This is a genomic window from Lachnospira sp. CLA-JM-H23 (assembly GCF_040096425.1).
Taxonomy (GTDB): Bacteria; Bacillota; Clostridia; order Lachnospirales; family Lachnospiraceae; genus Lachnospira; species Lachnospira rogosae.
The window spans coordinates 288,358-346,028 of sequence record NZ_JBBMET010000001.1 but is presented as its reverse complement, the minus strand read 5'-3'; the positions used below and the strand labels follow the sequence as shown (position 1 = coordinate 346,028).

Genomic DNA, 57,671 nt, shown 5'->3' with positions numbered 1-57,671 from the left:
ACTCATAATTATAAAAAATATAAATACAAAAATCAAATAGTAGGTTCACACCAGGAAGCTTTTCTTAATTACTTTGGTTGTTGTTGTGTTTATTTTGAAGTAGAGTGGTGGTGTGAGTTTTGGTTAACATATAGACATATGTCGTCATATATTGTATTATATATTATGTAAAAAATCAATAGCACACAGATAAGATTATTTTGTTGTGTTGAAAAGATATAAGAGGTATTTATGTTATGATTTCTGATACATTTAAGAATACTATTTGGATATATTACGAAACTAATTTAAAAGCTCGTACACGAAAAGAATATTGGAATGTTGTAAAGAATTTTGATAAAGTAGTTGGCCACGACCCATTAGAGTTAAGTCATACTGATGCTGTAACTTATTATGAACATATATTAAATAAGATAAGCAAAAATCAATTAAAATACTCTACCGGTGTAATGAGATTATCCGTAATAAGATCTGTATGTAATTTTATTGAATTTAATATGAGTAATCACGGAAAGGAATATACAAATTATTTCAAGGAAATTTCTATTCCAGAAGAAGATAAGTTATTAACAGACAATGATATACCAACACTTAATGAAATAAACAATATTATGGAAACAATACAACAAAATAATGATGAGAAAGCATTTTTAATATTATCCCTTGCCGTCAAATGTGCATTGACTAACACTGAAATATGCAGCCTTAATAAAGAATATATTGCAATTAATTCCAATGACGAAATGTATATTAATTATCCTCCAAAAGGCAATAATCGTATATCAAGAATAATTAAAGTTCCGGATGATGTTGCTGTATTATTAGACAGATATATATGTAATAATAATATAATAGAAGGTGCAATATTTATTAATAAAAGAAAAACACGAATTAAATTAAGGGACACAGAAAGACTTCTTGAAAAATATTGTAAACTTAATATAGAAAAAGGTATGTTAAATAACAAATTCACAATGCAGACCCTTCGTCACGCCGCAATATGTTATATGTTATCGGGTGGAGCTTCAAAAGATCTGGTTGCAAGCTACGCTGGAATAACAACCAAATGGATTACAAGATATGATAAAATAATTAACTCTGATACATACAAACAGGCTGTTGACTATAGTATCATAAGTATCAACGCATAAATATACTAATGAATTGAATTAAACATCAAGCCATTAGTATTATTATATAATATATATTATAATTGATAGTACTAGGAAAAAGATAGTACTTTTCAATTATCTGCTATGTGTTATAATAACAATCGAAAGAGCTTGATATGAGCTCAATACAATTCCCCAATATCCCGCTGGATGATAATTAGTTATTAATTATTGTTTGGTGGGATCCCCTTTTTTATAGGTAATTCTGGCAGATACTTCCTATATTTTAATGGAAGCATATTTATCTGACATTTATAATTGACACGTTCTTTTATTGCTATAGTATTATAAAATCTTATCCATAAATTCTGAATATCATTTTCATTATCTGAAAAATCATCAAGCTGTTTTAATAATTCATTATTATAATCATTATAAAAAAATGCTGTATTATTATTCATATGTATATACGCAATATTTCTCCTGACATCATATATCAAAAAATTCTCGCAATGCAGTCTGTCATTAAAATGATCAATAATCATATATATAATATTATTATCAGGTTCTATTCTGGCTGTAAGAAAACCATTAGCATTTTCATTAAATCGAAGTATCTCTATATAAAAGTGTGCTTCATTAGCTGCCTTTTTATATATTTTATTAAACTGGAATATGTATTCATCATTAATGTTATGCAATACTGAAGTTCCATATTTAAACATTCTCTGCAAACAATGATAAATTACTGAGGCCTTATTATCTGCGATTGACTGTGCAACAGTAAATATCATCTCATATATATCATTAGACAGCTTTAGCTTTATTGTATTGGCAACTTTATCTGATAAGGTTAAATCTGTCCTGATATTTATATAGTTCTCAAATAATGAATAGTTAGAAACAACATCTGCACATCTTACATCAGTATGGCTTGTTCCTGCCTCCCAGGCTTTATATATTGCTGAAAATATCCCCTCTATAGAATTATCACATAAATAAACATCCATAATACTATGCACTTAACTAATCAGCTGGTAGTAATACTGGCTGATCATATCCTTTCTTCTTACTAATCTTTATTCTATCTCTATGTTCCATATAAATATTTCAAATTACAAATTCTTATATAATTATCCTGATAAATATATTATATTATTCTAATATGCATCTTTATATTGTTCTAATATTTATTATTCACAATTATAATAAAAACATTCGTATCATTCTGATATTACATTGCAGTCAAATAAAGAAAGCTGTTTATAGCAGTCTTTATGTTCTATGTCATATATTTTCTTCTTGTCATTATCAATAAGAGCATTAGTAATATAATCCTGATCTATTCTTATGTTATACATCATTCTGCCATTACAGGTTATAAAATAAACAGCCCTTTTTAATACAACTCCGGCTTTCTTTAAAGAAGTAAAATCTAATATAGACATTCGTCTTGCATTAATAATACGTCTTGCTGATTTCACACCTATTCCGGGAACTTTTAATAACAGGGCATAAGGTGCTGTATTAATCTCTACCGGGAATATATCAAGGTGACGTATTGCCCAGTCACATTTAGGGTCTAAAAATGCGTTAAAATTAGGATTGTCTTCACTAAGAAGATCATATGACTTAAATCCATAAAATCTCATAAGCCAGTCCGCCTGATATAACCTATGTTCCCTAAGCAAAGGCACACCCTTGCCATCTTCCTGAAGTGGAAGCGACTCATCCATATTGACATTAACAAACGCTGAATAAAACACTCTCTTTAAATCGTATTTGTCATATAAATTCTGTGCTATCGTAACAAGCTGGTAATCCGTCTCTTTGGTAGCACCAATAATCATCTGTGAACTCTGTCCTGCTGGAACATATCTTTTATATCTATGTCCCGCCGATAGCTCAGTATTACCAGTATTCAATCTATTATTAATGTTTAATCTGTTATTGGCAGCCAATCCATCATTAAACATAGTGTCTAACATCTCATTACTTGTATAATCAGAAAATGTATTATACATATTATAAACATCTGACAAATAATTGTTCGTATGCTTCATACCAACCTCATATCTATTCATATGTATGTTATTCTTAATCATATTCATAGGATGCAAAATACTTTCTCTTGATTTAGATGGAGCAAGTTCTTTAAGTGCTGCATTAGTTGGAAGCTCAAGATTAATGCTCATACGGTCAACAAACCAACCAGCGAACTTAATGATATCATCCGATGCTCCAGGAATTGCCTTCATATGAATATATCCGCCAAAATTATATTTCTTTCTTAGAAGAATAACCGTTTCTAACATTCTCTTCATTGTTTCATCAGGACTGATAATTATACCTGAACTTAAAAACAATCCTTCTATATAATTACGTCTGTAGAACTGCATAGTAAGCTCACATATCTCCTCAGGCGAAAATGTAGCCCTCACAACATCATTAGACGAACGGTTAATGCAGTAGCGGCAGTTATATATACATTCATTCGTAAGAAGTATTTTTAAAAGAGAAATACACCTGCCATCTGCACTAAAGCTGTGGCATATTCCACACGCTTTAGAATTGCCTATGCCTTTACCATTGTTACCACGTTCAACGCCACTTGACGAACACGATACATCATACTTTGCAGCATCAGATAAAATCGTCAGCTTATCCATAATACTTAGGTCTTCTTTAATAACCACAACTCCCACCTTCTTTCGATAATAATAAAAAAGATACATGCAGAACATATTTTCCAAACATTCGTTCTGTATGTATCTTATCATATTATAATATATTTCGCAATTGAAATTTTAATATATTTTATTCAATCTAACTATAAAAGTTCTGCCTTTAAAACTTGTATATTATCTGCTATTTTATCAGCTCCTGCCTTAATTAACACTCCTTTATCCCTAAAGCCCCACGATACAGCTATGCAGTCAACCCCTGCATTTCGTGCTGTTAGCACATCTACATCTGAATCTCCAATATAAGCTATATCTTCTAATGCAATGTCTGCTATTGCAGCACATTCTAACAAGGCATCCGGAGCGGGCTTTTTTGCTATGCCCTCTCTTGCACCAAATGTAATATCAAGAAGATTATCAAAATATATATCACATAATTTAGTCACAGCATTTTGTGCTTTATTAGACAACACTGCAAGCTTAATCCCTGACTGCTTTAATTCTTTAAGCATATCAATAATTCCATCATATGCCTTTGTCTTGTCATTACAATGTTCCTGATAATACTTCTTAAAACATTCAAACACATTATCTATAACCGGCAAATCGGTTCCATTAGGAACACTTCTTTCTATTAAAAGACGAATTCCATTACCAACATAATTCCTTACTTCTTCTATAGTTCTTTGAGGCATACCAAACTGTGCAAGAGAGTAGTTCACCGCATCTGCCAGATCCTCCAATGTATTAAGCAATGTTCCGTCTAAATCAAATACAGCCATTTTATATTTCATATACTTCACACTTTCCTTATATTAATAATAACTGACTGGATAACAGATAATAAAAAATTCTTAAAGCAGATATATTATTTATAAGAATTAATTCAACATTAACATATTGTATACAGATTAATTACAATCAGCTGTTTCCATATCAGATATTTAATAATATAATCAAGACTAAAAAAATGCAATATGAAAATAAAATTTTAAATTTCCACATTTATCTATATTTTCCTTCAAATATTTTCAAAAAATTTAAAAATATTAAAATAAAAGGGTTGACATATTACATATTAACGTGTATTATATCACTTGTGTTCACGAGAAATAAATCGAAACACACAATACAATATGCGCGAGTGGCTCAGTGGTGGAGCACCTCCTTGCCAAGGAGGGGGTCGCGGGTTCGATCCCCGTCTCGCGCTCTGTAAGACAACAAAAAGGACTTCCGAATGGGAAGTCCTTTTTTGTCATCCGGGAAGTGCGGGGCACTTCTCGAAACCCAACTGCTTCACAGTTTGGCTTCGATTTCCCGGGACGCTAAAGTGTCCCTTGGTCGTGTCAGAACAGAGGTCCACCGGACCTCTTGACACCCATCTCACATAACACACGGGGGTGACTATTATTTATTTCTGTATTAGCAACATTTTTGACTGGTTTATGAATTTTGTTCGTGACTATTTTTTATTTATATTATATAATGAATTTTATATGGGTTGTGTATTATTAGTTAATAGCAGATAACCTGATTTCATTGATTTATTATAATAGAAAAGGAACTTATTAATTTATGAAAGAAAGAGAACAATTTGGTTCAAGAATAGGTTTTATTCTTGTATCAGCAGGCTGTGCTATCGGCCTTGGTAATGTATGGAAGTTTCCATACATATGTGGAATGTACGGAGGGGCAGCTTTTATAGTTATGTACCTTATATTTTTAGCACTTCTTGGACTCCCTATTCTTATATGTGAATTCTCAGTTGGACGAGCAAGCCGCAAAGGTATGGGAAAAGCATTTGATGTACTTGAACAGAAAGGCACGAAATGGCATCGTCTTAAATGGATGAGCATAATTGGTTCGTATCTTCTTATGATGTTCTATACTATGGTCGGAGGCTGGATGATTTATTATGCATTTCTTGAATTATCCGGTAAGCTTTCTGGTCTTGATAGTGCAGAAATCACAGCTACATTTAATGGTCTGTTATCACAGCCTGGAATAATGTTTATATTTTCATTTATCGCCATTATTTTATCATTTGGCGTATGTGCACTTGGACTTAAAAATGGTGTTGAACGAATTACAAAGGTTATGATGTCGCTTCTTTTAGGACTTATGGTAATTCTTGCAGTTCATTCATTTGTTCTTCCTAATGCTTCTGTTGGTATTAAGTTCTATCTTGTACCTAATATAAGCTTAGTTAATCAGTCAGGTATTGGCGAAGCCATATTTGCTGCTATGACACACGCATTTTTCACTTTAAGTATAGGTATCGGTGCCATGGAGATTTTCGGTAGTTACCTTGATAAGAAGCGTTCACTTACAGGTGAGGCGGTAAGCATTGTAATTCTAGATACATTTGTTGCTTTAATGGCTGGATTTATAATTATCCCTGCCTGCTTTGCATATGGAGTAAACCCTGACAGTGGTCCTTCATTATTATTTATAACTCTTCCTAATGTATTTAATAATATGACTGGTGGAAGAATATGGGGCTTTATGTTCTTTTTATTTATGTCATTTGCAGCTTTATCTACAATTATTGCTGTATTTGAAGAAATCGTAGCTATGTGGATGGATATAACAGAATGTAAGCGAACCAAAGCCGTAGGTATTAATATTATAGCTATTACTGTATTATCAATTCCTGCAATTCTTGGATATAACCTGCTTTCAGGTATACAACCTATAGGTGCAGGTACAACAATTATGGATCTGGAAGATTTCCTTGTATCCTACAACCTTCTTCCTTTAGGAAGCCTTGTTATAGTTCTTTTCTGTACAAGAAAAAACGGATGGGGATTTGATAGCTTTGTTAAAGAGGCTAATACTGGAGAAGGAATAAAGCTTCCATTATGGGTCAGAAAATATATGGCATATATCTTACCTTTGATAATTACAATTGTTTATATTAAAGGCTACTATGATACTTTTTGCAAACAGCCTTTAGGCATATTCATCGGCTGGATGTGTTTTTCTGTGTTACTTGTTGTTATAATATATCTTATAGCACTACTTACAGGACGCAAATCAAAACAACAGTAGAACATACAACAACTTAATTTCAATTTGATATTGGATATTACTTATAAAAAAAACGGAGGTCTATTATGAAATTATTAGAAGATCGTATAAGAAAAGATGGAATTATAAGAGAAGGAAATGTACTTAAGGTTGACAGCTTCATTAACCACCAGATGGATATTAAACTTTTCGAGGAAATGGCTAAGGAATGGAAAAGACTATTTGCTGATAAGAAGATTAATAAAATCCTTACAATTGAGGCAAGTGGTATCGGTATTGCCGCTATCGTTGCAAGAGAATTTGATGTACCTGTTGTATTTGCCAAGAAGTCTAAAAGTATTAACCTTGATGATAATAACTTCAGCACTAAAATCCAGTCATTTACACATAGTAAAATATACGATGTGATTGTTTCAAAAAAGTTCTTATCTCCAGAGGATCATATTCTTATTATTGATGATTTCCTTGCAAATGGATGTGCATTACTTGGTCTTACTGACCTTGTTGAAAGTGCAGGTGCAACCGTTGAAGGTATCGGTATTGCGATTGAAAAGGGTTTCCAGCAGGGTGGAAAGATTATAAGGGAAAAAGGTTATCAGCTTGAATCACTTGCAATCGTTGAAAGTATGAATGCCGCTGATAACACAATTACATTCAGATAGGAGATACATTAATGAACGAACTTACAGAATACATTCCGGTATTATATGCTACTTTCTGGTCATTAGTACCACCTCTGGTAGCCATTATACTTGCTCTTATTACTAAGGAAGTATATAGTTCACTTTTTATAGGTATTGTAATTGGCGGACTATTCTATGGCGGATTGTTTACTGCACATTTTAGCTTTGAAACCTCTGTTACACATATATTTAATGATGGACTTGTAGGTGTGTTATCTGATCCTGCTAACATTGGAATACTTATATTTCTTGTAATTCTTGGAATAATGGTATGTATGATGAACAGAGCAGGAGGTTCAGGTGCATTTGGCGAATGGGCTTCCAAAAGAATAAAGACAAGAACAGGTGCTCAGTTAGTATCTATTCTTCTTGGTGCACTTATATTTATTGACGACTATTTTAACTGTCTTACAGTTGGAAGTGTTATGCGCCCTGTAACTGACAGCCACCAGATTTCAAGAGCAAAGCTTGCTTATATTATAGATGCAACAGCAGCACCTATATGTATAATAGCACCTATTTCATCATGGGCTGCCGCTGTAACAGGCTTTGTTGAAAGTGAGGACGGATTTTCTGTATTTATGAAATCTATTCCTTATAATTATTATGCATTACTTACAATATTCGCATTACTTATGTTTGTAATATTAAAAGTGGATTTTGGTCCTATGAAGCTTCACGAAGATAATGCTGCTAAGGGTGACTTGTATACAACACCTGACAGGCCATATGCTAATGCTAATCCTGATGTAATAAAAGGCAACGGCAAGGTTATTGACCTTGTATTTCCTATTGTTTCATTAATTATATGCTGTGTTATAGGTATGATATATACAGGCGGTTTCTTTAGCGGAACGCCATTTATAGAAGCATTTTCTGATTGCGATGCTCCTGTAGGACTTATGCTTGGAAGCTTCTTTGCAATGGTAATTACTGTATTCTTCTATGCTGTAAGAAAAGTTCTTCCATTTAAAGAATCATTTGCCTGCATACCAGAAGGCTTTAAAGCTATGGTTCCAGCAATCCTTATCCTTACTTTTGCATGGACACTCAAGAGTATGACAGACAGCTTAGGTGCTAAAGAATATGTAGCAGGTCTTGTAAATGGTGCTTCTGGAAGCCTGCTTAATTTCCTTCCAGCCATTATATTCCTTGTAGCGATATTCCTTGCATTTGCAACCGGAACAAGCTGGGGTACATTCGGTATTCTTATACCTATTGTTGTTAATACATTTTCTGGAACTGATAATACTATGATGATTATATCTATATCTGCTTGTATGGCAGGTGCTGTATGCGGCGACCACTGTTCACCTATATCAGATACAACTATTATGGCATCGGCTGGTGCACAGTGTAACCATATGAACCATGTATCGACACAACTTCCTTATGTAGTTGTTGTTGCCGCAGTATCATTTATAACATATATAATTGCTGGTTTCATACACAATCCTGTAGTTCCTTTAATTATAGGTATTGTGCTTATGACTCTTACAATTATTCTTATCAAATATATTGTAAATCAAAAACAATCTAATTCATAACAATATACGTTAGTGCCGGATTTACTTTTGGCACTAACTTTACTTTATAATTGATCAAATTAAAGCTATTAATACATTAGGAGTGCATATGAGTGAAACTAAAGTAATAATAATAATAGTGCTTTTATTTATAATTGCAGTACTTCCATTTCCAACCGGACTGCTCATTTATAAATTTAAATCAGAAAAACTTAAAAAACAGTATGCAGATGAAGCTAAAAAAGCAGACGAATCAGAAAAATCAGAAGACAGCAATAAATCTGTCAAATAAACGTAATGATAATAATCATTTAACAAATAATTAGCTCCCTTCTAAAAAGGTAAGTTAAATACTTAAAACTTGCTATTTAGGAGAGAGCATCTCAATAATTTTATTCTATGACCTGTTGTTTACTATCGTCAACGTTATGAGCAAATTGTGGTATCTGTGCAATAATGACCGCTGTGAATACTAATATACAGCCGGTAAGTTCCCTTGTGCTTAAATGTTCACCTAATAAAATCCAGCCTGCAAGTGCAGCAAATACCGACTCAAGGCTCAATACAATGGCAGTCACTGATGGCTTGGCATATTTCTGCCCAATAATCTGAAGAGTGTAAGCAATTCCACTTGACATAACACCTGCATATAATATTGGTATTATTGCTTTCATAATGCTGTTAATATCTGCTTTATCAAATATAAGCATTAATATTCCTGACAATATTCCACTTGTTAAGAATTGTATACAGGATAATTTAACACCATCTGCTTTATCACATTTATCTACCGTAAACATATGTATTGTAAATGCAACAGCACACATTAACTCTAATATATCCGCAACATATATTTCGTCAATTCCACCCGCAATACATAAAAGATACATTCCTACAATACATACAAATGCAGCTATTATGGTAAGCTTATGAAGCTTTTGTCCCATAAATACTGAAGCAATCGCAATCATAACAACATAAGTCGCTGTAAGAAATCCAGCTCTCCCTGATACGGCAACTCCATCAGGATATGTATTAATCCCTATCTGCTGCAAATTCATCGCTATGCAAAGTAGAATTCCGCATATAACACCTTCTTTTATAGGCCATTTATTCGCATCAGTTAAATAATCTTTCTTATTAATAATGTAGTTCTTCTTATATATATTGTAATTATTCTCACTTGGATTATCATATCTATCAGAATATTTTCTCATATCTAATATTGCAATAACAATAAATAAGAATAATGCCCCGATAATATTCCTACAGGCATTAAATGTAAACGCTCCAATATTATCACCAGCACTTGTCTGTGCAACAAATGCTGTACCCCATATAAATGCGGCAAGCAATAATATAAAAGTTCCTTTTAAATTCTTCATAAATCAATAACGCTCCCTTTAAACAATAATCAATGTTTCCATAATAATTAATAATTTTCACACCATATAATAGTATATTAATCAAATATATTATGCAAGGTATTGAGAATTTTTCTTTTTAAGCTTAAAATATATACACTTGTTTAAACAAATAAAAGATATTAAATCAGGAGGCATATGATAATGAAAGTATTAATGTTAAACGGTAGTTCACATATCAATGGAACTACATTTACAGCACTTAATGAGATTGGAAAAGCTCTTAATAATGAAGGAATTGACTATGAAATATTCCAGATTGGTGCAGATGCAGTAAGAGATTGTATTGGCTGTAACCAATGTACACCTGATGGTTGTGCATATACTAAGGACAATGTTAATGAATTCATTGCCAAGGCAAAAGAAGCTGATGCGTTTGTATTTGGAACACCTGTATATTATGCCCACCCAAGTGGAAGAATTCTCTCTTTCTTAGACAGAGTATTTTATTCAAGTTCTAAGACCTTTGCTTTTAAACCAGCCGCAAGCGTAGCTGTTGCAAGACGTGGTGGAACAGTTGCTTCATTTGACGTATTAAATAAATATTATGGAATATCACAGATGCCAGTAGTAAGCTCTACATACTGGAATAACGTCTATGGCCGCAATGAGAACGAAGCCGTTATGGATTTAGAAGGCTTACAGACAATGCGCAACGTAGCTCATAATATGGCTTGGATGTTAAAGTGTATTGAAGCTGGTAAAAATGCAGGTGTCGCACTCCCGGCTACTGAAAGAGAGGCTAAGACTAACTTCATAAAGTAATAATTATTGCATTTTACCCTATAATCCTGTAGAATTATAGGGTAATTTATTTATAACATAACATTAGTAATATTTAATTATTCTATAATTTACACTGGAGGTCATTATGAAAGATTATTCTATTAATACTAAGTGTGTTCAGGCTGGTTATACACCATCGAATGGTGAGCCTCGTCAAATTCCTATTATCCAATCTACAACTTTTAAATATGATACAAGCGAAGATATGGGTAAGCTATTTGACCTGGAAGCATCAGGATATTTCTATACAAGACTACAGAATCCTACCAATGATCACGTTGCTGCCAAAATAGCAGCCCTTGAAGGTGGAACAGCCGCAATGCTTACATCATCTGGACAGGCTGCTAACTTCTTTGCTCTTTTTAATATATGTGAATGTGGCAGTCATATCGTTGCATCATCATCAATATATGGTGGAACTTTCAATCTTATTTCAGTTACTTTCAAGAAAATGGGAATAGACGTTACATTTGTTTCACCTGATGCATCAGAAGAAGAACTTAATGCAGCATTTAAACATAATACCAGAGCTATGTTTGGTGAGACAATTGCCAATCCAGCTCTTACAGTTCTTGATATAGAGAAATTTGCAAAGGTTGCACACACACATAATGTCCCTCTTATTGTAGATAATACATTTCCAACCCCTATTAATTGCAGACCAATCGAATGGGGTGCTGATATTGTCACTCACTCAACAACTAAATATATGGATGGTCATGGAGCTGCTGTCGGAGGTGCAATAGTTGATTCTGGTAATTTTGACTGGATGGCACATGCAGATATGTATCCAGGACTATGCACACCAGATGAAAGTTACCATGGAATTACTTACGCAGAAAAATTCGGAAAAGAGGGTGCATTTATCACAAAGTGTACATCACAGCTTATGAGAGATTTAGGATGTATACAATCCCCACAAAATGCCTTTATCCTTAATCTTGGACTTGAATCTCTTCATGTAAGAATGCCACGCCACGTTGAAAATGGACAGGCAGTAGCTGAATTTCTTGAAAATCATCCTAAAGTTGAATATGTCAGCTATCCTGGTCTTAAAAGTAATAAATATTATGAAACAGCCAAAAAATATATGCCTAATGGTGGCTGTGGTGTAGTATCTTTTGAAATCAAAGGTGGAAAAGAAGCAGCCGAAAAGTTCTTAAAGAACCTTAAGCTTGCTGCAATAGAAACACACGTAGCTGATGCAAGAACATGCTGTCTTAATCCTGCAACATCCACACACAGACAGCTTAATGATGAACAATTAAAAGAAGCTGGTGTTCCAGCAGGACTTATAAGAATTTCCTGCGGACTTGAAGATAAAAATGACTTGATTGCTGATATATCTGCAGCACTTGATACAATTTAAATAAATATTCATTATCAGCTTTAGCATATTAAGCTTACAAAGGCTCCGGACATTACTATAACAATAATGTCCAGAGCCTTTATTAATTTTATGAGATTTTTATATGATTTTTAAAATTATGAAGCTTGTATGTCCTAATATCTAGTGATATAATTAACTGTCAAATTATAGTAAATGGAGATTGAATATGAGTACAATTCTGCGTATTTTTATAAAAGATTTGCGTGGCATATGCCGCAATATATTTGCACTTATTATTGCCATAGGATTATGTATTATTCCATCATTATATGCGTGGTTTAATATTTATTCTAACTGGGATCCCTATGCTAATACTGCTTCAATTAAGATTGCTGTATACTCTGAGGATACTGGTTTTGATATGGATGGCGAATATCAGAATATGGGTAATAGTATTATTGATAACCTCAAAGAAAATGACAAACTCGGCTGGACATTTACAAAAGATATGGAAAGCACAATTGACGGAGTTAAAAGCGGCAAGTACTACGCCGCAATAGTAATCGGCGATAATTTCAGCCGTTCAATGATTAATTTCCTTAATGATAATATGGAAACTCCTTCTGTTACATATTATGAGAATGCCAAGAAGAACGCTATTGCCAGCAAGATTACACAATCTGGAAAGTCTACTTTACAGGAAACTATTAATGAAACATTTATTGAAACAGTTGTAGTTACAATTCTTAATTCAACTGATGCTGCTTCTCTTACAAAGACCAATGTATTATCTGACATATCAGATAAATTAACGGATATAAGCAATAACTTATCTGAATACAACGCTTCAATCAGTATGTTTAATGCAAGTAATGACAACCTTTCAGATACTCTTAAAAAGACAGATGCACTTGTATCTGATATGCAGAGTAATATGTCAGAAGAGAATATTGAGGCTTCAAAGAATACAGCTAACAATGCAATTGATGCTTATACTGCCAATATCAGTGCATCTCTTACCAGATTAACTGATATTAACACTAAGCTCACCGGCAAAATTGAAACATTACGCGGAAAGATTGCAGACTATAAGAATAATCACACACTTGTTACCAAGCTTGATATTATCAAACAGCTTGGCGAACTTAACAGTTTAATGAATGAAGTTGTTAATGCTACTAATGAGTTTAATAACAGCCTTAAACCAATACTTGAACATTTCAAAGATATTGATAATGATAACGGCGGTCATAACCAGTTCTTATATGACAGCCTTATAAGTTCACTTGATCTTATGCCTGCACTTCTTAAGACAGCCGCACAGAATATAACAACATTTACACAGTGGTATACAGACTCTAAGGCTGACCCTGCTAACATATTTACATATATGGATGATGCACTTGTACAGTGTGAGAACTCTATTAATTCACTTAATAGCATACTTACATCAAGTATTAACGATTCAGTTGGCAAATCTGGTGAATTATTTAAGACTTCCATCAGCTCTATCTACGACTCACTTGTATCTGCTTCAGACAGCCTTTCTGCCATAAGTACTATTATTAATGGCGTAGACAGTACACTTTCTAGTGTTAATTTCACATTAGATACTATGGGGGAACTTATCGGCAATGTACAGAATACTTTAGATAAAGCCAATACAGAGCTTGCTGCATTAAAAGACGATGGAAAGTATGAGCTTATGCAGAAGCTTCTTGACAAGGATTCATCTGAATACGGCGAATTCTTCTCATCACCTGTTAAGGTTACAACTGAAAATGTATACGAAGCTGTTAATTACGGAACAGCAGTAGCACCTTTCTATACAACTCTTGCTTTATGGGTTGGAGGTCTTCTCCTTACAGCACTTATCAAGACATCTCCTGATGACAGGGAAGAATTTAAAAATGCTACATTAACACAGAAATATTTCGGACGATATTTAATATTCTGGCTTATGGGACAGATTCAGGCAGTTATAACAGTTCTTGGTGATATATATTTACTTAAAATATACTGTGTGCACCCAGGAATATTTATGCTTACCGCATCAATTGTAAGCTTTGCATTTACATTGCTTATATATACACTTACACTTTCGTTTGGTGATGTCGGTAAAGCTTTAGCCGTTGTTCTCGTAGTTATTCAGATTGCTGGTTCAAGTGGTACATACCCTATTGAACTGTTACCATCATTCTTTAGAAATGTATATATATATTTCCCATTCCCTTATGCTATCAATGCCATAAGAGAATGTGTAAGTGGTTTCTACAGATATGATTACTTCATACTTATGGGACAGCTTATGCTATTTGTTATAGGTACTTTATTCCTTGGTCTTTTCCTAAGAAAGCCATTTATGAAGCTCAATCATTATATGCATCACCGTATGCACGATACTAAACTTATGTAGATTAATTGATGAATGAGGAGGAGTTTATGTCTGATATTAAAGATGAAATATCTGTAAATATAGATACTGCTGCGAAATCAGTAGATATGATTAAAGACTATTACTATAGAGAACACAAACGTAACAAAGACAGAATTAAATACGGAATAATAGCAATGTTAGTAATTCCCATTATATTCCTTACCCTTTTATTTGTTGTAAACAGCTCTAAAGTTATATTTCTTGTAATGTGGATTGCTTCTTTATTTATTATAAGCGGCTATCTTATTGCCATTGAATATAAAGATTATAATATGACCGAAAATCTTAAAGATATTGTTGGTAATGAGTATGATGACTCACTTATTGATACAGCGAAAGCCATATCAGATATTACTAAGAATTATATCAAGAATGGAGGTTCAGAAGAATAATATGAAAAATATATTTCGAGTATTTGCTAACGACTGGAAAAGAATTGGGCGAAATGTTGTAGCTTTAGTCGTTGTAATGGGACTCTCTGTTCTTCCATCATTATATGCCTGGTTTAACATTTTATCCAACTGGGACCCTTATGGTTCTGACTCAACATCTAACATAAAGGTCGCTGTAGCATATGATGATACCGGAATTGATATTTCAGGTATGAATGTAAATATAAGCACCAATATTATAGAAGCACTTAAGACCAATGACACTATCGGCTGGGTATTTACTGATACGTCAGAAGAAGCCATTGAGGGTGTATGGGCAGGAGATTACTATGCAGCATTGATAATGCCTGAAGATTTCTCTCGTGATATGGTAAGCTTCTTAGCTGATAATATGACACATCCGGAGATTATCTATTATACTAACCAGAAGAAAAATGCCATTGCCCCTAAGATAACAGACAAAGCCAAGACAGCAGTACAACAACAGGTTAATGCTACATTTATAAGCTCACTTACAGAAGCTATAATGAAATCTGCCGATATTGCTGATAATATAGGTGCAATTAAAGACTCTGATGGTAATAATATTAATAAGGAAAATGTAAGCGGCAACTCAATATTAGATATATTAATAGCCAAATTACAGGTTGTTAATACACAGGTGTCTACATTTGACAGCGTGCTTACTGCCGTTTCCAATATAATAAGCACAACACAGTCAACATCTGATACTGCAGCAGCTATATCGCCAGATTTATCAGTGAAATTTGACAGTGAAAAAGCAATTCTTAATGAATTGAATAATACTATAGGAAAGAGTAATCTTATAGACTCAACAATATTTGCTAATATTGCCAATGATATTAATACAATTCAGGGATATATGAATTCTGTCTCTGAAATATATGATGATATGGGATACAATGTTGCAGATTTTGATAATTCAATAAGCCAGATGGGCAGTTCTATTGCTAATACATTAGAGCTTGTACATAACCTTGAGAGCCAGTTATCAGACTCAATAACCAAGCTTGTTGATTTTAAGAGCAGTGGTACATATTCATTATTACAGACTGCCGTCGCATTTAATACAGAAGAACTTGCATCTTTCATATCTGCTCCTGTTACTATCGGAACAGTTGACTTGTATCCAATTGAGAATTATGGCTCAGCTATGTCACCATTCTACTCAGTATTATCAATATGGGTTGGTGCATTAATATTAGTTGCCATTATCCATGTAAAGGTTCATCCTTTTGGCGGATACAATATTACCTCTGTTCAGGCTTTCTTTGGAAGATATTTAACATTTTTCCTTATAGGACAGGCACAGGCATTACTTATAACACTTGGTGATTTATTCTTTATTGGAATACAATGCCTTCACCCATTTAAGTTCTGGTTAGCGGCATCATTTACTTCATTCGTATTTACAATGATTACATATTCACTTACAGTTGCCTTTGAAAATGTCGGTGAAGCCGTTGCTGTAGTTATTATGGTTATTCAGGTTGCCGGTGCTGGTGGTACATTCCCAATACAATGTCTTCCAACTGTATATCAGGCAATATACAAATACCTCCCATTCACCTATGCTATGGACGCCCTCAGAGAATGTGTCGGTGGAACATATAGCTGGTATTACTGGAAATGTATTATTGCATTATTGATATATGTAGGTATATGCTTATTTATCGGACTTGTCGTTGCCATACCTTGCAGAAAACTTAATGCTACAGTTAACAAGAGCAAGGAGAAATCGGGAGTAATGATATAAAATAATATAATATTAGATACAGAAATAGAAAAACTAATTTCGTATAATAAATATGAATTAGTTTTTCTATTTTTATTGATTTCAGCTTTAATTAATGACTAATTAACTTATTGCTGTCATATAATATGTCTTATAATAAACAAAATGCAACATTTTATATTAAAATGTTGCATTAAAATTTATAATTCTATTCTTATTTACATTCTATATATCGTCACCAATTTAAAATACTTTACCCTGTTTACTAATTTAATTTAATATAAATTATCATTAATATTATAGATTAATATTCAAAAATACAGAGTCTTTATCATCCTGCTTAATTCCTAAATATCTCCTTGTTATTTCATAAGAAGAGTGATTGTATATATCCATTAATATTGCTGGTGGTGTACCACATTTCCAGGCATAATACCCAAAAGTCTTTCTCATAGAATGACAGCTTATCCCGCTTTCCATATGAAGTTCATTAGCTGCTTTCTTAATAATTCTAAAAGCCTGTGAACGGCTCAGTGGCTTACCTTTTTTCTGCCCATTAAATATATAATCACATTTTCTTATATTATATAAGCTCTCCATATACATACCAAGTCCCTGCTTTATATTGTCATTAATTGCAATTCTGGTCTCTTTATTAGTCTTTTTTTCTATTATTATTATATGTTTAAGAAAATGTTCATTTTTAAAATCATACACATCTTCCCATCTTAACTGCAAAACATCACTAATTCTCAACGCAGAATTCAACCCAATACATATCAATGCATAGTTTCTGACATTCGGTCTATTGTTCAAATAAAATTCCTTAAACAAATTTAATTCATCATTACTTCTTATAGGTTGTGCTGTACTCAATAATCAATACCTCCAATATATAAATGCAACATTTTAATATAAAATGTTGCATCAACAAGGAAGTAAATGTGAATAGTCCAATCCTCTGCGACTATTCATAGACAAGGAGGTTAATGTGTTAAAACTAACAATCAAACCCGGCGAGTACATCAACATTGGTGATGACGTAAGGGTTATCTATTCGGGAGGCTCAGAAGGGAACATTCATCTTTTAATAGATGCCCCAAGGGAACTCAACATTGTAAGAAGCAAGGTTCTTGCAAGAAATACTGCCAATTCGGACAAGAAGGAGTCCCGCTATATATCTCCATATTATGCGGAACGCGGACTTTCTCCGGAAACACTTTCCAAAATCCGCAGGCTTATAAGAGAAGATAAGAAGATGAATAAGCAGGTTGTAGATAGGAAAGGGGACATCAGTCAGGATAATATACAGGGTTAGCATGGTAACACTGTTTATTATATATGCGTATTAACTGTTAAGGCTGATGCCAGCAGTTCTAATACATTCCCGGTAAGGGAGATGGGAACGGATTCCCGAACAAATATTATATTTACACGGAGGTACACACTATGGTAGTACAACACAATATGTCAGCTATGAATGCTAACAGAATGTTAAGCGGAGTTTCATCTGCACAGTCAAAATCAACAGAGAAGTTATCATCAGGTTACAGAATTAACCGTGCAGCAGATGATGCAGCAGGACTTTCTATCTCAGAGAAGATGAGAGGACAGATCAGAGGTCTTAATCAGGCTTCAACTAATGCTCAGGATGGTATCTCACTTATCCAGACAGCTGAAGGTGCTTTAAATGAATCACATTCAATTCTTCAGAGAATGAGAGAGCTTTCAGTACAGGCTTCAAATGGTACAGAGACAGATGACGATAGAGAAGCAGTTCAGAACGAAATTGAACAGCTTCAGAGCGAATTGACAAGAATCTCTGAAACAACAGAGTTCAATACTATGAAGTTACTTGATGGTTCACGTTCAGGTAGTGCTGTTAGTGCTTCAGTAAGCAAGAGTGCTGCTAGTGCACTTACTAAAGTGGATGCTACAACACAGGTTAATACAGCAGCTGATGCTTTTGATGCATTAGCAAGCGGAAAGGACTCTACACTTGCAGTTACAGTAATAGATAAGAATGGTAATTCATCTACAGTTAAAGTAACAATTACAGGAGATACTAAGACAGCAGATAATGCGAATGGTGCCGAAAATACAGCACAGGCATTTGCAGATGCTTTAAAGGAATCAAGCCTTGGTGATTCATATGATTTTAGTACAGATGGAAATGGTAAACTGAAATTTACAGCAAAGGAAGCAGGAAAGACAGCTAATTCTATTCTTTTATCACAGGATAATGCAGCAGCAGTTAAGACAGATGAATCAACAATCGGCGTAGATGCTTATTCACAGATTACAAAGGAAATAGGCTCATATACAGGTACTGGTAATATTGAAGATAAGATATTTACAGTTAATGGTGAAAAGTTCGCATATGTAGATGATCCAGCAAGCTTAGGTGACGATTATAAAGATGTTAACTATGTAAAGGTTGCTGCGGCTGGTAAAGTAGAAGAGGCAGATGTAGCTACTATGGCAGCTTTAATTAAAGCTAAGACAGGTATTGATGCTGAGCCAGATAATGGAGCAAAAACTACAATTAATTTAAAGGCTGGTACAGCTAATACTGGTAAGGGAATTGAACTTCAGATTGGTGCTAATGAAGGTCAGACAATGAGCTTTACACTTGATGATATGAGTGCTGATGCACTTGGTGTAGGTGGAAAGAGCGTTGACTTAAGTACTCAGGATTCAGCTAAGACAGCTACAACAGCTATTGATGCAGCTATCAAGAAGGTATCTGCTTCAAGAGGTAAGATGGGTGCTGTTCAGAACAGACTTGAGCATACAATCAATAACCTTGATACAGCTTCTGAGAACCTTCAGACAGCTGAGTCACGTATCCGTGATACAGATATGGCAGAAGAGATGGTTAACTACAGCAAGAACAACATCTTAGCTCAGGCTGGACAGTCTATGCTTGCACAGGCTAATCAGTCTAATCAGGGTGTTCTTACACTTCTTCAGTAATCAGTTAGAATATTACTACTAGATTATTAAGTAACTGATATAACAATAAATAATCAAAACAGCTAAGTCAGATTATTAAAAAATTATATAAAAACAACCCCACACTATATTCCATGCACATATTGTGGGGTTGTTTTTCATTAATAATTCTTTATAGCATTGATAGCTTCATCTCTGGATAGCTGGTAATCTTCAACAAGTTTATTTATCGTATCTTCATCTGATAGGTTCATATCTTTACATAATTTAATAAACACTTTTATTCCGTTAGAACGCTCCTTTTCTTCTCCTTTAATTATGCCTAGTTTTTCACCCTCAGCAATACCTAACTGGCGTCCTTCCTCCTTAACTATTTCAAGATGTCCTTCCTCGTCATATTCATAAATACTCACAGTAATCACTTCCTCCCTGTGATTTTTTAGAAATTCCGACAATACATTTTCAGCTATACACTCATCAACCGCTTCTATAACAGCAGTACGGATATCAATCTTCTCAATATCAGTCTTAACTCGAACTTTATTAACAAATGTCATATAGTCCTTAAGTGTTTCACATTTAGAAAGAAATTCAGAGCTGTATGTCCGTGAATTGATGGTATTACCTGCATTGATATTCTTATTGGATTTATCAAAATCATATGATTGATTAATACCATTAATAATATCATTCTTCTCGTTATCCAATGATTTTTTATTAATAATAGCTCCAGTATTAATGTTAATAACTCTTACAATAAGTTCCAACTCCGGACAATCCATTTTCTTCTCATACATATCCGATAATCGAAGAGTACTTTCCACTTCAAGCGGCTGTTTACCATTATAAAAAGTAACAAAAATGTGGTACTGGAATTTTAAGCATTGTACTTCTGTGCAAATCACTATTGTTATACATCTGCCTATATACATCAGATAAATAGTGCAGAAATCGCAACGGCATATTCGGATTGCGGCTGGATTGCTGTTCAAACATATACAAATCCTGCCCAAACACAAATGAAGCATCATTCTTATATTTCATATACACACCACCCTTAAGAGTAGTAACAGTTAAATCATCTACATTAGTATAATTAGTGTCATTCAACCCATTATAAAGGTCCAGAAGATTATTCTTATCCCTGTACAAAAGACAGAATACATTATCCTTATATTGTCTTATTGTTGTTGGCTGATGTCCAGAAATAGCTGCATTTACGACATTTTTATTATTGAATTCAGAAAATGTCGTCTGTTTAGTATTGTCATTATCTATTGTTCTCATATATTCTCCAATCATATGTATAATATTTGACTGCATAATTAACAAATAAACAATTAAACATATGACTATGTCATATAAAAATTTCATATAAAATTATAATCATACACATTGTGCAAAAAATATAATTAATTATCCTATTAATATACATTCAATTTATACATTACTAAATTGAAGAACTATATGTATATATTATCATCAGGAAATTGTTATGACAAGTGTGTTAAACCGTTAGATATTGTTAATTATGCTATAAGATAAAAGCTATAGCAGAAGAGTATTATAACAAAATATTATGAACCCCAATTCATAAGTTAAATTGCAATTAAATTATTATTGTTATAATAAATTATTACGCGTAAATATATATTATATATATCACATAATAAATATAAATGCAAGCATTATTATACTATAAATATAAATAAAGAATTATAAATTAACATAATCAAATAGAACACAATATAAACAGACATACAAACAGCAATATCAATATAGACAAAACTATTCCCCAGTCCCTTCATCGACCTGATAGAGTGGGATAGTAGCAGCAATTCTTCTGTGTTCTTCTTCCATAGCCGCATAATGCTTCGCAGTTGTGTTAATATCTTTATGCCCAAGTACATCACTTACAAGTCTTATGTCGCCTGTGTCTTTATAAAGTGCTGTACCATATGTGCTTCGCATTTTATGTGGAGAGATTTTTTTATCAGGTGTTGCATTTTTTGCGTATTTTTTAACCATACGTTCAATTGCACTTACACTCATACGGCTTTTTTTCATTGAGATGAATACTGCCTGTTCCTCTGACTCTGGATTGCCAAGAAGCAGAGGACGTTCATTTTCAATATAGTCTTTTAAAGCATTTTCTGTAATCTCATTAAAATAAAGATGTGCATCAGAACCACCTTTTCTTACAATATTGATTGTTCTATAATTAAAGTTAATATCGTCTATATCAAGACCGGCACATTCCGATACTCGAATTCCTGTGTTAAGAAGCAATGTGATAAGAGCTGTATCCCTGAGTTGTGTCTTCTGGCACTTCTGTATCTGAAGCTTATTGCCTTTAATATTAGTATTGGATACAACATTTAAGAGGTCATTAACTTCTTCATCATTAAGCCTGATTATGTCTTTCTGAGGCATTTTAATTCGCTTGGCTGCCACAACTGTCGGATTGTTCTTCATATACTGATGTGTGCAGGCAAATTCAAAAAATCCCCTTAAAGCCGCCATTCTGCGGGCTATTCCTTTATCCTGATTTTGATGTGTGCTTCCATCATCATTATTAAATCTTAAATATCTCTGATACTCATTAATATCTTCAAATGTAAGATTTTCAAGAAAATCTATTGTTATATCCTTAATTGCAGTATTCTTTAACATAGTGTTTTTCTCTGTAAGAAATCTGAAAAATGTCTGCAAATCATACGCATACGCAATTACAGTATTAACCTGTGATGACAACTCCTTATCATCAAGATAAGAAGTCACATATGGCGGAAGCTTAGCTTCAAGCATACGAAGCTTTGTAAGCTGTTTTTTATTCTTTTCCTTATAATAATCTGAATCAATTCCCATACTTTATATTTCCTTACCTTTGTAGTTATAATTAATTTATTTAACATAATACATTTAATATAGTATAACGCCGATAAAGCAGGATTTATCGGCGTTATGTTGTCATATCTTTATACTACCACTTTTTCTGCAGCTTAGCAACCTGATTATTTGCCAAAATGCTTTGCAACCTCTTTAAGATTATTAATAATTGGCAAATGCTGTGGACAGACTCCTTCGCACTGACCACACTCAATACAATCACTTGCTTTACCGAAATTATTAGTAAGTCTGTCATAATATTCACCCTGAGGTGTCCAGCCCTTGTCCTCAATTTCCTGTTTATCAGCATTATATAATGAAAAATATTTAGGAATTGCTATGTGCATCGGACATCCATCTGTACAATATGAACATCCTGTACAAGGTATTGCAATACTTTCATTTATCATATCCGCCGCATTATGTACAAGCCTGATTTCTTCATCATTAAGAGGTACAAAATCCTGCATATAACTTGTATTGTCAAGAAGCTGTTCCATATTACTCATACCGCTAAGAACCATTCTTACATTTGGCAGACTCGCAACAAATCTGATAGCCCAGGATGGTACTGACATATCTTTATTATATCCTTTGAATTCATTTTCAACCTTTTCTGGTACTTTGGCAAGTGTGCCACCTTTAACTGGCTCCATAACTATTACTGGTTTGTTATGCTTTGTTGCAACCTCATAGCATTTTCTTGACTGAATAGCCTCACTTTCCCAGTCAAGATAATTAATCTGTAACTGCACGAATTCCATCTCTGGATGCTCTGTAAGTACCTTATCAAGCAAATCTGCATTATCATGGAAAGAAAATCCAATATGCTTAACTAAGCCTTTTTCCTTCTTATCAACAAGCCAGTTAAAACAGTCAAGCTTTTTATACACTTCATAATGGTCAACTCCAACATCGTGCAGTAAATAATAATCAAAATATGTAACACCTGTTTTACTCAGCTGTTCGTTAAACACTTTATCTCTATCTTCAAATGTCTTTATAAAACCTGCGTGCAGCTTAGTTGCAAGTGTATATTCATCTCTGTTATGTCTGTCTACAAGTGCCTCTTTAGCTGCATTTTCACTCTTAAAGCCACAATACATCCACGCTGTATCAAAATAAGTAAAACCTTTTTCAATAAATGTATCAACCATTTTCTTAGTTAATTCAATGTCAATGCTAGAAGCTTCATTCTGATTAAGAAGTGGAAGTCTCATAAGACCAAATCCTAACTTCTTGCTTCCATTAAATATGTCTTCCATAACTTTTACCTCCTGTTTATTACATATTATATATAATATTGCCTTACTGGAACCATAATATTATATATGAAATAACTAATCTAAATTTACAATATTATAATTCTTACAAAATTCACCTTACAATATTCTCCCGAACTTCTTCCGTAATTATTATACCACCTTGTGCGTTCCATTCGCTAACAAATGTATCAAAATAATCAATGTCTGCTTCCCCACTTATAATCTTAAGGTATGCTTCTTTTTCAAGACTTTTAAGCTTCCACCATCTATTCTTCATAGTGTCTGTCGTCTTAAAATATAACGACTGCTTAATCACTATATTGCCTTCGTCTAAAAGCCGGCAGGCTTTAATTCGCGACATATACGCCGCCCACTGCGTGCTTGTTGCACCTTTTCTTCCTGACTGTGAATATTCCTTATATGAATCATCTGTATTATATTCATAAGATGTATTGGCAAGACCTGTATTGTTAAGGTATGATTTGCAGGCATTATAATATGAGCGTTCCAGCAATTCCAGATTATCACTATCTTTTCGTCCCTCAATTGCATCTGATATATTTCTATAGCATATTGATAAAGCATTATTATAGTCAACATTAATTGATAATGGTCTGGCTGTTGGCTCAACATTTAACTGATAATAATTATCAAATTCTTCTGAGTCTGCACAATCAAATCTTATCTTATCAAACATAACACTTATCATCTTAGCCGCAATCTCTGGATATTCATAGCCTTTTCTGACAACTACATATTTGTAGCAGGGATTTTGACTATGATATTCTGTTACATTATCGCCTGTTGATATCAGATATGGCTGCCAGTTAGAATCAGGATTAATGCTGACAGCATTGGCAAGTGGATTGTTAGGTGCCCACCAAGGTCCAAAAAATGAGCCACACAAGCCATTTTCTATAAGTTCACATATATTAGTTGATGTCCTTAATAAGAAATCATTATCTATTATCTTCTCATTATATAACTGGTTGATATATTCAAGTGCATTTTTAGCTTCATCAGTTACAGAACCATATACAATCTGTCCGTCATCATTCTCTATCCATTGCTTAGGATAAGCATTGAAGCTGGCAAATATTATATCAAGCAGGAACTCACTGCTATATCCACATTCTCCTGCCACCGATGTATCTACAACAAGTCCAACTGTATTACTGCTGCCATCCTCTGCCACACCATTATTGCCAGGATCATAGGTTATGAAATGCCTTACAATATTAACAACATCGTCTACAGTACGCGGTTCTGAAAGTCCTAATATATCCATCCAGTCTTTGCGGAGCCATACAAGATTAGGTCCGTCAGTAATATTAGTCTCAGGAAGTGCCATTATCTTTCCATCATATGTTACCATATCCATAAGTGCACTGCCATAACTTGCATACATACTCTTTATTCTATCTGTAAGACAATTATTGTAGCTGTCTGTCAAATCCTCTATCATTCCATTTTCTATAAGCTGTTCCAGCTCACTCTGGCTTGACACAACCATAATATCAGGAAGCCTATTCATTGAAACAGCCATTGATACATTAGTATTATACTGACTGTCATTAGCCTCAAATACATCTACATTCTGCACATTAAGAACCGACTTTATATATCTCGTATACGCATTATCAGTATATGTATCCATAGCTGGCATATTCGAATTATTGACACTTGTCATCTTTCCAAGAGTATATTCAATCGTATCAGGATAAGCCCCAAATGGCGTTGTCTTAGCAGTACTAACTGCTTCATTATAATCACTGTCATTATAAACACCTTTAGCCGGGCTGTTACACCCGGCTAAAAGCGTTATTACTGTTAACATCATAATGGTATATAAAAGCTTTGCAATACATATGGTACTGCTTTGCTTATATATTATATTAATACCAGAATTATTATTTATCTGATGATGCACAAACATAATATTTTTCCACCTATTCCTGTCAGCCTTTAACTGCTCCTGACATAGACTCATTATAGCATTTTTGCATAATCATAAACAAGGCGGCAATTGGAATTGATATAAGTACTGCACCAGCAGCAAATCTTGTATACCACACATCAACATATTCCTTCTCAAGCATCTGCCAAAGACCAATGGCAACTGTGTAATAATCTGCATTGGCACGGCATATTACTCTTGCAAATATAAAATCCACCCAAGGTGCTATAAATGATGTCAGAACCGTGTATACAATAATAGGTTTACTTAATGGAATTGTAATCTTGGTAAATACCTGCCATTTGGTAGCACCATCAATTAATGCGGCTTCATCAATAGTCTTAGGTATTGTGTCAAAGAAGCCTTTGGCAATATAGAACTGAATACCAGCCGAAGCCGAATACACAAGCACCAATGCCACTCTTATCATACTTCCCTCTGACAAACCGATAGCCTTTAATATGTAATACACAGCTATCATTGCCATAAATGCCGGAAATAAACCAAGTATCATTGCAACATTCATCATAGCTTTTCTCATCTTGAACTTAAGTCGTGACATACAATAAGCTACTGATAATACAAAAAATGTAGATATAATACAAGAAAATACAGCCACAATCAATGTATTGGTAAACATTCGTGGGAAATTAAGTATTCCCGTATCTGTAAATAACTTAATATAATTATCAAGTGAATAGCTTTTAGGGAAGAATGAGCTTGTATATGCTCCCTTCTGTGCCCTGAAGCTTGTAAGAATTATCCATACAAGCGGACTTACCCACACAATCGCAAGCAATGTAAGCACTGTATGTGCAAGTATATTTTTTATAGTCTTCTTCTTTTTCATTGGAATCCCTCCTCATCTTTATAAGATTTGGTTCTCCTGTATACAAGAAGTGAACCGAGTGCAAGAAATACGAATGTCATAATACCTATAACAGCTCCAAGATTATAATACTGGTAATCTACCGTCATCTTATAAAGCCACGTTACAAGCAGATCTGTCTTTCCTGCTGTATGTCCCGCAAGCACTGGGTCGCCCTTTGTAAGCAGATACACGATATTAAAGTTATTAACATTAGCAGTAAATGTAGTTATCAGGTAAGGTGTTGTTACAAATAACATATAAGGCATAGTTATTTTAAAGAATTTGACAAAGCCATTAGCTCCGTCCACATCTGCCGCCTCATATAATTCCATTGGAATATTCTGCAATATTCCTGTTACCTGCAATATTGTGTATGGAATACCAATCCATAGATTGACTATTATAACTGTCATTCTTGCCCATGTTGCATTAGTAAAGAATGGAAGTGACTTGCTTATCCAGCCAGCATTTTTTAATACAACATTTATAATACCATCCTGTGCCAGCATACTTCTTATTATAAGAAGTGATACGAACTGCGGAATTGCAATTGATAATATGAATATAAATCTCCAGAATGACTTAAACTTAGTTCCTTTTCTATTAATAAGCAGTGCCACAAGAATTCCAAGTATATAATTAAGAAATGTAGCTAATACTGCCCATATAATAGTCCAGCCAAACACTGACCAGAATGACTGTCCTATTGAACTTCCTGAATTAAATATAAGCTTAAAGTTCTCAAGCCCTACCCAGTCAAATAATACAAGATGACTGTCTACCTTGCTGTAACTTGTAAATGCCATTGAAATCATAAATACAAGCGGAAGTATTGTGAATACAAGTATTCCTGTAACTGGGAGTACAAGTAAAAGCTTATGAAGATTTTCATTGAACAATGCTTTAATATCTTCCACAAATGTATTAATATGCTTACCCTGTTTCATTCTTAACTCTACATTATAAGCACTTTTTAACGAACTAACTGCAAGAATAATATAGGCACATATAATAAATATTACAGTTATTCCATAAAGCAGAATAAGCAGCGAATTATCACCCTGTACATACTCATATATTCCAAGCTTTTCATTCCATATCTCTTCCTGTTCCCTGCTGCCAAGACCAGGAAGTCCTGCAAGACAGCTGATTCCTTTTATTATCATAAATATTATAAATGCTGCCTCTAAAGCTATATATAATATTCCTTTTATTATCTGTCTGCCCCTGAAATTACCAAGTCCGAGTATTAATAAACTGAGTTTTGTCGTCAAATCGCCATATTTCATAGAATTACGAAATGTAATGTCTTTCATTGACCACACCTCCTGACCATTATATGATGTCAAGTAAAATTCTGGGTCAATTAATACTGACCCAGAATTGTTAGAATTGATATTTACTATTTTACAATTGATGTATTAATCTGATTATAGAAATCTAATGTCTTGGCTTCTGCATTATCAGCAGTAACCTCACCGTTAACAATTGCTTTAGCAAAATTCTGAGCTGGTGTCCAGTAATCATTCATACCTGTAACTGTAGGCTGAATTACAGATGTCTTATTAAATGTATCATTCTGTGCTGATACAAGAGCATCTTTCTTAATTACATCTGTTGCAAGTAACTCTGTATTACAAGGAATAACATTTCTTAACTCATAATGCTTAGCCTGTGCATCCTTGCCTCCAAGATATTTAGCAAGTGCAACTGCTACCTGCTGATACTTGCAATTAGGGTTAACTGCTATAGCCTTTGAACCTGCAAATGCTTTAAGCTGCTTATCTGTTCCGTTAATCTTAACAGTTGGTAATGATACTGCACCAAAGTTATCTCCTAATATTTCCTTAACACTCTTATAATCCCATGAACCTGAGAAGTAAGCACCAACGCTTCCATCTCTTAAACCAGCAATACCTACACCCTGTAAATCATTGACAAAGTTAGGATTATTAACAAGTGCAACTAAAGCCTTGGTTGCTTGTGTTCCTTTATCACCCTTAATATCTACGCCTGCTGAATTATCCTTGCCGTCTTTTCCGAAATATGTACAGCCATTAGCAAGATAGAATGATGACATATACCAGCCTTCTGTTATATTAAATGCTACCTTGTTCTTTGAAAGCATTGTATCAAGACTCTTTATATCGCTTTCTGAGAATTTGCTCTTATCATAGAACATAAACCATGTATTAGTAGTAAATGGAACACCATATACACTGCCATCAACTGATACTGAATCAACTATTGCACTTGAATTAGTACTCTTAACATAATCTGCTGTTTCACCACCAAGCTTTGCTATAGCATTTGCATCAATAAGTGTCTGCAACTGATCATTAGCGAAGAAATATACATCGCCTGAATTCGCAGGATCCTGTGTAACTGTCTTACCTGCATCTGTCTCAGAACATACTCCGTATTCAAAAGTCAGATTCCATTCAGGATGTTCTGAATTGAACTGCTCGCACATTGTCTGAAGCCATTTGCCATTTTCTTCTGCCTGATCCTCTGCCGGGCCCCATACCTTAATAGTGGCTGTGATATTCTCATTATTATCCGCTGATTTGTTATCGTTTCCTCCACAGCCCACAAGCAATGAGCCACACATTGTTGCCGCCATAACAGCAGCCGCTAATCTTTTAAACCTCATAAACATACCTCCATTTCTTAATGCGTTTAACCGCTGATATGTACCATCTATTTATATAATACCCATTACCCGGAATACATATTATATATAATTAATTCGGTACATATCTTTTTGTAATTTATTTACAAGTTCTTTTGATAGTTTAATTATATGTTTATTTTATGAGAAATTAAATATAAGAAATTTTAGAAACATATTGGAATTTTTACATAAAAAATAAACAAAAAAGAAATGTTATCAAATAATGACAACATTTCTTTTTTATACTCATACTATTTATCATACTTTTTCATTAAGTATATCCGTTAATTAAATTAGTATATTATTATGTTTAGTTTATCTGCTATACAGCATATCAGACTGGCTTTCTTGCCGGGAACTCTATTGTTATAACCGTTCCATTCTCATCACTGCTTACTTTAAGATTATACTGCTCACCGTAAAACAGCCTTATACGGTCATTGACATTTCTTGCTCCATATCCGCCAGACTCACTTGTTAAGAATGTATGAGCCGTTTCTTTTGGCATACCAATGCCATTATCCTTAACCTCAATATGAATAAGTCCGTTATGAAGCTTTGCTACAACAGTGATAACTCCTCTTCTATCAGTCAAAAGGTCTATTCCATGCTCAATAGCATTTTCAACAAGAGGCTGTAATATAAGATTAAGTGATTCATATTCAAGCACATTTTCATCAATATCCATAACAACATCAAATGAATTATCGTGCATTATCTGCTGTATGTTAAGATATGACTCCATATTACTTAATTCCTGCTTTACAGTCAGCGTATTCTTACCCTTATTAAGTGAAGTCCTGTAATAGTTAGAAAGGGCAAGTGTTATACTGCTTATGTCATCCTGTCCGTACTCAATCGCCTTCCAGTTTATAAGCGATAATGAATTATAGAGGAAATGTGGGTTAATCTGTGCCCTTAATGCTCTCATCTCCGACTCTTTCTGGCTTAATTTCCCCTCATACACCTCATTGATAAGATTATTAATCGTACCCGTCATACTATTAAAGCCGTGTATCAATGCACCGATTTCATCCTTATCTGATGACCTTATAACAACATCAAAATCTCCATTCTCAACCTTTTCCATACTTGTTCTTAATTTATATATCCTCTTAGTTATGAAATCAGATGTAAATATTGTAGCCGCAGCCATTCCAATACACGCAACAACTAATGCAAGCACAATCATTGTAATAATGGAATTAGTTGATTTTAACATAAGCGACTTTGGTGCATACACATAGCTTGTCCAGCCTGTAACGTCTGAGTTCTGCTTAATAAGCACATAACCTGCTATATTACTGCATACATTTTCTGAAAAATCCGCTTTTTCTATAAACTCAGTAAACCGGCTGTCTGAAAGGATATATTTATCGGCATTATCCAAAAATGCTGCTTTTTTGCTTATAATACTACCATTGCCATCAGTTACTATAATGCCACTGTTATCTATAAGTCCTTTTGCATAAATATCCATTATACTGTCATAATCTACATTAATATACATAATTCCAGTAATGCCGGCAGTGGCAAGCGTAGACATCTTCCTTGCTGATATAAGCTCTTTCTTATCTTTATCGACATACCAGTTAATATTAGTCGAATTAACTGCTGAATTATAAAATGCTTCATTCTCAATCTCTGATAATGGTGCAAGTGTAGTGTCGTGCTTTATTCCGTTATTAATGTATATCGTCACCTTGTTAATATCATTGTGAAAATATTTCAATGAAGATACAAGCGGGTCAAATGTCGTAACAATCTGGCTGTACATTTCATATTTGTTGCTGTAATTGTAGGAAAGTATTCCTGATACAGTTTCATTAAATGTTATGTAATTGGACAGATTATCATATACCTCTATCTGTCCGTCCACTGTTGTAACCGACTGCCTTAATGCACTTTCCATTGAACGGACATCCCTGTCCATAAGTATTGAGCGCATCTGTCCATACGCAAATACAAAAAGTATTATAAGTGGCAGAAGACCTGTGACGACATATATTATAACAAGCTTATTCTGAAGCTTTATATTATTCACCCATTGCTTTAATTTTAATGGTTCACTCATAACACTTCACCTTTATCCCTGAACTTCTGAGGGCTTACACCGAAATATTCCCTGAAACTCTGGCAGAAATATGACACATTCGGATAACCTGTCTTCTCACTTATATTAACAATCTTCATATTAGTGTCCGTGAGCAGCTCCTTAGCCTTTTCCATTCTGTACTGTTTTATATATTTGCTCAAGTTCTGCCCTGTCTCTTTCTTAAAAAGCGAACTTAGATAACTTGGTGCAAGATATACCATATCCGCTAGCTGCTGTGCACCTAACTCCTCACTATAATGATTATGTATATACTCCTTAACCGTTTCAATCTCTCTGTGCATTGTCAATGGATTACTGATAAAACTCTTCTCTAATATATCAATATTATGATTAACAATATCCATTATGCAGTTAAAATCCTCTGATGTATACAACTTATCAATCTGTGATGCAAATTCATCTTCATTGGTCCCTGGAAGTGCATCATAGAAATCTTTAAGCAGGTTAGAGAATACGAACTTAATATATATATGTGAAAAATTCGACTGGCTTCTGTATTTCTTGCATAAAGCATCAAAATGTATTCTTAAAAATGTTACATCTTTCATCTTAATGTCCTGCTTCATCTGCTTCATAAGAACATCATCATCTATCTGTACGAAAACAGGCATTTTATCACTTATATCGTTGGTAAATATATAGTTATTTGTCTGGTAGAACTTATTGCTCATAAGGTTTTCTAATTCGTCCATCATATCAGATATCCTGTGATAATCATCTATAATATCAGACACAGCTGCATACATAAACTGTCCCGTCTTACCGAATATATAATTATGCAGCTTTTCAAGCATATTCTTTAACAAATCCATACTTAACGCCTTAGCTTCATCTTTAATAAGAATAACTGACTGCTGTGTATTAAGATTAAGATACTGATATTCAATATCTCCCATACAATCCGCAAGGGTTAATATATTGGCATCTCCACCATCATATTTACCAAAGAAATCGGTATTGAATTCTATAAGAATAAGCCTGTTATAGCTTCTAAGAAAATCATCGCTTTCTAATATTCCCTTGGTATCAGCCTTATTAAGAAGCGAATACAGATAGAACTGCTTAACAAAATCCGCCTGTTTATTATAATTACTTGTATGAATACGTTCCTCATCAAGCTCTGCACACACTTTCTTAATTGTGTTCTCAAACTCCACAGGGTCAACAGGCTTTAAAATGTAATCTTTAACTCCCAGCTTTACCGCAAGCTTGGCATATTCAAATTCATTATATCCAGAAAATATTATTGTTTTAAGTTTTATATTATCTTCATTGAGCTTTTTAATAAGTGTTATTCCGTCCATAAATGGCATCTTCACATCTGTGAGAAGAATATCAATATGCTCTGCTTCATCACTGCATAAATATTCATATGCTTCCTTTCCATTAGCAGCCTCAACTATGCCCGCATTAATTGAAAGCCTTTTTAACAGCATTATTATTCCATTACGCTCTATTCTCTCATCATCAACAATTAATATATTATACATTTATTCTCCAATCTTTTTCCTGTATTTAACATACCTTAATAAATATACCAGCTTATATATTCTGCCCCTGTTTGTTATCCGAATATTGCAGGTTTTATTTTATATTATTTTACTATATTTTCTATATTTTGTAACCCATTTTTCTAATTATATATTATGCCAGCCTTGATTATCACTAAAAAAGCCTCTTAAAAGATATTTTCAATCCTTTAAGAGGCTGTCTGTTTATTAATACTTAATATTATTTGTTAGTTTCTTCAATGAACTCCTTGAGCTGTTTCTTAGCCTTGCCTGACACAATAATCTCTCTTGCCTTCTCAATACCATCCTTTAATGTAATTCCGTCTGAAGCAAGATATATAGCTGCACCAGCGTTAAGTAATACAACATCTGTCTTAGGTCCTTTAGCACCACCTAATATATCATTAACGATAGCTGCATTCTCCTGTGGTGTTCCACCAACAAGATCTTCCTTATTGCATCTTGTAAGTCCTAAATCTTCTGGCTTAATAACATATGACTTGAATTCATCGTTCTTGAATTCACATACCTTAGTCTCTGCACTAAGAGAAATCTCGTCCATAGAATCTCTGCCATATACAACCATAGCTCTCTTAACACCAAGATTTCTTAATACATGTGCAAGTGGTTCAACAAGTTCTTCGCTATATACACCGAATAACTGCATAGTAGCACCTGCTGGATTAGCTAATGGTCCAAGTACATTAAATAATGTTCTTATACCCATCTCTTTTCTTACAGCACCAACAAATCTCATTGCTGGGTGATACTTCTGTGCAAATAAGAAACAAAGATTAATATCTTTTAATATCTGGGCACTTCTTGCTGGAGCACAATCAATCTTTACACCAAGTGCTTCAAGACAATCGGCTGTTCCACACTTACTTGAAGCAGCTCTGTTACCATGCTTTGCAACAGGTATTCCTGCGGCAGATACAACAACTGATGAGAGTGTAGATATATTGATAGTATTAGAACCATCTCCACCTGTTCCTACGATCTCAAGCACATCCATATCATTAAGGAAACGCTCGCAGTGTGAACGTAATACCTTAGCTGCTGATGTAATCTCGTCAATTGTCTCACCTTTCATTGATAATGCTGTAAGGAATGAAGCTTTCTGTGCATCTGTAGCCTCTCCTGTCATTATCTCTTCCATAACCTGTTCCATAACCTCTGATGTGAGATCTTCTCTTTTAACTAACTGAGCTATTGCTTCTTTAATCATCGCCAAAACCCTAACCTTTCAAAAATCTATTTACATATTAGTCCTATATGTTTTCGCTGTCAATCCATAAAATAGCAATTAAACTGTCAGTTTTGAAAATATCATCAAAAATAAAGTCTTCATAAAGGTTCTCTATATTATCTTCTGAATATTCAACCTGTCTTGAGAAAATGTGCACTACATCCATTCTATCCTTGAAAGAATACTCTCTGTGGTTATCCAACCACCTTATAATATCCATCTGTCTTATAACAAAAAAATTAGTTACTAACATCTGACATTTGCCAAGGAAATCATAATCATATATTGACTTTGCAAAATATCTAAACACCAAATACTCCAAAAGCTGTCTGTATTCATATGCCCTTGAAACCATATAAGTTCCAAATTCCTCATTTAGTATATTGTATTCTTCATCACTCATCTGCTCAAAAAGGCTGTCAATAATATCCTTAAGTATGACCTCCCACTCAGGATTAAGCACTTCCATTTCTTCATAAGGATACAAAATCTGTCTTATACCCTGTTGTAATGATATATCCTCAAATTGTCCGCTGTCGCTTAGATTTCTTGTTTCATCTAAAGTATGGGCAATTCCTTCTTTGAGGTAATCATTAACAACAGATTTAATATTATCATACTCATCAGTGTTAATACACTGCTGGATTTTACTTCCCATATCAAGTATGACAATCAGCTTTTCGTGTATTGACAGGCTTTCCTTGGCTAATATCTTAAATACAGCCTCTCTTGCCGCGAATATCTGTAATGCAAATGAACTGTCATATTCTGAACTCGGTTCATATTCTTCATCACAGGCAGCAGTTTCCATACTAAAAGGACGATTTTCAGACAATATAATCCTTGCTGCTTCTTCACAGGCAAGACCAATTCCTGATTCCTTTATTGTACCATAATATTCCGAATATCTTGGAAACTGCTTACATACAACACCAAGATAATCTTCTCCAAGATTTTTATGTATTTCACATAAGCCATTATCATCAAGCATAGGACATTTGCCGTCACATAATTTGAAGCAATACTCCTCATCTTCATTCTGTGTTATGCTGTCAAGAATCTTGTGTTTAAGCTCACCTGTCATATTATTATAACGCTCATAGGTTTCATCATCTATGTCTATCTCCCAGCCGCCTATACAGCAGTTATCCTTACATTCGCTTGTTATACATCCAAATTCGTTATAATAAAATGGTACTCTCTGTTTCATTATCTTTACCTCAAAGTATATTCTATATAATTCTGTTAAATATATCTGATTTTATGTCTGCGATATCATCAATACTAATAATTATGTTATCCTGCATAACTATAATTTTCTGATAATCATCAATCTTTTTAATTACGCCGCTTATTGTAACATATTCTCCGCCATCTTTTCTTAAATCTTTAACAAAATAAGTTATGGTTACAACCGGCTGGCTGGCTATATTTGCTCGTAATATGGCGAATTTATTATTAAGAATATTAAGTTGTTCCTCGTCCTGTTCTATTTTCTCATCTGTAAGCCTTGCTGTTTCTGATATAGCTGCTCCAAGTCCGGTAAGTGCAGCAAATGGAGAAAACTGAGCAGCACGCTCATAATTAGACATTCTTTTATGCCTGTTATTTACAGGACGGGATTTATTAATTATATCTTCATATCCATTCAAAATAGTTCTCATTTCCCAATTATCAGCTTTATTCGTGATGACCGCCAATCTGCCTGTTTCTGTCCATAGCTGTCGCACCTTCTTTAAGATTCATTCCTCTGACAATTGCATTTTTGCCATATTTTTTCTTAATATCAACCATAGTCTTTAAGACTTTCTTCTCTTTTTCAAGCTTAGCACTTTCTTCCTCATTATCATCTTTATTAATAAAATCTGTGAATAAATCCATCTGATGATAAGAAGAATTCTTATTAACTGCTTCTTTTTCTGTTATGACGTGATTAGCCGTTATATTAATTCGTCTTGATAAAAGCCTTTTATCTACTATATCATCATACAGTCTGGTAACTGCCTGCGTAGCAAGTGCAACTGAAGCTGTATAACGAGAAAGATTAGCCGTTCCGTGAGCGTGCTTTGGTATCTTCCTGCCATATCTGTCTTTTACAACCTCGCCTTTATACTCACCTACACTTCTTCCGGTGGATATATTATCTATATCATATCCAACTGTAAGCACAAGCTGGTCTGTCACAAGTCCTTTATCTATAAGGTCAAGCATAAGCAGATCTACCATCTCACATACAACTAACCTTGTCTTCTCATAATTATATGCACAGTGAAGTACCTGTCCCGATGATATGCTGTTGCTTTCCGGCTTATACTGCTTAATGTCTGCTATTGTACACGGCTCATACCCCCACGCGTGGTCAATAAGGAGCTCTGCATTTACCCCAAACAGCTTATAGAGCAGTTCCTCATTATAGAAATCCTGCTCACCGCCAAGCGAACATCTCGCAACATCGCCCATTGTATATATACCATACTCTTTAAGTCTGGAAGCATATCCAGCACCCACTCTCCAGAAATCTGTAATAGGCTTGTGTCCCCATAGCTTTTCCCTATAGCTTCGTTCGTCTAACTCAGCTATTCTCACACCATCTTTATCTGCCGGAATATGCTTGGCAACTATATCCATAGCAATCTTACATAGATATAGATTCGTTCCTATGCCTGCCGTTGCAGTAATTCCTGTCGACTCAAGCACATCTTTAATCATAGTCATAGCCAGCTGGTGCGGTGTCATCTTATAGGTATTAAGATATGCCCCGACATCAATAAATACTTCATCAACCGAATATATATGAATATCCTCAGGTGCAACATATTTAAGGTAAATGTTATATATCTGTGTACTATATTTCATATATAAAGACATTCTTGGAGGTGCAATTATATAAGAAAGCTCGTAAGATTCATTATTCTTCAGTTCTTCTGAACTATATGAGCTTCCTGTAAACTGCCTGTTTCTTAACCTGCTCTTTCTTAGTGCATTGACCTCCTTGACCTTCTGTACAACCTCAAAAAGCCTTGCTCTCCCTGATATTCCGAAAGCCTTTAATGATGGTGACACGGCAAGGCATATCGTCTTTTCGGTTCTTTGGGGATCAGCAACTACAAGATTGGTATCAAGTGGGTCTAAATTTCTTTCGACACACTCCACAGATGCATAAAATGTCTTTAGATCTATTGCTATATACATATGGTTATTCTGCATTAATCATTCCCCACAATTAAATCTTACGCATAACCTCAAGTCTGCGGTGCAGCATTTTAATATGTTCCAGTTCCTTATCGTCAACTGCTCTTCCAGAATAATAGTATTCCACCGTTCCACACAGTTTATCATCATTATTATCAAGAACACCATTCTTTATAAGTATATTTTTTAAGTAATTAGATACTCCGATATTACCATCTATTATCTCAATATCATCCGGAAACAGCTTCGCAAATGAATCTTTGAAATAATTAAAATGTGTACAGCCAAGCACAAGTTCTGAATAATCATTAAAGTTATGTCCTGCAAACTGATTGTTAAGATAATTCATAACCTCTGCTGAATTAAATTCATCCTGCTGTGCAAATCTTACTAGCTTAGGAAGTGCAATAACATCTACCTTTGAGTCTATATCATACTTCATAATAAGATTTTTAAGTTTCACTCCCTTAGCCGTAACCGGAGTTGCAACAACCATTATCCTCTTACCCCTGTTATGTGCACAGGCTGGCTTAACTGCAGGTTCAATGCCGATTATTGGAATCTGGTATTTATTTCTTAAAAATGTAATGGCTGCACTAGTAGCTGTGTTGCACGCTAACACTATTGCCTTACAGCCCTTTGATACAAGAAAATCAACTGCCCTGTCTACATACTCTCTTATCTGTTCTGTAGTCTTTTCTCCATATGGCACATTATCAACATCTGCATAAAATACATAATCAACTTCAGGCAATGTTATCATTGCCTGATGAAGCAGTGATAAGCCGCCAATTCCTGAATCAAATATACCTATCTTCACGGTCCACACCTCATTTCCTTATACTTAAAGTCTTGTCGTCCACTCACTGCAATCCCACACGTCTGTTGCAAGTCCGTCATAGAACTCTGGCTCGTGGCATACCATAAGTATACTTCCTTTGTATTCTATAAGTGCTCTTTTTAGTTCTTCCTTGGCATCTACATCTAAGTGGTTAGTAGGCTCATCTAACACAAGAATATTAGACTCCCTATTTACAAGCTTGCATAATCTTACCTTTGCCTGTTCACCACCACTTAACACTCTTACCTTGCTTTCAATATGCTTAGTTGTAAGTCCGCATTTGGCTAATGCTGACCTTACCTCATACTGTGTAAAACCAGGAAATTCCTGCCATATCTCTTCAAGACAGGTTGTGTTAATATCAGGTGGCATCTCCTGTTCAAAATATCCTATCTCAAGATAATCACCCATTACTGCCTCACCTGATAAAGGCTTAATTAAACCTAAAAGGCTCTTTAACAATGTAGATTTACCAATTCCGTTAGCACCTGTAAGTACTATTTTCTTACCTCTTTCCATCTCGAAATTAAGAGGCTTTGATAAAGGCTCATCATATCCGATTACAAGATCTTTAGTTGTAAATACATATTTGCCGGAAGTTCTAGCAACTTTAAAATTGAATTCTGGCTTTGGTTTATCCTTGGCTAACTCAATCATCTCCATATTATCAAGCTTTTTCTGTCTTGACATAGCCATATTTCTTGTTGCAACCCTGGCCTTATTTCTTGCAACAAAATCCTTCAAATCAGCAATCTCTTTCTGCTGTTTGTCGTAGGCTGCTTTCATCTGTGCCTGCTTCATCTCATACACTTCCTGGAACTTATAATAATCACCAACATATCTGTTAAGCTGCTGATTATCCATATGGTATATTATATTAATAACGCTGTTAAGAAATGGAATATCGTGTGATATTAATATAAACGCGTTCTCATAATCTAAAAGGTATCTTTTAAGCCAGTCAATATGCTCCTTGTCAAGATAGTTAGTAGGCTCATCCAGAAGCAGAATATCAGGCTTTTCAAGAAGCAGCTTTCCTAATAAAACCTTAGTTCTCTGTCCACCACTAAGATCTGTTACATCTTTATCAAGTCCCAGCTCCAAAAGCCCCAATGCCCTTGCAACTTCTTCAACCTTAGCATCTATCATATAGAAATCGTGATTAGTAAGCATATCCTGAATTGTACCTAATTCTTCCATATATTCAGTCATCTGCTCGTCATCTGCATCCATCATCTTGTCACAGATTTCATTCATTCGTTCTTCCATAACAAATAAATCATCAAATGCCTGCCGCATTACAGAACCTATAGTCATTCCTTTTTCAAGTACAGAATGCTGGTCAAGATATCCCACCTTAATATTCTTAGCCCATTCAATCCTGCCCTCATCAGGCATAAGCTTTCCTGTAATTATATTCATAAATGTGGACTTTCCCTCACCATTAGCTCCAACAAGTCCGATATGTTCACCCTTTAATAATCTAAACGATACATCATCAAATATCGCTCTGTCACCAAATCCGTGTGTAAGATGTTCAACATTTAATAAACTCATATATTATCTCCATTCTTGTGCATATTAAAAGCCCCTTTCTTATTCAAAAAGGAGCTTTTACAATTCTGAAATATCATTGGAAATCCTGTGTGTGAAATCTTCTATAATACACCTTTAAAGAATTCTTTGATACTTTAATCTTCTTTAACTGTATTCCACCTGATAAGAATTCCTGAGGAATATTATTAATAAAATACTTCTGTAACATAGCTTTTAACTGCATATTCTTAGATCTCTGCAATGCTACAAGAAAGAATACAACAACAAATAACAGAAGCTTAATACCCATTGGTACATTATTCCAGATATATAATGCTAAATTTGTTGAAAATGTAAATATAACAAATGCAAATATCATATTAAATATAACCGTAAATATGTAAGTCTTAATCCATTCAACAAGATTAAGTGCTTTTAACTGATATAACAGCTTGTGATAATTCCTTGACTCTTCAACCGTAATAGGCATCTCATATACTTCCATAAGACTCCTCCATTAACTGTGCTTTTAATAGATTATATCCCCAAAATGCCTTATTTGCAACCATTAATACCGCTTCATTTATTAATAATCACTTAAGATTTCCTCAACATATTTAATTGAAATTTCAAGATAATTAGATATCTCATATTCTGGCACACCATTATCGTGAAGAATGAATATTAATTCTTCTATTGTTGTACCTTTTTGTCTTTCCATAACTATAAAATGTTTAACTTGTGCCTCATTCATAATTCCCCACCTCCATATGTCTTATGTATCTAGTTATTAACATATAGTTCTGACTGTTTAATTATTTTATCAAGCATATGTACTCTTATAAATGGGAAAGAGAAGTAATATCCGTCAACTATATCGATGGATTTATTAATAATTTCAACAGCCAAATCAATTCCTGCCTGCTCTCCTTCTTCTTTAGTCATATCCGGTCTGTATCTTAACAGAACCTCATCAGTTACATTAATGCCTGTCATCTCATTCTTCATAAATGAAGCATTCTTAAAGCTCACTAACGGCATTATTCCACATAGAATTCTTGCACCTGTTTCTTTTTTTATTGTGGCAATTCTTTCTATATCCTCATCACAGAATGCTGGCTGTGTCATAAAAAATGTAGCTCCTGCTTCCATTTTCTTCTTTACTCGTCCAATCTCTATATCCAGTCTTTTTCTGCCCTGATTAATAGCTCCGCCATATGTAACAGGCTGGTCTGCAAACTGTTCTGAATTCATATCATCTAATATATTCATAAAGCCTACAGAGTCAAAGTTAAATACGCTCTTAACACTGCTTCTCATTACCGAAGGTATTGGATCACCTGTAATGACAAGAAAATTATTAATGCCATTAATATCAGCACCTAATATCTGTGACCTGATTGCGATGGCATTTTTATCCCTACAGCAAAGATGTGGCATAACACACATTCCCGTCTGCCTTGACACTTTTTCTGCCATAAGAATAGAGTCTGCTCTTGTTCTTCCTGATGGTGAGTCAGGAAATGTCAATACATCTACACCCTTGCTTTTAAGATAATGTGCCGCATCTAAGAGCTTATCAGCATTACTGTCAAATGGAGGTGCAAGCTCAACTGCGATAAGCTTCTTCCCCTCCTTATTGTGATAAAATGCTGTGTTTACTGCCTGTACTGAATTATCAGTCTCCCAATCACAGCCTTCACCCTGTCTGTTCTGTGTAAAATCTGCTTTGGAAGCTATTCTGTCAATATAGTCAGGTGTTGTTCCACAGCAGCCGCCGATTATATCAGCACCTGCATTTAACAATTCACACATTTTATCAGAATAATAATCCATATTCTTGTCAGAGAATATCATACGTCCGCTGACTGCCTGAGGATAACCTGCATTAGGAAGTGCACTTAAATACTTGTCAGTATGACGGCGTTCCTTTAATATGAACTGTTCCATATGTCCCGGTCCAATTCCGCAGTTAAATCCTAGAGCATCGATATACGGATTATCATCTGCAAGCTTAACTAGCTTAGACGAACTAAGTCCACAATTACTATATCCAAACTGGTTGATTGCAAACTGTGTTATAACAAATGGTCTGTCTGTCAAAACACTATCTGCTATATTAATTCCACCAGTCGCAGCACTTCCTATATAATCTATGGCATCAGATATATTAGACAAATCTGCAAATGTCTCGAACACGAATACATTAATTCCTTCTTCAAGAAATACCTTCGCAATATCTACATATTCATCTACTACTGCCTGCTTGTCAAAAAGATTATCATTAGGTATAGGACCTATATCTGCGGCAATATATACTTCCCTGCCACATTCCTTAACTGCCTGTCTTGCATTGGCAACAGCTGCTTTTATATTAGCTTTAACCTCATCAAAATTGCATTCAAGATTAACAGTATTAGCCGCAAATGTATTGGTTCTTATAAGCTTTGCCCCTGCATTAATATATTCTTTGTGAATATCTGTGACACGTCTGCCCATAGTAATATTAACAGACTCTGGCAGTTCATTAGTATCATAAACTCTTGAGTAATATGTACCAAATGCTCCGTCCGTTATTAACTTATGTGCTTCTAAATAGGTTTTAAGCTTTTCCATACAACTCTCTATTCCTCTCTACGTTCTTTTCAATTCTTAATCAATCGGTATTCCTTATAAATACCATTTCAATTAAACCTTAATTAATCAACCGATACTTCTGTTATTAATATATTTCAATTAAAATCACATCTTATTCATATATAATATTGTTAATTAGTAAATCCCATATTGCTACATTGGTGCCGGTCACACTTTAAGTGAATAACCGACACCAATCTGGCATATATTAATATATTTTTTATATTCTACATCTGATTAATGTGTAAGGAAGAACATTAGGGTAAATAATATAGCTATTACCCATGTAAATGCTTTAACTTCCTTAGACTTGCCAGAAAATACTTTTATAAGAATATATGATATAAGACCAAATGCAATACCATAACTTATATTATATGCAAATGACATAAATGCAATTGTAAGGAATGCTGGAACTGCAACTGATATATCATTCCAGTCAATCTTAGCTACACCACCCATCATAAGTACACCAACGTATATAAGAGCTGCTGCTGTAGCACTACCTGGAATTAATGCTGCTATAGGGCTTAAGAACATTGCCACAAAGAACAAACATCCTGTTGTGAATGATGATAAACCTGTCCTTCCACCTTCTGCAACACCTGATGATGACTCAACGAATGTTGTAACTGTAGATGTACCACATACAGCACCTACACAAGTTGCAAGGGCATCTGATAACATAGCCTTCTCAAAATTAGGAACCTGTCCATTCTCATCAAGCATATCACCTCTTGAGCATGCACCATAAAGTGTTCCAAGAGTATCAAACATATCTACCATACAGAAAGCAAGAGCTGTTGTAGCAATTATAAGTACAAGGTCTGCTGTTGTATGATTAGCAAGATAATGTGAGAAATCAAATCCCTGTGTAAATACCTTGCCAAATGACATTGAAGCCCAGTCACCAAATGCAGCAAATGGATTAAGAGTCATTCCCTCAAAAAATCCATCATAAAAGCCTGGTATAGTAAATCCTAATAAATAGTAAATAACCGTTCCACCAAGAATGCCCCAGAGTACTGAACCTTTAATCTTTCTTACTGAAAGAACTGCTATTATAACAAGAGCAGCTATAGTTACAATCTTTGGCATAATTGTTGCCCAGCTTGCATTACCATTAAGTACATTAAATGAAGCAAGATTTACAAGTGTTGACTCATCATTAACAATAAGTCCTGCATTCTGTAAACCAAGAAATGCAATAAAAAGACCGATACCAGCTGGTATAGCCATTCTTACTGCGTCAGGTATAGCAGCAAAAAGCTTTGCTCTTATTCCTGTTATTGTAAGAATAATAAATACAATACCATCTAAAAGAACTAATACAAGTGCGTTAGCATAGCTTAACCCAAAATTAAAGCAGGCTGTATACACGAAAAAAGCATTAAGTCCCATACCTGATGCCAGACCTAGCGGAAGGTTAGCAAGAAATGCCATTGCAAATGTTCCAACAACTGCTGAAAGAGCTGTAGCAATGTATATAGCATTGTAGGATACTTCTGGAAGTGCAGAAAACATACCTGCATTAACCATAAGGATATACGACATTGCCATAAACGTTGTGATACCGGCAAGAACTTCAACTCTTACTGTTGAGCCGTGTTCTTTTACCTTAAAAAACTTTTCCATTATTAAGTCTCCGTTCCTTAAATTATTACGTATGCTTATATAGCGTTTACACTCGATTATAACATACATTTATTAACTTTGACCAGTCTATTTTTATAATTATTTAACAGACTTTAATAGAAAGTTTAATATTATTCAACCATATCTCCAATGTTCTTTAATACATCTTCAAGATTATAAGGCTTAGTAATGAACTTCTTAGCACCTTCTTTAAGTGCCTTAATAACCTTATTCTGCTGTCCTGCGGCTGTTATCATAATAACATTAGCATCCGGATCATAGTCCATAATCTTCTCAAGGCACTCTATACCATCCATATTAGGCATTGTAATATCAAGCGTAACAACATCCGGAGCATACTGCTTATAAGCAAGTTCACCTTCAAGACCATCAGAGGCTTCTGCGACTATACAATATCCAGCATCTTCAAGAATATTTCTTAACATCATTCTTGACATACCTGAATCATCTACGATAAGAACTGTGTGCTTGTCACCCTCATCTACCGAACCAGCCTTAACAGCAAGCTTTCTTGTTACAGGCATCTGCCCTATAGTAACATCACTGTCTACAGCAATATATAATGATACTTCACAGCCATTGATATATATAGGCAGAACATAAGCATTACCCTTGGCAATCTGATTCTCATATGCGAACTGAGGAAGAATTTCGATATCAATATTCTCATTAGATAATGCTGATGAGAAAAGTCCATCTATACAATTAATGAATTCACCTACTGCATCGTAACTTTCAAGTCCGAATTGGAAATCATCTGACTTAGAATATCCCTTTGCAATATCAATAAATGCCTGTGGGTCGTTCTTTACAGCAAAACCTATCACTGAATTAACATCACCTTCACATCTCTGTCCAGCAAATGCCCTATATTCAAAATTATTTACATGCTCAATCTTTCCAATATAATAATTGCTTGTAACAAATCTTGTAATATTTCTTAATGCAAGTGCCGCAATATCTGTTATATATGGCTTTGAAGCATATGCAAACATAGGCACAATCTTATCAATATCATCATTCTTTAAAGCCTCAAGTTCTTCAGGTGCAAAACCAATGCTCTTTCTGAATTCTTCAATGTGTGTTTCAATATCGTTCTGTGAAAGGCCACTTACCTCTTCAAGCACCTGCATAAATTTGATATAAGTGCTTCCCTGCTTATTAAGCATATCCTCTAGCTGTTCCTTAGTTATATAGCCTTCTTCAACCGCTATATCACCGAACTTAGCATCCTTTTGTGTCTGAAGAATATTAATCTCCTCAGCCTTCTCCTTAGTAAGAATACCTTCTGATACAGCAATAAAGCCAAGCTTTGCCCTTACATTTTCCATCTTGCTAATAACTTCATCCAACTGTTCCTTAGTAATAACTTTATTGTCCACAAGATATTTTCCAAATAACTGACTAAACATACATATCTCTCCTTACTATATTATCACTATTCTAATTTTAATATATTCTAATTCATTCTTAATAAAATTTCAATTATTTATTAAGAAAAGTACAAAAAATGAGTACTGCAACCAAAAGGTCACAATACTCATAAAAAAACTATATATTTTGTATATAATCTGTCAATTACTTAATGAGACTTTCTTTAATCTTAACAACTGCCTTATGAATGTTAACTGGTTCATCCATTGTGCAGTTAGGACGATGAATATCATTAGTAAAGAATACTGTGAATTCACCCGGATGTAATGTTACGAACTGCTCATTCTCTACATCTGCATAGAAAATATTATCCTTACCTGCTGGTTCTTCACCTGTAACACCTGGAAGAAGTGGTGCATAGCCCTGTACTTCCTTTCCTGTGAAAAGATACTGGATATCGATATAATTTCTATGGCTTTCTGCTCTCTTATTCTCAACTGGAGCTGTTGTCTGGTCCTGAATAAGTACAAAAATATTATCTCCGTCAAGCTCATATCTTCCCACTGGAAGCTCTGCTGTTTCTGGCTTAGCAAGAAACTCTAAAGCTGTAGCAATAGCTGCTGGATACTGATAATTGCCTTTCTTGGCATTAAGTGATGCATAAATCATTGTTAAAAACCCCTTTCGTGTCTTTTAAAAAATTTCTTATATAAACTGTAGCACTATATGATACAAGTTTCAACACTTTTCTAACAACTTTCCAACCTTACACAACAAAACACGGATATCCGCCATATCCAATCCTGAGATTGAACTACAGCATAATACCCGTGTCCTATTCTACTTATCTAATCAGAAGATTTTATTATTAATTATTATTCCTGAATAGCCTTAAATGCCTCATCAAGGTCTTCGATAATATCATCAATATTCTCTGTACCGATTGAAAGTCTGATTGTGTTAGGTTTAATTCCCTGGTCGAGAAGTTCTGCTTCGTTGCACTCTGAATGAGTTGTGCTTGCTGGATGTATAGCAAGTGACTTAACATCAGCTACATTTGCAAGAAGTGAGAATAACTCAAGGTTATCGATGAACTTCTGTGCTTCTGCTGCTCCACCCTTGATTTCAAATGTGAAGATAGAACCACCACCGTTAGGGAAGTACTTCTTGTAAAGTTCCTGCTGCTCAGCATTAGTTGAGATAGATGGATGGTTAACCTTTTCTACTAATGGCTGATTCTTTAAGTACTGAACTACCTTTAATGCATTCTCAACGTGTCTTTCTACACGAAGTGATAATGTTTCAAGTCCCTGAAGGAAAATGAATGAATGTATAGGTGAAATTGTAGCACCTGTATCACGAAGAAGGATAGCTCTGATGTATGTAACAAATGCTGCTGGAGCTGTATCCTTTGCAAAGCTTACGCCGTGATATGATACATTTGGCTCTACTAACCATGGGAACTTATCTGCCGCTGCAACCCAGTCAAACTTACCGCTGTCTACGATTACACCACCAAGTGTTGTACCGTGTCCACCGATGAACTTAGTTGCTGAATGAACTACGATATCAGCACCATATTCGATAGGTCTTACAAGGTAAGGTGTTGCAAATGTATTATCAACTACAAGCGGAATGTTGTGTGCGTGTGCAATCTTAGCTATTCTTTCAATATCTACTACTTCTGAGTTAGGATTGCCAAGTGTTTCAATCTGTACTGCCTTTGTGTTAGGTCTGATAGCTGCTTCGATAGCATCATAATCAAATGGATCTACGAATGTAGCTTCAATTCCGTAATCTGGAAATGTATGTGCTAAAAGGTTGTATGTACCACCATAAATATTCTTAGCTGCTACGATATGGTCACCTGCGTGTGCAAGTGCCTGGAAAGCATATGCAAGTGCTGCTGCTCCTGAACCAACTGCAAGTGCTGCTACACCACCTTCAAGTGCTGCAATTCTCTTTTCAAATACATCTTCTGTTGGGTTAGTAAGACGTCCGTAAATGTTACCTGCATCTTTAAGACCGAATCTGTCAGCAGCGTGCTGGCTGTTATGGAATACATATGATGATGTAAGGTAGATTGGAACTGCTCTTGCATCTGTAACTGGATCAGGCTGTTCCTGTCCTACATGTAACTGTAATGTTTCAAACTTAAGATTTCTGTCTTCGTAATGTTTCTTTGCCATAATAATATCCTCCATATCTATTGTCTAATAAGTCTTAGCATATAATTCATATATGTGTTTGTTATCGTTGTCATTATATTACAGCCATTAACCTACCAAGTCAATAGTAGATATTATTCCTAATAAATATAACCCATTATAGTTTTTACCTATAACCCAACACACAAAAAAGCGGCAGCCAAAAAGCCACCGCTAATTATTACAACCATCTCTCATTACACTACTCCAGCCAAACACCGCCCCCTCGTTAAATTAATAATCTCCCGATCGCATCCCGCCGTCTGTCGCACCCCAGTTGTGCAGGCGTGTTATATTACAAGCTGGGTGCTTTTGCAGCCGTCGGCACTTAGCGGCTGTCCTTTAGCCGCTTACGTGTCCGCTACGGCTGCAAGCAGTGCGAACGTGCCCAGCGGCAATAAACAGCCTTCACAACATCCGTCCGCCACACACCTCCTGGCAGAGCCATTGAAGATTATTAATTCAACGGACAAGTAATCCTGAACATCTCCTCTATTATATGATGAAGCAGCTGTGCCGTCTCACTATCCGCAAGTTTATAATATATCTCTTTACCTTCTCTTCTGCTTGTTATAAGCCCGCTCTTTTTCAACAGCTTAAGATGATGTGAAACCGCAGGGTCACTCATATTCATAGATGCCGCGATATTACTTACACATTCCTCGCAATGACATAAAAGCCATAATATCCTGATTCTGCTTCCATCACTTATCTGCTTGAATACTTCTGCCACTACTACACATTCATCTGTGTCTGGCATTCTTTCAAGAACTTTTTCAATATTCTGTCCGTGGTCGTGTGGAAGATTTACTTCTGACATTTCCCATTCCTCCTAATCTGCATACTGTAATCTGTCTGTCTTATTCGCAGGCTAATCTTTATATGAAAGACATCTTGTTGCATTAAGAACTGCAAGCACCATAACACCTACATCTGCAAATATAGCCATCCACATATTAGCAACACCTGCTGCACCAAGTGCAAGGCAGGCTATCTTTATTGCAAGTGCAAATACTATATTCTGGTGAACTATTCTTAATGTCTTTCTCGAAATATTCATTGCTGTAGCAATCTTTGCAGGGTCGTCATCCATAAGAACAATATCAGCCGCCTCAATTGCCGCATCTGAACCAAGTGCACCCATTGCTATACCAATATCTGCTCTTGAAAGTACTGGCGCATCATTAATTCCATCACCGACAAACGCAAGCATTTCATCTTTACCCTTGCTGTTAAGAAGCTTCTCAACCTCAATAACTTTATCTGCCGGCAAAAGCTCACTCTTAACTTCATCAACACCAAGCTTTCCTGCAACCTGTTCTGCAACTTTCTTAGCATCGCCTGTAAGCATAATAACCTTTTTAACGCCCGCTTTCTTAAGTGCTGCAATCGCCTGTTGTGATGTAGGCTTGATAACATCTGATATTACAATACAACCAGCATATATGCCACCGATAGCTACATATACAAGTGTGCCAAGAGCATTTTCTATGCTATCTTTCCCAGCACTGCTGTCAATGTTGTACTTATTCATAAGCTTTAAGTTACCAGCTAATACTTCTTTACCGCCTATATCAGCTTTTACGCCGTGTCCGCTTATCTCCTCTATATCTGTAACCTGTCCGGTTTCAACTTCCATACCATAAGCCTCACGTATACTCTTACTGATTGGGTGGCTTGAATAGCTTTCTGCATATGCTGCCGATTTAATAATATCTTCCTTAGTAAATCCATTGGCAGTTATAACATCTGTAACTTCAAATACACCTTTAGTAAGTGTTCCTGTCTTATCGCATACAACATATTTGGCTTTAGATAAATTCTCAAGATAGTTAGAACCTTTGATAAGGATACCTCTAGAAGAAGCTCCACCTATTCCACCAAAGAAGCTGAGAGGAATAGATATTACAAGGGCACAAGGGCAGCTTATAACAAGTGTTGTAAGAGCTCTTATAAGCCATTTTGACCATTCAGCAGGATTGCCCATAATAAGACTTACTACTGGTGGAATAACCGCAAGCACCAAAGCTCCTATACATACCGCTGGTGTATACACCTTTGAAAATCTTGTGATAAAATTCTCTGAACGGGATTTTTTCATACTTGAATTCTCAACAAGATCCAATATCTTAGATACTGTAGACTCGCCAAATTCTTTAGTTGTCTCTATCTTTAAAAGGCCTGTCAGATTGACACAGCCGCTTATTACCTCATCTTTGACCTTTACACTTCTTGGAAGGCTCTCACCTGTAAGTGCACTTGTGTTAAGTGTAGATTCACCACTTACAACAATGCCATCGATTGGGATTTTCTCACCAGGTTTTACTACTATTATTGTCCCGATTTCCACATCATCCGGATCAACCTGTTCTAACCCACCTTCCTGCTCGATATTTGCATAGTCAGGCCTTATATCCATAAGCGCTGTGATATTCTTTCTGCTCTTGCCGACAGCGTAACTCTGAAAAAGCTCACCTATCTGGTAGAAAAGCATAACTGCTGCACCTTCTACATATTCACCAAGTGCTATTGCACCGACAGTAGCTATTGCCATAAGAAAATTCTCATCAAATACTTCACCATGGAATATTCCGTGAACAGCCTTCTTTAAAATATCATATCCTATTACAAGATATGGAATAAGGAAAAGCACCAGTTCCACATATTTATTAACAGGAGCAAGATAGCATATAAGCTTAAATGCTACTAAAAGAACGGCTGATATAATAATTCTTATTAATACTTTTTTCTGCTTCTTAGTCATATTATCCTCCATTCCTGCGAAGCATTCTCCTAATTAACATTAACTAATTATTAATTAAAGAAATATCTCGCAATCAGATTCAACCTTCTTACAGTTCTTTAATACGTCCTGCATTACAGAAGCCACATCTGCTCCCTCATCGAATTCAACCTTCATCTTCTGTGTCATAAAAGAAACTGTTGCATCTTTAACACCTGCTGTCTTCTTAGCTGCATCTTCCATCTTTAATGCACAGTTAGCACAATCAACCTCAATACCATATGTTTTCTTCATAACAAACCACCTTTCTGTGTCTTAACCGACACTGCAGACCTGTTATCCAGCCCGCTTTGCTTATAAATTTAATATTATGTGAAGCACTTATATATTATGCTTTACTTCATATAAACATTTAAACAAATGTTTAATTGTTTGTCAATAGCTTTTACTTATTTTCCAATAAGTTATTGTTACAATTTTCTCAATAAGTTATTGTTTAATTTTTCTCAATCAGCTATTTTACTCCAAATTTATCTACAAAAAAACCTGACAAGATTATCCAATGTAATCCTGTCAGGCTTCTGATATTTCTCATAATTCTGAATTATTATATTGATAATTAATTATAACTGTAAATCTTCGTAATCTTCTGGAAGAAATCTATGATATATAATATGACATCCTTCATCTTTAAAGCAGTAATAATATCTGTCATCAGCTTTATCTGCAAACTTTATAAGAACATCAAACTCACCATCTTTGATATACTCAATAATAACTCCATCATAACTGTCATTAAAAAATTCAATTATATCTTTCATAGATGTACTATGGCTTCTAATAAGATCAACAAGCTTTCTTATAAACTCATTCTCGTCAGTATTATTGTGAATATATTCCACTCCATTTTCATTAATCTCAAAGCAGAACCTGTCTTTTTTATTACTGAATGTGACACCGCCAAGAATATCAGTATATTGCCTGAAATCCTCATCATCGCCTTCAAGAAGCTTTACCATATCACTATAGCTTGTATCCCTAACATCGCACCCAAACATATGACATAATGAGCTTAAAGGATAATATAATCTTATATTCTCTTTTCTGTAACCAAGCTTAGCTTCTTCTTCCCTGATTAAATCAATAAGATTGTGCTGTAAATTATCATATCCATTGATAATATTATTCTTCATCCTCTATTTCTTCCTCGCCATCGTGAACATCTTTCTTAGGCTCTTTAAGACCAGGAATATCAACATTATGCTTCTTGCAATAATCCCAGAGAGCTGCGTGGATTGATTCCTCAGCAAGAAGCGAACAGTGTACCTTTACTGGTGGAAGTCCATCAAGTGCTTCCATAACTGCCTTGTTAGTTACTTCCATAGCTTCGTATATTGTCTTGCCAATAACCATATCTGTAGCCATACTGCTTGTTGCAATAGCTGCACCACAGCCAAATGTCTTGAACTTGCAATCCTTGATTATCTTAGTATCCTCATCTATATCAAGATATATTCTCATAATATCTCCGCACTTAGCGTTACCAACTGTACCGACACCACTTGCATTCTCTATCTCACCTACATTATGAGGATTGCTGAAATGCTCTATAACTTTATCTGAATACTGCATATTCTAATATCTCCTTTACTAACCTTTGTACCTTAACGACAAAATAAGGCATTTTAAAATTCATATCATTATTGTATGTTTTACCATTTTTCGTACAATATGTCAACCATACAAATGAATACGCAGGCGAAAACATATTTCACCTGCATATTTAACCTATTCATCAAATAATATTAATTATATTATCTCTTCTTTAACCCGTTACCGCTGAATTTCTTTATCTGTGTAACAAGCTCTGCGGATACATTAGCAATCTTATCTGTAGAACCTTTACACTGTTCCATAACCTGCTCAAGATTATTCATATTCTCCTTGGTAATCTGTCCACTGCTTGCATTTTCTTCTGCAAACTGTGCAAGATTATCAACACCATAAGCTATTGTGTTCTTATGCTGCTCTAAGTCAGAGGCTTCTGCCGCTATGCCGCTTACAGCACTTCCAACTCTGTTAATCTCTGAATTAAGAGTTGCAAATATAGCTTCTGTATCTTTAATCTTGGCATCCTGCTTTTCAAATGCTTCCGATACCTTCTTAGCTGTTTCCACACTGATATTAGAATTCTCAATAAGTCCATTGACAATCTGGTTAATATGCTCTGTAGACTCTCTTGACTGATCTGCAAGCTCTCTTATCTGCTCTGCTACAACTGCGAAGCCCTTGCCATTCTCACCTGCTCTTGCCGCCTCAATACTTGCGTTAAGAGCCAGAAGGTTAGTCTGGTTAGATATACCGGCAATAATCTCAGTTACCTTTCTAATCTCCTGGGCTGAGGCATTAGTACGCTCTGTTTCATTACTTACCTCGTCCATAGCGTGTCCGCTTTCTTCACTTATTGTAATAAGCTCTTTCATAATATCAGCAGCTCTGTTGTTACACTCATTAAGTGTATCTATGCTTTCCTTAAGCCCTTCAATATTAGTCTGTATATTATCAACAGCCTTGCTTATTGAGTCAGTCTTTACCTTAATATCGGCTACCTTATCAGCCTGTACTGTAGTATTATCTGTAATTGTTGTTACCGCTGCATTGGTGCTGTCGGCAACTGTGTGCATTGTATCAAACATTGCAACAAATTCTTCTGAAACCTGTTCAAGTTCAACTGTAGCATTTCTTATTGCAGCAACTGTTCCTGTAATACCCTCAAATGCAACTGTTACATTGCGGACGATTTCTCCAACTTCATCATTTCTTGCTGAAACCTTCTTAATCTTTTCAGCAGTCTTATCATCACTTGATGCAGTACCTGCTATTGCTCCCCTTAATAGAACAACTATGCTTCTTAAAATATTAAGAATTAACACAACAAATATCGCAAATACAACTGTAATTAATACAAAAGCAGTCAATACATTAATAATATTCTTATTAAGCAATATAAATATTATAATCATAACGATTAATATTTGTGCTATAAAAGCTGCTGCCGCAAGTATAAGCTTTTTTATAAAATTATTATCTTTCATTATATTAGTGCCTCCTTTTCTAATGCAGAGCCTCTCCTAACCCTGTATCACTATATTTTAGATATTATACACTGATTTTTGACAAAATGCACTATATCAACCTCTAAAATCAACCATTTTCTTTACGTTGCATAAATATTCACATCTCATTAAGACCCATGATACACTACATAAATCTTTCATCGAATTCATTTGCCGGATAAGGCTTTCCAAATAAATATCCCTGTATATAGTCGGGATTTATTCTTCTTAACTCATCAAGCTCCTCCGGTGTCTCTACACCTTCTATACATAATGAAAGTGACAGACTGTGTGTCATCTGAATTATATATGTAAGCAATTCATAATCATAATGGTTCTTAAGAGCTTTTACTGTAAATGAACGGTCAATCTTAATGTAATCCGGCTTTAAATCACTAAGGCAATGCAGATTAGAATATCCTGTACCAAAATCATCAAGAACAACCACAACACCATTATCCTTAAGCTTTGACCACAATTCATTAAAATGTGGATTGGAGTCTAAATAACCACTCTCTGTAAGCTCTATTCCTATATTATATGGCTTTATTCCGTTGTCATTAATAGCTGCCATAATATCTGTTAACACATCACTTTTAATGACCTGAATATATGATACATTGACATTTATGCGGAAACTTTCTATCTGCTTAGTCCATATAGCACATTGTCTGGCTGACTGCTCTAATATCCATTTGCCTACCGGTATAATAAGTCCGCTTTCTTCTAACAGCGGAATGAACTCAACCGGTGATATAAATTGTGGGCTTCCACCATCTGGGTCAGGCATGAAAAATCTCATAAGTGCTTCTGCACCTATAAGCCTGTAAGTCTTTGTATCAACTATAGGCTGGTAATATACTTCAAAACCTGCAAAATCATCATCTACGGCATTATGAAGTGCTGTATTAATAACCATTCTTCTATTGTAATGCTCAAAATCTTCATTCCTATATATATAATATGTATTCTTTCCACTGTCCTTCGCCTGCTTTAAGGCAAATTCTGACAATTTTATATATGAATCATCCTCATCTTTTATGTGTGATGCATCAATAACTCCCGCAGATAATGTATACATTATTTTGTAATTATTGTCCTCTATAAATTTATTGACATTCTTTTTACAATTCATATAGATTTTAATCGCTTCTGTTATATTGCTGCCGCTAAAATCAACAATCATAAACTCATCTGATACAAGCTTAAAAAGTTTCTGATTAGAATTAAGGGTATTTGCTATGCAATCTGCCGTCTTCTTTAATATGTAGTCTCCGTAAGCCATACCATAATTGGTATTAATGGCACTGAAATTATCTATTCCTATCCTTATTATAAAACCTTTTGGTGTTAAAGTCGCATATGCTTCCCTGATATAATCAGCAAGTCCCACATCCCCTAACAGACCACTGACGTTATCTGCCTCAGGCTTAACACCAATCTCATTAATACAGCCCATAAGATAATGTGGTCTTCCATCTTTAAACAGCACGCTTCCCCTGCAATTAATCCATATTGGATTGTGGTTCTTATCTAACCAGCGGTATTTCATATTATGAAATACTTTCTTGCCATCCTTTATATCCTGAAGTTCCTTACTAAGCATTTCGTAATCATCTTCATATACGAACTCTTTATGCTTTGCCGCTGCATCGTAGAATTTGTCTTCTGGAAGAATAAACCTTTCCACAGCATGTTCCGAAATCACATAATAATCATCTATCAAATCATACACATAAATATAATCATTCATACACGGATTTAATATCGCAATTGCTTTTTCTATCTGTTCTCTTGATATCTGCAACACATTATCAATCATATACCCACGTCCTTTCGCTTATTATATTGATAGTACATTTTTGATAATTAAATGTCAATAAATGTATCTATAAAGCCGAATAATTTGTTTAACCATCTATTATTTATGCAAATTTTCAATTGGCAAGTTTAATTAAATGTGTTAGAATTTATACAATCTATGTTATGTATGAATACGGATATATTAACACAATTATACATATGGAGTTATATTATTATATTGCTGCATCACATATCAATTATTATAATTATATATGTACAGCCATATTATATGAATATAACTATATAAAACATTGTTCATATCACTATATCATAGATAAAGTTATGCAGAATAATATATATAACACACCATGATATATATTACTTTATGTACTTTAACATAGGAAACGAGGTTTAAGTATGAGCGAAATTGTTGAATATACTTTTGAAGAATTAAAGAAAGAAATGGAGCTGCTATCACCACTATATGATGTAGTGCGACTTGTCAATCCATTCAAATGTGAGATTATTGATATTAATGATACTTGTCTTACACCATCTGATACACCGATTTCCTGTTATGACTCTTGGAAATGTATATTTCAATGTATTAACTGCACTTCTGCAAGAACACTTCTTACCGGTAATATACAATCCAAACTTGATGTAAGCGATGATACTGTATACCATGTCACTTCGCGGCCAGTAAGAGTCAATAACTCCCTGCTTGTTCTTGAAACCGTCCAGCATTTCTCATACACTTACCGACAGCTTGAAGCCGGCAATACTAACAACGCTTTAATATCTCTGATACAAAATGCCAACAGGAGCCTTCTGCTTGACGAGGAAACTGGTGCTTACAACCGTTCTTATCTTTCAGAACATCTTCCTTATGAATTATATAAGGCAGAGAATAACCACCAGTCTAATGCAGCATTTGTAAAGATTACTAATCTTGCTGACACAATAGCCGAATATGGTGATATCGCTTCTAATGGAATTGTATGCTGTCTGTACAATTTAATTACACATACTTTTAAAGATATATCTGATGGCGAATTGATGCTTGTTCGCTACGACAAAGATTTATTCTTTATATTAGACACTAATCTTAAGTACACAGATTTTGAAAATAGAATTAATAATCTTATAGCCGCAGCCATTCCAGAACATATTCTATTCAAAAGTAATAAGATACCTTTTGAGATTTCAACAGCCTGTATTAATCTTGCTGATGAAAATATTAATACTCAAGATGAATTAATTAATACACTAAATAATAGATTAAATAATTAACAACTAACAAGTATTACTAAACATTAATAAGGAGGATTTAATTATGAGTAATGTTACAATTTCTGAATCAATTAAATATATAGGAGCTGATGATACTACTTTGGATTTATTTGAAAGCCAATATATCATTCCTAACGGCATTTCCTATAATTCATATGTAATTCTTGATGAAAAGGTAGCCGTTATGGATACAATAGATGCAAGAAAGTCAGAGGAATGGTTTAATAACCTTTCTAATGTTCTTGCCGGAAGAAATGTTGATTACATTGTAATCTCACATCTTGAACCTGACCACGCCGCTAATATCAAAGCACTTTCAGACAAATATCCAGATGCTAAGCTTGTACTTAGTGCTAAAGCAAAAGCTATGCTTCCTCAGTTCTTTGCTATTGATAATCTTGATGACAAATGCATTACAGTTGCAGAGGGACAGGAATTATCATTAGGAACTCACAACCTGAAATTCATTATGGCTCCTATGGTTCACTGGCCAGAGGTTATGCTTGAATATGAAACAACTGAAAAAGTACTCTTCTCTGCTGATGCTTTCGGCAAATTTGGTGCATTAAGTGCTTCTGAGGACTGGACTTGCGAAGCAAGAAGATACTATTTTAATATAGTAGGAA

General features: G+C 34.7%; 49 protein-coding genes and 1 tRNA gene (1 of these 50 running past the window's edge). 15 read left to right on the top strand and 35 right to left on the bottom strand.

All coding sequences use genetic code 11. From position 1 onward, the window contains the following. Nucleotides 1-236 precede the first annotated feature (236 nt). The gene (locus tag WMO42_RS01565; protein ID WP_022502175.1) at nt 237-1,151 is read left to right on the top strand and encodes a site-specific integrase; all 915 of its coding nucleotides are present in this window, start codon (nt 237-239) and stop codon (nt 1,149-1,151) included. A 185-nt stretch (nt 1,152-1,336) separates the two neighbouring features. Here the strand turns inward: WMO42_RS01565 and WMO42_RS01560 are convergent, their stop codons facing one another. The 3 genes from WMO42_RS01560 to WMO42_RS01550 form a co-directional block, all read right to left on the bottom strand. Then, complete coding sequence (locus WMO42_RS01560) at nt 1,337-2,122, bottom strand: TIGR03915 family putative DNA repair protein (RefSeq protein ID WP_055175345.1); 786 nt, start codon at nt 2,120-2,122, stop codon at nt 1,337-1,339. A gap of 213 nt (nt 2,123-2,335) precedes the next feature. Then, nucleotides 2,336-3,808, bottom strand: coding sequence for a putative DNA modification/repair radical SAM protein (locus WMO42_RS01555; protein WP_349191395.1), 1,473 nt, complete (start codon nt 3,806-3,808; stop codon nt 2,336-2,338). A gap of 134 nt (nt 3,809-3,942) precedes the next feature. After that, the gene (locus WMO42_RS01550; RefSeq protein ID WP_055175872.1) at nt 3,943-4,590 is read right to left on the bottom strand and encodes an HAD-IIIA family hydrolase; all 648 of its coding nucleotides are present in this window, start codon (nt 4,588-4,590) and stop codon (nt 3,943-3,945) included. Nucleotides 4,591-4,934: 344 nt separating this feature from the next. Here WMO42_RS01550 and WMO42_RS01545 point away from each other — a divergent pair. The 5 genes from WMO42_RS01545 (at nt 4,935) to WMO42_RS01525 (ending at nt 9,327) form a co-directional block, all read left to right on the top strand. Next, a tRNA-Gly gene (locus tag WMO42_RS01545) sits at nt 4,935-5,006 on the top strand. Between the two features lie 365 nt (nt 5,007-5,371). After that, nucleotides 5,372-6,847 carry a sodium-dependent transporter gene (locus WMO42_RS01540; protein ID WP_349191394.1) on the top strand — a complete coding sequence of 492 codons (1,476 nt, stop codon included), beginning with the start codon at nt 5,372-5,374 and terminating at the stop codon, nt 6,845-6,847. A gap of 65 nt (nt 6,848-6,912) precedes the next feature. Beyond that, on the top strand, nt 6,913-7,488 hold the full coding sequence (locus WMO42_RS01535) for a xanthine phosphoribosyltransferase (protein WP_349191393.1): 576 nt from the start codon (nt 6,913-6,915) through the stop codon (nt 7,486-7,488). An 11-nt stretch (nt 7,489-7,499) separates the two neighbouring features. Beyond that, complete coding sequence (locus tag WMO42_RS01530) at nt 7,500-9,056, top strand: Na+/H+ antiporter NhaC family protein (RefSeq protein WP_349191392.1); 1,557 nt, start codon at nt 7,500-7,502, stop codon at nt 9,054-9,056. Between the two features lie 88 nt (nt 9,057-9,144). After that, nucleotides 9,145-9,327 carry a hypothetical protein gene (locus WMO42_RS01525; RefSeq protein ID WP_022502530.1) on the top strand — a complete coding sequence of 61 codons (183 nt, stop codon included), beginning with the start codon at nt 9,145-9,147 and terminating at the stop codon, nt 9,325-9,327. Nucleotides 9,328-9,427: 100 nt separating this feature from the next. Here WMO42_RS01525 and WMO42_RS01520 read toward each other — a convergent pair whose 3' ends face one another. Then, nucleotides 9,428-10,420 (bottom strand): DMT family transporter, encoded by a 993-nt coding sequence (locus WMO42_RS01520; RefSeq protein WP_349191391.1) that lies wholly within the window; start codon nt 10,418-10,420, stop codon nt 9,428-9,430. A gap of 183 nt (nt 10,421-10,603) precedes the next feature. On the opposite strand from WMO42_RS01520, the gene WMO42_RS01515 reads away from it, so the two are divergent. From WMO42_RS01515 to WMO42_RS01495, 5 genes are all read left to right on the top strand, one after another. Continuing rightward, nucleotides 10,604-11,224: a flavodoxin family protein gene (locus WMO42_RS01515; RefSeq protein WP_022502528.1), complete on the top strand. Its 621-nt coding sequence runs from the start codon at nt 10,604-10,606 to the stop codon at nt 11,222-11,224. 106 nt (nt 11,225-11,330) lie between these two features. Continuing rightward, nucleotides 11,331-12,614 carry an O-acetylhomoserine aminocarboxypropyltransferase/cysteine synthase family protein gene (locus tag WMO42_RS01510; protein WP_349191390.1) on the top strand — a complete coding sequence of 428 codons (1,284 nt, stop codon included), beginning with the start codon at nt 11,331-11,333 and terminating at the stop codon, nt 12,612-12,614. A 187-nt stretch (nt 12,615-12,801) separates the two neighbouring features. Then, nucleotides 12,802-14,991 (top strand): YhgE/Pip domain-containing protein, encoded by a 2,190-nt coding sequence (locus WMO42_RS01505; RefSeq protein ID WP_349191389.1) that lies wholly within the window; start codon nt 12,802-12,804, stop codon nt 14,989-14,991. A gap of 26 nt (nt 14,992-15,017) precedes the next feature. Continuing rightward, nucleotides 15,018-15,404: a hypothetical protein gene (locus WMO42_RS01500; RefSeq protein ID WP_022502525.1), complete on the top strand. Its 387-nt coding sequence runs from the start codon at nt 15,018-15,020 to the stop codon at nt 15,402-15,404. A gap of 1 nt (nt 15,405) precedes the next feature. After that, the gene (locus tag WMO42_RS01495; protein ID WP_349191388.1) at nt 15,406-17,181 is read left to right on the top strand and encodes a YhgE/Pip domain-containing protein; all 1,776 of its coding nucleotides are present in this window, start codon (nt 15,406-15,408) and stop codon (nt 17,179-17,181) included. Between the two features lie 276 nt (nt 17,182-17,457). On the opposite strand, the gene WMO42_RS01490 is transcribed toward WMO42_RS01495, so the two are convergent. Continuing rightward, nucleotides 17,458-18,036 (bottom strand): tyrosine-type recombinase/integrase, encoded by a 579-nt coding sequence (locus WMO42_RS01490; RefSeq protein WP_349191387.1) that lies wholly within the window; start codon nt 18,034-18,036, stop codon nt 17,458-17,460. Nucleotides 18,037-18,151: 115 nt separating this feature from the next. On the opposite strand from WMO42_RS01490, the gene WMO42_RS01485 reads away from it, so the two are divergent. Next, complete coding sequence (locus WMO42_RS01485; protein WP_055306476.1) at nt 18,152-18,478, top strand: carbon storage regulator; 327 nt, start codon at nt 18,152-18,154, stop codon at nt 18,476-18,478. Between the two features lie 131 nt (nt 18,479-18,609). After that, on the top strand, nt 18,610-20,136 hold the full coding sequence (locus WMO42_RS01480) for a flagellin (RefSeq protein WP_090139551.1): 1,527 nt from the start codon (nt 18,610-18,612) through the stop codon (nt 20,134-20,136). Between the two features lie 140 nt (nt 20,137-20,276). Here the strand turns inward: WMO42_RS01480 and WMO42_RS01475 are convergent, their stop codons facing one another. The 30 genes from WMO42_RS01475 to WMO42_RS01330 form a co-directional block, all read right to left on the bottom strand. Next, nucleotides 20,277-20,939 carry a hypothetical protein gene (locus WMO42_RS01475; protein WP_349191386.1) on the bottom strand — a complete coding sequence of 221 codons (663 nt, stop codon included), beginning with the start codon at nt 20,937-20,939 and terminating at the stop codon, nt 20,277-20,279. A gap of 19 nt (nt 20,940-20,958) precedes the next feature. Next, nucleotides 20,959-21,402 (bottom strand): hypothetical protein, encoded by a 444-nt coding sequence (locus tag WMO42_RS01470; RefSeq protein ID WP_349191385.1) that lies wholly within the window; start codon nt 21,400-21,402, stop codon nt 20,959-20,961. Nucleotides 21,403-21,903: 501 nt separating this feature from the next. Further along, nucleotides 21,904-22,983 (bottom strand): tyrosine-type recombinase/integrase, encoded by a 1,080-nt coding sequence (locus WMO42_RS01465; protein ID WP_349191384.1) that lies wholly within the window; start codon nt 22,981-22,983, stop codon nt 21,904-21,906. Between the two features lie 146 nt (nt 22,984-23,129). Beyond that, on the bottom strand, nt 23,130-24,269 hold the full coding sequence (locus tag WMO42_RS01460) for an aldo/keto reductase (RefSeq protein WP_055175382.1): 1,140 nt from the start codon (nt 24,267-24,269) through the stop codon (nt 23,130-23,132). A 112-nt stretch (nt 24,270-24,381) separates the two neighbouring features. Next, nucleotides 24,382-26,205, bottom strand: a complete 1,824-nt coding sequence (locus WMO42_RS01455; RefSeq protein ID WP_242854128.1) for an extracellular solute-binding protein — start codon at nt 26,203-26,205, stop codon at nt 24,382-24,384. Nucleotides 26,206-26,227: 22 nt separating this feature from the next. Next, complete coding sequence (locus WMO42_RS01450; RefSeq protein WP_022502785.1) at nt 26,228-27,076, bottom strand: sugar ABC transporter permease; 849 nt, start codon at nt 27,074-27,076, stop codon at nt 26,228-26,230. Beyond that, nucleotides 27,073-28,413 (bottom strand): sugar ABC transporter permease, encoded by a 1,341-nt coding sequence (locus WMO42_RS01445; RefSeq protein WP_055175386.1) that lies wholly within the window; start codon nt 28,411-28,413, stop codon nt 27,073-27,075. The genes WMO42_RS01450 and WMO42_RS01445 overlap by 4 nt, the downstream gene beginning before the upstream one ends. An 86-nt stretch (nt 28,414-28,499) precedes the next feature. Then, nucleotides 28,500-29,750, bottom strand: coding sequence for an extracellular solute-binding protein (locus tag WMO42_RS01440; RefSeq protein WP_116443671.1), 1,251 nt, complete (start codon nt 29,748-29,750; stop codon nt 28,500-28,502). A 355-nt stretch (nt 29,751-30,105) separates the two neighbouring features. Then, entirely contained in the window at nt 30,106-31,845 is a 1,740-nt protein-coding gene (locus tag WMO42_RS01435; RefSeq protein WP_349191383.1) for a sensor histidine kinase, read from the bottom strand. After that, entirely contained in the window at nt 31,842-33,377 is a 1,536-nt protein-coding gene (locus WMO42_RS01430; RefSeq protein ID WP_055175392.1) for a response regulator, read from the bottom strand. Before WMO42_RS01430 ends, WMO42_RS01435 begins: the two co-directional genes overlap by 4 nt. 241 nt (nt 33,378-33,618) lie before the next feature. Then, nucleotides 33,619-34,626 carry an anthranilate phosphoribosyltransferase gene (trpD, locus tag WMO42_RS01425; RefSeq protein ID WP_022502790.1) on the bottom strand — a complete coding sequence of 336 codons (1,008 nt, stop codon included), beginning with the start codon at nt 34,624-34,626 and terminating at the stop codon, nt 33,619-33,621. A gap of 43 nt (nt 34,627-34,669) precedes the next feature. Continuing rightward, nucleotides 34,670-35,857 (bottom strand): flagellin lysine-N-methylase, encoded by a 1,188-nt coding sequence (gene fliB / locus WMO42_RS01420; RefSeq protein WP_055306470.1) that lies wholly within the window; start codon nt 35,855-35,857, stop codon nt 34,670-34,672. 22 nt (nt 35,858-35,879) lie between these two features. Beyond that, nucleotides 35,880-36,299 carry a YolD-like family protein gene (locus WMO42_RS01415; RefSeq protein ID WP_242854129.1) on the bottom strand — a complete coding sequence of 140 codons (420 nt, stop codon included), beginning with the start codon at nt 36,297-36,299 and terminating at the stop codon, nt 35,880-35,882. A 28-nt stretch (nt 36,300-36,327) separates the two neighbouring features. Further along, entirely contained in the window at nt 36,328-37,854 is a 1,527-nt protein-coding gene (locus WMO42_RS01410) for a DNA methylase (RefSeq protein WP_349191382.1), read from the bottom strand. Nucleotides 37,855-37,870: 16 nt separating this feature from the next. Then, on the bottom strand, nt 37,871-38,659 hold the full coding sequence (gene murI, locus WMO42_RS01405; protein WP_349153706.1) for a glutamate racemase: 789 nt from the start codon (nt 38,657-38,659) through the stop codon (nt 37,871-37,873). 24 nt (nt 38,660-38,683) lie between these two features. Next, nucleotides 38,684-40,237, bottom strand: coding sequence for an ABC-F family ATP-binding cassette domain-containing protein (locus WMO42_RS01400; RefSeq protein WP_022502795.1), 1,554 nt, complete (start codon nt 40,235-40,237; stop codon nt 38,684-38,686). 73 nt (nt 40,238-40,310) lie between these two features. Then, entirely contained in the window at nt 40,311-40,721 is a 411-nt protein-coding gene (locus WMO42_RS01395) for a hypothetical protein (protein ID WP_090139536.1), read from the bottom strand. A gap of 81 nt (nt 40,722-40,802) precedes the next feature. Continuing rightward, entirely contained in the window at nt 40,803-40,970 is a 168-nt protein-coding gene (locus tag WMO42_RS01390; protein WP_022502810.1) for a hypothetical protein, read from the bottom strand. Between the two features lie 29 nt (nt 40,971-40,999). Beyond that, a complete protein-coding gene (locus tag WMO42_RS01385) occupies nt 41,000-42,832 on the bottom strand; it encodes a bifunctional homocysteine S-methyltransferase/methylenetetrahydrofolate reductase (RefSeq protein WP_349191381.1) in 1,833 nt (610 codons plus the stop codon). 258 nt (nt 42,833-43,090) lie between these two features. Then, the gene (locus WMO42_RS01380) at nt 43,091-44,488 is read right to left on the bottom strand and encodes an NCS2 family permease (protein ID WP_055306464.1); all 1,398 of its coding nucleotides are present in this window, start codon (nt 44,486-44,488) and stop codon (nt 43,091-43,093) included. Nucleotides 44,489-44,619: 131 nt separating this feature from the next. Continuing rightward, complete coding sequence (locus tag WMO42_RS01375; protein WP_082437100.1) at nt 44,620-45,921, bottom strand: response regulator; 1,302 nt, start codon at nt 45,919-45,921, stop codon at nt 44,620-44,622. Between the two features lie 166 nt (nt 45,922-46,087). Next, nucleotides 46,088-46,552, bottom strand: a complete 465-nt coding sequence (locus WMO42_RS01370) for a YhcH/YjgK/YiaL family protein (protein ID WP_055306463.1) — start codon at nt 46,550-46,552, stop codon at nt 46,088-46,090. Nucleotides 46,553-46,758: 206 nt separating this feature from the next. Continuing rightward, the gene (locus WMO42_RS01365) at nt 46,759-48,072 is read right to left on the bottom strand and encodes an O-acetylhomoserine aminocarboxypropyltransferase/cysteine synthase family protein (protein WP_055306462.1); all 1,314 of its coding nucleotides are present in this window, start codon (nt 48,070-48,072) and stop codon (nt 46,759-46,761) included. A gap of 475 nt (nt 48,073-48,547) precedes the next feature. Beyond that, nucleotides 48,548-48,910, bottom strand: coding sequence for a metalloregulator ArsR/SmtB family transcription factor (locus WMO42_RS01360; RefSeq protein ID WP_349191380.1), 363 nt, complete (start codon nt 48,908-48,910; stop codon nt 48,548-48,550). Nucleotides 48,911-48,961: 51 nt separating this feature from the next. Continuing rightward, nucleotides 48,962-50,854 (bottom strand): heavy metal translocating P-type ATPase, encoded by a 1,893-nt coding sequence (locus WMO42_RS01355; protein WP_055175411.1) that lies wholly within the window; start codon nt 50,852-50,854, stop codon nt 48,962-48,964. Nucleotides 50,855-50,908: 54 nt separating this feature from the next. Further along, nucleotides 50,909-51,127: a cation transporter gene (locus WMO42_RS01350; RefSeq protein ID WP_055306460.1), complete on the bottom strand. Its 219-nt coding sequence runs from the start codon at nt 51,125-51,127 to the stop codon at nt 50,909-50,911. A gap of 329 nt (nt 51,128-51,456) precedes the next feature. Further along, entirely contained in the window at nt 51,457-52,026 is a 570-nt protein-coding gene (locus WMO42_RS01345; protein ID WP_349171849.1) for a DUF3877 family protein, read from the bottom strand. Continuing rightward, nucleotides 52,016-52,465, bottom strand: coding sequence for a Fe-S cluster assembly scaffold protein NifU (gene nifU, locus WMO42_RS01340; RefSeq protein WP_022502820.1), 450 nt, complete (start codon nt 52,463-52,465; stop codon nt 52,016-52,018). Before nifU ends, WMO42_RS01345 begins: the two co-directional genes overlap by 11 nt. A 182-nt stretch (nt 52,466-52,647) precedes the next feature. Then, entirely contained in the window at nt 52,648-53,928 is a 1,281-nt protein-coding gene (locus tag WMO42_RS01335; RefSeq protein ID WP_055175420.1) for a methyl-accepting chemotaxis protein, read from the bottom strand. Between the two features lie 166 nt (nt 53,929-54,094). Then, on the bottom strand, nt 54,095-55,771 hold the full coding sequence (locus WMO42_RS01330; RefSeq protein ID WP_055175423.1) for a GGDEF and EAL domain-containing protein: 1,677 nt from the start codon (nt 55,769-55,771) through the stop codon (nt 54,095-54,097). 398 nt (nt 55,772-56,169) lie between these two features. On the opposite strand from WMO42_RS01330, the gene WMO42_RS01325 reads away from it, so the two are divergent. Both WMO42_RS01325 and WMO42_RS01320 read left to right on the top strand, forming a co-directional pair. Further along, nucleotides 56,170-57,045 carry a diguanylate cyclase gene (locus tag WMO42_RS01325; protein WP_349153701.1) on the top strand — a complete coding sequence of 292 codons (876 nt, stop codon included), beginning with the start codon at nt 56,170-56,172 and terminating at the stop codon, nt 57,043-57,045. Between the two features lie 43 nt (nt 57,046-57,088). Next, nucleotides 57,089-57,671, top strand: the 5' portion of a protein-coding gene (locus WMO42_RS01320; protein WP_349191379.1) for an MBL fold metallo-hydrolase. Its footprint extends 581 nt past the window's final position; only the first 583 of its 1,164 coding nucleotides appear in the window; its start codon is at nt 57,089-57,091; the stop codon falls past the right edge of the window.

What these genes read in the sequence shown, in the direction of transcription:
- WMO42_RS01350 (WP_055306460.1), bottom strand. Translation starts at nt 51,127, where the DNA reads ATGAAGAAAACATATGGTATTGAGGTTGATTGTGCTAACTGTGCATTA.
- WMO42_RS01370 (WP_055306463.1), bottom strand. Translation starts at nt 46,552, where the DNA reads ATGATTTATGCATCACTTAATGCCAAGAAAGGCAATTATCAGTATCCA.
- WMO42_RS01430 (WP_055175392.1), bottom strand. Translation starts at nt 33,377, where the DNA reads ATGTATAATATATTAATTGTTGATGATGAGAGAATAGAGCGTAATGGA.
- WMO42_RS01465 (WP_349191384.1), bottom strand. Translation starts at nt 22,983, where the DNA reads ATGGGAATTGATTCAGATTATTATAAGGAAAAGAATAAAAAACAGCTT.
- WMO42_RS01355 (WP_055175411.1), bottom strand. Translation starts at nt 50,854, where the DNA reads ATGACTAAGAAGCAGAAAAAAGTATTAATAAGAATTATTATATCAGCC.
- WMO42_RS01495 (WP_349191388.1), top strand. Translation starts at nt 15,406, where the DNA reads ATGAAAAATATATTTCGAGTATTTGCTAACGACTGGAAAAGAATTGGG.
- WMO42_RS01385 (WP_349191381.1), bottom strand. Translation starts at nt 42,832, where the DNA reads ATGGAAAAGCTTAAAACCTATTTAGAAGCACATAAGTTAATAACGGAC.
- WMO42_RS01535 (WP_349191393.1), top strand. Translation starts at nt 6,913, where the DNA reads ATGAAATTATTAGAAGATCGTATAAGAAAAGATGGAATTATAAGAGAA.
- WMO42_RS01455 (WP_242854128.1), bottom strand. Translation starts at nt 26,205, where the DNA reads ATGTTTGTGCATCATCAGATAAATAATAATTCTGGTATTAATATAATA.
- WMO42_RS01565 (WP_022502175.1), top strand. Translation starts at nt 237, where the DNA reads ATGATTTCTGATACATTTAAGAATACTATTTGGATATATTACGAAACT.
- WMO42_RS01360 (WP_349191380.1), bottom strand. Translation starts at nt 48,910, where the DNA reads ATGTCAGAAGTAAATCTTCCACACGACCACGGACAGAATATTGAAAAA.
- WMO42_RS01530 (WP_349191392.1), top strand. Translation starts at nt 7,500, where the DNA reads ATGAACGAACTTACAGAATACATTCCGGTATTATATGCTACTTTCTGG.
- WMO42_RS01450 (WP_022502785.1), bottom strand. Translation starts at nt 27,076, where the DNA reads ATGAAAAAGAAGAAGACTATAAAAAATATACTTGCACATACAGTGCTT.
- fliB (WP_055306470.1), bottom strand. Translation starts at nt 35,857, where the DNA reads ATGAAACAGAGAGTACCATTTTATTATAACGAATTTGGATGTATAACA.
- WMO42_RS01460 (WP_055175382.1), bottom strand. Translation starts at nt 24,269, where the DNA reads ATGGAAGACATATTTAATGGAAGCAAGAAGTTAGGATTTGGTCTTATG.
- WMO42_RS01515 (WP_022502528.1), top strand. Translation starts at nt 10,604, where the DNA reads ATGAAAGTATTAATGTTAAACGGTAGTTCACATATCAATGGAACTACA.
- WMO42_RS01560 (WP_055175345.1), bottom strand. Translation starts at nt 2,122, where the DNA reads ATGGATGTTTATTTATGTGATAATTCTATAGAGGGGATATTTTCAGCA.
- WMO42_RS01510 (WP_349191390.1), top strand. Translation starts at nt 11,331, where the DNA reads ATGAAAGATTATTCTATTAATACTAAGTGTGTTCAGGCTGGTTATACA.
- WMO42_RS01390 (WP_022502810.1), bottom strand. Translation starts at nt 40,970, where the DNA reads ATGAATGAGGCACAAGTTAAACATTTTATAGTTATGGAAAGACAAAAA.
- WMO42_RS01445 (WP_055175386.1), bottom strand. Translation starts at nt 28,413, where the DNA reads ATGAAAGACATTACATTTCGTAATTCTATGAAATATGGCGATTTGACG.
- WMO42_RS01440 (WP_116443671.1), bottom strand. Translation starts at nt 29,750, where the DNA reads ATGAGGTTTAAAAGATTAGCGGCTGCTGTTATGGCGGCAACAATGTGT.
- WMO42_RS01325 (WP_349153701.1), top strand. Translation starts at nt 56,170, where the DNA reads ATGAGCGAAATTGTTGAATATACTTTTGAAGAATTAAAGAAAGAAATG.
- WMO42_RS01330 (WP_055175423.1), bottom strand. Translation starts at nt 55,771, where the DNA reads ATGATTGATAATGTGTTGCAGATATCAAGAGAACAGATAGAAAAAGCA.
- WMO42_RS01540 (WP_349191394.1), top strand. Translation starts at nt 5,372, where the DNA reads ATGAAAGAAAGAGAACAATTTGGTTCAAGAATAGGTTTTATTCTTGTA.
- nifU (WP_022502820.1), bottom strand. Translation starts at nt 52,465, where the DNA reads ATGCAGTATTCAGATAAAGTTATAGAGCATTTCAGCAATCCTCATAAT.
- WMO42_RS01520 (WP_349191391.1), bottom strand. Translation starts at nt 10,420, where the DNA reads ATGAAGAATTTAAAAGGAACTTTTATATTATTGCTTGCCGCATTTATA.
- WMO42_RS01435 (WP_349191383.1), bottom strand. Translation starts at nt 31,845, where the DNA reads ATGAGTGAACCATTAAAATTAAAGCAATGGGTGAATAATATAAAGCTT.
- WMO42_RS01410 (WP_349191382.1), bottom strand. Translation starts at nt 37,854, where the DNA reads ATGCAGAATAACCATATGTATATAGCAATAGATCTAAAGACATTTTAT.
- WMO42_RS01480 (WP_090139551.1), top strand. Translation starts at nt 18,610, where the DNA reads ATGGTAGTACAACACAATATGTCAGCTATGAATGCTAACAGAATGTTA.
- WMO42_RS01470 (WP_349191385.1), bottom strand. Translation starts at nt 21,402, where the DNA reads ATGAGAACAATAGATAATGACAATACTAAACAGACGACATTTTCTGAA.
- WMO42_RS01395 (WP_090139536.1), bottom strand. Translation starts at nt 40,721, where the DNA reads ATGGAAGTATATGAGATGCCTATTACGGTTGAAGAGTCAAGGAATTAT.
- WMO42_RS01500 (WP_022502525.1), top strand. Translation starts at nt 15,018, where the DNA reads ATGTCTGATATTAAAGATGAAATATCTGTAAATATAGATACTGCTGCG.
- WMO42_RS01345 (WP_349171849.1), bottom strand. Translation starts at nt 52,026, where the DNA reads ATGAAGAATAATATTATCAATGGATATGATAATTTACAGCACAATCTT.
- WMO42_RS01365 (WP_055306462.1), bottom strand. Translation starts at nt 48,072, where the DNA reads ATGGCAAAGAAACATTACGAAGACAGAAATCTTAAGTTTGAAACATTA.
- WMO42_RS01550 (WP_055175872.1), bottom strand. Translation starts at nt 4,590, where the DNA reads ATGAAATATAAAATGGCTGTATTTGATTTAGACGGAACATTGCTTAAT.
- WMO42_RS01335 (WP_055175420.1), bottom strand. Translation starts at nt 53,928, where the DNA reads ATGAAAGATAATAATTTTATAAAAAAGCTTATACTTGCGGCAGCAGCT.
- WMO42_RS01525 (WP_022502530.1), top strand. Translation starts at nt 9,145, where the DNA reads ATGAGTGAAACTAAAGTAATAATAATAATAGTGCTTTTATTTATAATT.
- WMO42_RS01505 (WP_349191389.1), top strand. Translation starts at nt 12,802, where the DNA reads ATGAGTACAATTCTGCGTATTTTTATAAAAGATTTGCGTGGCATATGC.
- WMO42_RS01380 (WP_055306464.1), bottom strand. Translation starts at nt 44,488, where the DNA reads ATGGAAAAGTTTTTTAAGGTAAAAGAACACGGCTCAACAGTAAGAGTT.
- trpD (WP_022502790.1), bottom strand. Translation starts at nt 34,626, where the DNA reads ATGATTAAAGAAGCAATAGCTCAGTTAGTTAAAAGAGAAGATCTCACA.
- WMO42_RS01400 (WP_022502795.1), bottom strand. Translation starts at nt 40,237, where the DNA reads ATGAGTTTATTAAATGTTGAACATCTTACACACGGATTTGGTGACAGA.
- WMO42_RS01375 (WP_082437100.1), bottom strand. Translation starts at nt 45,921, where the DNA reads ATGTTTAGTCAGTTATTTGGAAAATATCTTGTGGACAATAAAGTTATT.